The 57,671-nt window shown below is 53.8% G+C and carries 50 protein-coding genes (1 of these 50 running past the window's edge); 47 read left to right on the forward strand and 3 right to left on the reverse strand.

Going from position 1 to position 57,671, the window contains the following annotated elements; translation table 11 throughout:
- The first annotated feature begins 119 nt into the window (after nucleotides 1–119).
- From M3G15_RS11400 to M3G15_RS11475, 16 genes are all read left to right on the forward strand, one after another.
- Nucleotides 120–605, forward strand: coding sequence for a phage tail assembly chaperone (locus tag M3G15_RS11400; protein ID WP_009224267.1), 486 nt, complete (start codon nucleotides 120–122; stop codon nucleotides 603–605).
- Between the two features lie 14 nt (nucleotides 606–619).
- Nucleotides 620–745: a hypothetical protein gene (locus M3G15_RS11405; protein ID WP_260071006.1), complete on the forward strand. Its 126-nt coding sequence runs from the start codon at nucleotides 620–622 to the stop codon at nucleotides 743–745.
- Nucleotides 746–1,081: 336 nt separating this feature from the next.
- Nucleotides 1,082–2,743 (forward strand): hypothetical protein, encoded by a 1,662-nt coding sequence (locus tag M3G15_RS11410; RefSeq protein WP_260070962.1) that lies wholly within the window; start codon nucleotides 1,082–1,084, stop codon nucleotides 2,741–2,743.
- Between the two features lie 19 nt (nucleotides 2,744–2,762).
- Complete coding sequence (locus M3G15_RS11415; RefSeq protein ID WP_260070963.1) at nucleotides 2,763–3,404, forward strand: LysM peptidoglycan-binding domain-containing protein; 642 nt, start codon at nucleotides 2,763–2,765, stop codon at nucleotides 3,402–3,404.
- A complete protein-coding gene (locus tag M3G15_RS11420) occupies nucleotides 3,401–4,399 on the forward strand; it encodes an XkdQ/YqbQ family protein (RefSeq protein ID WP_260070964.1) in 999 nt (332 codons plus the stop codon). Before M3G15_RS11415 ends, M3G15_RS11420 begins: the two co-directional genes overlap by 4 nt.
- Nucleotides 4,389–4,790: a hypothetical protein gene (locus tag M3G15_RS11425; protein WP_260070965.1), complete on the forward strand. Its 402-nt coding sequence runs from the start codon at nucleotides 4,389–4,391 to the stop codon at nucleotides 4,788–4,790. The genes M3G15_RS11420 and M3G15_RS11425 overlap by 11 nt, the downstream gene beginning before the upstream one ends.
- Nucleotides 4,783–5,244 (forward strand): DUF2634 domain-containing protein, encoded by a 462-nt coding sequence (locus M3G15_RS11430; RefSeq protein WP_260070966.1) that lies wholly within the window; start codon nucleotides 4,783–4,785, stop codon nucleotides 5,242–5,244. The genes M3G15_RS11425 and M3G15_RS11430 overlap by 8 nt, the downstream gene beginning before the upstream one ends.
- Nucleotides 5,244–6,362, forward strand: coding sequence for a baseplate J/gp47 family protein (locus tag M3G15_RS11435; protein ID WP_260070967.1), 1,119 nt, complete (start codon nucleotides 5,244–5,246; stop codon nucleotides 6,360–6,362). Before M3G15_RS11430 ends, M3G15_RS11435 begins: the two co-directional genes overlap by 1 nt.
- Complete coding sequence (locus M3G15_RS11440) at nucleotides 6,355–6,921, forward strand: YmfQ family protein (RefSeq protein ID WP_260070968.1); 567 nt, start codon at nucleotides 6,355–6,357, stop codon at nucleotides 6,919–6,921. The genes M3G15_RS11435 and M3G15_RS11440 overlap by 8 nt, the downstream gene beginning before the upstream one ends.
- Nucleotides 6,921–10,178 (forward strand): hypothetical protein, encoded by a 3,258-nt coding sequence (locus tag M3G15_RS11445; protein WP_260070969.1) that lies wholly within the window; start codon nucleotides 6,921–6,923, stop codon nucleotides 10,176–10,178. The genes M3G15_RS11440 and M3G15_RS11445 overlap by 1 nt, the downstream gene beginning before the upstream one ends.
- Before the next feature lie 11 nt (nucleotides 10,179–10,189).
- Nucleotides 10,190–10,588, forward strand: a complete 399-nt coding sequence (locus M3G15_RS11450) for a hypothetical protein (RefSeq protein WP_260070970.1) — start codon at nucleotides 10,190–10,192, stop codon at nucleotides 10,586–10,588.
- Between the two features lie 2 nt (nucleotides 10,589–10,590).
- Nucleotides 10,591–10,734 carry a CD1375 family protein gene (locus M3G15_RS11455; protein ID WP_260070971.1) on the forward strand — a complete coding sequence of 48 codons (144 nt, stop codon included), beginning with the start codon at nucleotides 10,591–10,593 and terminating at the stop codon, nucleotides 10,732–10,734.
- A 255-nt stretch (nucleotides 10,735–10,989) separates the two neighbouring features.
- Nucleotides 10,990–11,289, forward strand: coding sequence for a hypothetical protein (locus M3G15_RS11460; RefSeq protein WP_260070972.1), 300 nt, complete (start codon nucleotides 10,990–10,992; stop codon nucleotides 11,287–11,289).
- A 351-nt stretch (nucleotides 11,290–11,640) separates the two neighbouring features.
- A complete protein-coding gene (locus M3G15_RS11465) occupies nucleotides 11,641–12,573 on the forward strand; it encodes a peptidoglycan recognition protein family protein (RefSeq protein WP_260070973.1) in 933 nt (310 codons plus the stop codon).
- 20 nt (nucleotides 12,574–12,593) lie between these two features.
- Complete coding sequence (locus M3G15_RS11470) at nucleotides 12,594–12,872, forward strand: holin (protein ID WP_009224256.1); 279 nt, start codon at nucleotides 12,594–12,596, stop codon at nucleotides 12,870–12,872.
- 50 nt (nucleotides 12,873–12,922) lie between these two features.
- A complete protein-coding gene (locus M3G15_RS11475; protein ID WP_311202275.1) occupies nucleotides 12,923–13,189 on the forward strand; it encodes a hypothetical protein in 267 nt (88 codons plus the stop codon).
- A 241-nt stretch (nucleotides 13,190–13,430) separates the two neighbouring features.
- Here M3G15_RS11475 and M3G15_RS11480 read toward each other — a convergent pair whose 3' ends face one another.
- Nucleotides 13,431–13,544 carry a putative holin-like toxin gene (locus tag M3G15_RS11480; RefSeq protein ID WP_232282255.1) on the reverse strand — a complete coding sequence of 38 codons (114 nt, stop codon included), beginning with the start codon at nucleotides 13,542–13,544 and terminating at the stop codon, nucleotides 13,431–13,433.
- A 367-nt stretch (nucleotides 13,545–13,911) separates the two neighbouring features.
- On the opposite strand from M3G15_RS11480, the gene M3G15_RS11485 reads away from it, so the two are divergent.
- From M3G15_RS11485 to M3G15_RS11575, 19 genes are all read left to right on the forward strand, one after another.
- Complete coding sequence (locus M3G15_RS11485; protein WP_036644780.1) at nucleotides 13,912–15,024, forward strand: amidohydrolase/deacetylase family metallohydrolase; 1,113 nt, start codon at nucleotides 13,912–13,914, stop codon at nucleotides 15,022–15,024.
- The gene (locus tag M3G15_RS11490) at nucleotides 14,990–16,093 is read left to right on the forward strand and encodes a DgaE family pyridoxal phosphate-dependent ammonia lyase (RefSeq protein WP_009224253.1); all 1,104 of its coding nucleotides are present in this window, start codon (nucleotides 14,990–14,992) and stop codon (nucleotides 16,091–16,093) included. Before M3G15_RS11485 ends, M3G15_RS11490 begins: the two co-directional genes overlap by 35 nt.
- Before the next feature lies 1 nt (nucleotide 16,094).
- On the forward strand, nucleotides 16,095–16,850 hold the full coding sequence (gene dagF / locus M3G15_RS11495; protein WP_260070974.1) for a 2-dehydro-3-deoxy-phosphogluconate aldolase: 756 nt from the start codon (nucleotides 16,095–16,097) through the stop codon (nucleotides 16,848–16,850).
- Entirely contained in the window at nucleotides 16,843–17,865 is a 1,023-nt protein-coding gene (locus M3G15_RS11500) for a sugar kinase (RefSeq protein ID WP_260070975.1), read from the forward strand. The genes dagF and M3G15_RS11500 overlap by 8 nt, the downstream gene beginning before the upstream one ends.
- Before the next feature lie 11 nt (nucleotides 17,866–17,876).
- Complete coding sequence (locus M3G15_RS11505; RefSeq protein ID WP_260070976.1) at nucleotides 17,877–18,599, forward strand: GntR family transcriptional regulator; 723 nt, start codon at nucleotides 17,877–17,879, stop codon at nucleotides 18,597–18,599.
- Nucleotides 18,600–18,803: 204 nt separating this feature from the next.
- A complete protein-coding gene (locus tag M3G15_RS11510) occupies nucleotides 18,804–19,823 on the forward strand; it encodes a glycoside hydrolase family 130 protein (RefSeq protein ID WP_009224249.1) in 1,020 nt (339 codons plus the stop codon).
- A 280-nt stretch (nucleotides 19,824–20,103) separates the two neighbouring features.
- The gene (locus tag M3G15_RS11515; RefSeq protein WP_260070977.1) at nucleotides 20,104–21,432 is read left to right on the forward strand and encodes an extracellular solute-binding protein; all 1,329 of its coding nucleotides are present in this window, start codon (nucleotides 20,104–20,106) and stop codon (nucleotides 21,430–21,432) included.
- Nucleotides 21,433–21,543: 111 nt separating this feature from the next.
- The gene (locus M3G15_RS11520) at nucleotides 21,544–22,419 is read left to right on the forward strand and encodes a carbohydrate ABC transporter permease (protein WP_260070978.1); all 876 of its coding nucleotides are present in this window, start codon (nucleotides 21,544–21,546) and stop codon (nucleotides 22,417–22,419) included.
- 12 nt (nucleotides 22,420–22,431) lie between these two features.
- Complete coding sequence (locus tag M3G15_RS11525) at nucleotides 22,432–23,268, forward strand: carbohydrate ABC transporter permease (protein WP_009224246.1); 837 nt, start codon at nucleotides 22,432–22,434, stop codon at nucleotides 23,266–23,268.
- A 43-nt stretch (nucleotides 23,269–23,311) separates the two neighbouring features.
- Complete coding sequence (locus M3G15_RS11530) at nucleotides 23,312–25,117, forward strand: cache domain-containing sensor histidine kinase (RefSeq protein WP_260070979.1); 1,806 nt, start codon at nucleotides 23,312–23,314, stop codon at nucleotides 25,115–25,117.
- On the forward strand, nucleotides 25,107–26,750 hold the full coding sequence (locus tag M3G15_RS11535) for a response regulator transcription factor (RefSeq protein ID WP_260070980.1): 1,644 nt from the start codon (nucleotides 25,107–25,109) through the stop codon (nucleotides 26,748–26,750). The genes M3G15_RS11530 and M3G15_RS11535 overlap by 11 nt, the downstream gene beginning before the upstream one ends.
- Entirely contained in the window at nucleotides 26,737–29,046 is a 2,310-nt protein-coding gene (locus tag M3G15_RS11540; RefSeq protein WP_260070981.1) for a glycoside hydrolase family 3 C-terminal domain-containing protein, read from the forward strand. Before M3G15_RS11535 ends, M3G15_RS11540 begins: the two co-directional genes overlap by 14 nt.
- A gap of 471 nt (nucleotides 29,047–29,517) precedes the next feature.
- Nucleotides 29,518–31,773 (forward strand): helix-turn-helix transcriptional regulator, encoded by a 2,256-nt coding sequence (locus tag M3G15_RS11545; RefSeq protein ID WP_260070982.1) that lies wholly within the window; start codon nucleotides 29,518–29,520, stop codon nucleotides 31,771–31,773.
- A 227-nt stretch (nucleotides 31,774–32,000) separates the two neighbouring features.
- On the forward strand, nucleotides 32,001–33,617 hold the full coding sequence (locus M3G15_RS11550; RefSeq protein ID WP_260070983.1) for an extracellular solute-binding protein: 1,617 nt from the start codon (nucleotides 32,001–32,003) through the stop codon (nucleotides 33,615–33,617).
- A 75-nt stretch (nucleotides 33,618–33,692) separates the two neighbouring features.
- The gene (locus tag M3G15_RS11555; RefSeq protein ID WP_260070984.1) at nucleotides 33,693–34,595 is read left to right on the forward strand and encodes an ABC transporter permease; all 903 of its coding nucleotides are present in this window, start codon (nucleotides 33,693–33,695) and stop codon (nucleotides 34,593–34,595) included.
- 53 nt (nucleotides 34,596–34,648) lie between these two features.
- Nucleotides 34,649–35,524 carry a carbohydrate ABC transporter permease gene (locus tag M3G15_RS11560; protein ID WP_260070985.1) on the forward strand — a complete coding sequence of 292 codons (876 nt, stop codon included), beginning with the start codon at nucleotides 34,649–34,651 and terminating at the stop codon, nucleotides 35,522–35,524.
- Between the two features lie 58 nt (nucleotides 35,525–35,582).
- Nucleotides 35,583–37,478, forward strand: a complete 1,896-nt coding sequence (locus M3G15_RS11565; protein WP_260071001.1) for a hypothetical protein — start codon at nucleotides 35,583–35,585, stop codon at nucleotides 37,476–37,478.
- Nucleotides 37,479–37,519: 41 nt separating this feature from the next.
- Nucleotides 37,520–39,760 carry a glycoside hydrolase family 88/105 protein gene (locus tag M3G15_RS11570; RefSeq protein ID WP_260070986.1) on the forward strand — a complete coding sequence of 747 codons (2,241 nt, stop codon included), beginning with the start codon at nucleotides 37,520–37,522 and terminating at the stop codon, nucleotides 39,758–39,760.
- 3 nt (nucleotides 39,761–39,763) lie between these two features.
- Nucleotides 39,764–41,461 carry a hypothetical protein gene (locus M3G15_RS11575; protein ID WP_260070987.1) on the forward strand — a complete coding sequence of 566 codons (1,698 nt, stop codon included), beginning with the start codon at nucleotides 39,764–39,766 and terminating at the stop codon, nucleotides 41,459–41,461.
- Nucleotides 41,462–41,501: 40 nt separating this feature from the next.
- Here the strand turns inward: M3G15_RS11575 and M3G15_RS11580 are convergent, their stop codons facing one another.
- On the reverse strand, nucleotides 41,502–42,344 hold the full coding sequence (locus tag M3G15_RS11580) for an AraC family transcriptional regulator (RefSeq protein ID WP_260070988.1): 843 nt from the start codon (nucleotides 42,342–42,344) through the stop codon (nucleotides 41,502–41,504).
- 212 nt (nucleotides 42,345–42,556) lie between these two features.
- Between M3G15_RS11580 and M3G15_RS11585 the strand changes: the two genes are divergently transcribed.
- From M3G15_RS11585 to M3G15_RS11635, 11 genes are all read left to right on the forward strand, one after another.
- A complete protein-coding gene (locus M3G15_RS11585) occupies nucleotides 42,557–44,347 on the forward strand; it encodes an L-fucose isomerase (RefSeq protein WP_260070989.1) in 1,791 nt (596 codons plus the stop codon).
- Nucleotides 44,348–44,400: 53 nt separating this feature from the next.
- Complete coding sequence (locus M3G15_RS11590; RefSeq protein ID WP_260070990.1) at nucleotides 44,401–45,060, forward strand: class II aldolase/adducin family protein; 660 nt, start codon at nucleotides 44,401–44,403, stop codon at nucleotides 45,058–45,060.
- A gap of 17 nt (nucleotides 45,061–45,077) precedes the next feature.
- Nucleotides 45,078–46,652 (forward strand): rhamnulokinase, encoded by a 1,575-nt coding sequence (locus M3G15_RS11595; protein ID WP_260070991.1) that lies wholly within the window; start codon nucleotides 45,078–45,080, stop codon nucleotides 46,650–46,652.
- Nucleotides 46,646–47,077 carry an L-fucose mutarotase gene (gene fucU, locus M3G15_RS11600; protein ID WP_260070992.1) on the forward strand — a complete coding sequence of 144 codons (432 nt, stop codon included), beginning with the start codon at nucleotides 46,646–46,648 and terminating at the stop codon, nucleotides 47,075–47,077. Before M3G15_RS11595 ends, fucU begins: the two co-directional genes overlap by 7 nt.
- A 128-nt stretch (nucleotides 47,078–47,205) precedes the next feature.
- Nucleotides 47,206–47,940 carry an SDR family NAD(P)-dependent oxidoreductase gene (locus M3G15_RS11605; protein ID WP_009224238.1) on the forward strand — a complete coding sequence of 245 codons (735 nt, stop codon included), beginning with the start codon at nucleotides 47,206–47,208 and terminating at the stop codon, nucleotides 47,938–47,940.
- Nucleotides 47,941–47,996: 56 nt separating this feature from the next.
- Complete coding sequence (locus tag M3G15_RS11610) at nucleotides 47,997–48,974, forward strand: aldo/keto reductase (protein ID WP_260070993.1); 978 nt, start codon at nucleotides 47,997–47,999, stop codon at nucleotides 48,972–48,974.
- A gap of 21 nt (nucleotides 48,975–48,995) precedes the next feature.
- Nucleotides 48,996–49,649: a ThuA domain-containing protein gene (locus M3G15_RS11615; RefSeq protein WP_009224236.1), complete on the forward strand. Its 654-nt coding sequence runs from the start codon at nucleotides 48,996–48,998 to the stop codon at nucleotides 49,647–49,649.
- A gap of 503 nt (nucleotides 49,650–50,152) precedes the next feature.
- Nucleotides 50,153–52,234, forward strand: coding sequence for a bifunctional aldolase/short-chain dehydrogenase (locus M3G15_RS11620; RefSeq protein WP_260070994.1), 2,082 nt, complete (start codon nucleotides 50,153–50,155; stop codon nucleotides 52,232–52,234).
- A gap of 116 nt (nucleotides 52,235–52,350) precedes the next feature.
- Nucleotides 52,351–53,079 carry a (Fe-S)-binding protein gene (locus tag M3G15_RS11625; RefSeq protein WP_260071002.1) on the forward strand — a complete coding sequence of 243 codons (729 nt, stop codon included), beginning with the start codon at nucleotides 52,351–52,353 and terminating at the stop codon, nucleotides 53,077–53,079.
- Complete coding sequence (locus M3G15_RS11630; RefSeq protein WP_260070995.1) at nucleotides 53,076–54,578, forward strand: LutB/LldF family L-lactate oxidation iron-sulfur protein; 1,503 nt, start codon at nucleotides 53,076–53,078, stop codon at nucleotides 54,576–54,578. Before M3G15_RS11625 ends, M3G15_RS11630 begins: the two co-directional genes overlap by 4 nt.
- A complete protein-coding gene (locus M3G15_RS11635; RefSeq protein ID WP_260071003.1) occupies nucleotides 54,571–55,302 on the forward strand; it encodes a LutC/YkgG family protein in 732 nt (243 codons plus the stop codon). Before M3G15_RS11630 ends, M3G15_RS11635 begins: the two co-directional genes overlap by 8 nt.
- Before the next feature lie 21 nt (nucleotides 55,303–55,323).
- Here the strand turns inward: M3G15_RS11635 and M3G15_RS11640 are convergent, their stop codons facing one another.
- Nucleotides 55,324–56,079, reverse strand: a complete 756-nt coding sequence (locus tag M3G15_RS11640) for a DeoR/GlpR family DNA-binding transcription regulator (RefSeq protein ID WP_260071004.1) — start codon at nucleotides 56,077–56,079, stop codon at nucleotides 55,324–55,326.
- Between the two features lie 256 nt (nucleotides 56,080–56,335).
- Between M3G15_RS11640 and rhaB the strand changes: the two genes are divergently transcribed.
- Nucleotides 56,336–57,671: the 5' portion of a rhamnulokinase gene (gene rhaB, locus M3G15_RS11645; RefSeq protein WP_260070996.1), read on the forward strand. Its footprint extends 122 nt past the window's final position; 1,336 of the gene's 1,458 nt are visible here — the first part of the coding sequence; it begins with the start codon at nucleotides 56,336–56,338; its stop codon lies beyond the right edge, outside the window.

Below are 57,671 nucleotides of genomic sequence, written 5' to 3' on the forward strand. Positions count from 1 at the left end.
CATGAAATGGTCTTATTTTTCGTTGGAGCCCGATTTTGTGTGGAGTAACGCCCATTTGTACCGCTATTGCTCAAGAGACACATTTGTATTTGGATTATCATCCGAAGGAGGAAGCGAGCATGAGTGAATATTCAGCTTTGGATCCGGTTCGCGAACAGGAAATTTTGGACGGGCTCTTTGAAACAGTGACGAATTTACCGGAAGAAACTGTATTTATCGGGCGATTGGGACTGCGTGTGACGCTGCGCGGCCTGACGTCCAGCAAAGTGGACGCGATCCGCGAACGTTGTACGGTGCGCAAGACGACCAAAGGGCAGGTGACCGAGAAGATCGACAGCGAGTTGTTTAACGCGGCGTTGATCAAAGAAGCCACATCGATGCTGGAAGTAGTGAAAAAAGCCGACAGCGGCGGAGATCACGGCGGGGAGCCGCAAAGTGTGAAGTTGAGCGGCTGGGACGACGCGCGCCTAACCAGCCGGTTGAAGCTGTCCGGCGGGGAAGAGGCGATCCGCCGATTGCTGCTGGCCGGGGAGCTCGACGCCGTAGGCGATAAAGTGCTGGAGATCTCCGGGTTTGGGGTCGACATCGATGACGTAAAAAACTAATCAGCTCCGGCGGCATGACGACGCTGCTGTTCCACATGTGGACGCGGCATCATCTTCGCCCCGGGGAATACTGGTCACTCCCGAAGGGAGAGCGCTTGCTGCTGCGGGCTTTTTCGGAACGTGAGTTGGAGATGTTGTGAGGTGCTGTGCGGTACTGTGGGGTGCTGAGGCTCTGGTCTTGGAGCCTTCGAGCTAGGCTCTACCCGCGTCAGTATGGTGGTTTGATGAGACTAACTGTAAAAAGTACCGTTAGTTTATTGACTTGGTGGGTGTAGAAGGCGATTAACTGGAATTCTTACCGTTAATTTTATGGAATTCAGCCCTACTCGGGAAAAACGGGCGAAATAACAGTAGGATTTCCAGTTAATTTGCGTGAAAGCGGGATTTTCCCAAAAATAACGGTGGGAAATCCTGTTATTTTTTCGTGGGATGGTTCCTGCCCGCTCAAATCCGAAAGAAAGGAGGCAAGACGACCTATGGCTAGAGATGACAATGACAAGCTTGAAATCAAGACCGACGACCGTGACGTTGATCGAACCGCGAAAAAGCTTCGCAGTCTGGACAAGCTGCTGCAGCAAACTCAGCGCCGAGCGGCGCTGCTCAGCAAAACCCGCATCAAGCCCATTCTCACCTTGGACGATCGCTTAACATCCGCAGCCCGAAAGGCCGAGGAAGCACTGGAACGTCTGCACCGGACGACGGTGAAGCCAACGGCGCAATTGAGCGATCGCGTCACTACCACAGCGCTGAGGCTTCGAGCTTCTCTCGCTTCACTAGCGGCCGAACCGTGGCAAGTTTCTATCACAGGTGTGAACTGGGAAACCGTGGTTGGTGATTCTTTTTCAAAGTGGATGAAGTCTGATGGGAAGAGCACGCTGGGACGGGTATCTGCGGCGATTGGAGAAGCGTTGGGAGAAGGAATAAAAAGTAAGATCATTGAGAGTCTAGGCATTGGAATAGATGAGGCGAGTGGAGGTAAGGGCTTAAATAGTGGAGGCTCAAGAATCTGGAAAAGAGCAAATCCCCCGCTTTTAAGTTTGCCGGTCTTTCCTATGCTAGACGCGTATGATTATCTATCTAACCGCTTGGCAGAAATACAAACCAATAGTGGTCGAAGACAAGATGGTGATAGGCCTCGTCATTCAATCATTGAAAATATTTTATCGATGCTGAACCCTATAACAATTGCTGAAAATTCAATGAGAGGCAATTGGGGACCTGTTAATGTTACGCAAAAAGTCTTTTCTGGAATGGGCAAAGCATTTGAACCCATCTCAGCTCTTAGAGAAGATCATCCTAATATAATCAATTCGATAAAGTCGGTTTTAGAATTCGGCGGTAAAGTCATTAATGAAATATTCAAAGACCGATACAAAGAAGCGCTTGAAAGTAAGCTTACACAAGCCGCAAACTCCGTAAAGAAGTATTGGCTAGAAAAATGGCCAGGTTGGCGATCGCAACTTGAGACGAAAATCTCACCGAAGAAATTGGACCAACTCTCGGCGGCAGGTACAAAAGGTGCGCAGTTCTGGGGTAAAAGAGTAACTCCTTTTGTAAAAAAAATAGGAGGCTATGCGGGGCTTCTTATGGATGGCTATGAGATCTTTTCAGCTAAGCCTGGCAGGGAAAAAACTCAGAAAGTTACGTCTGCTATTTTAGGGGGGCTACTGGGCGCTGGAGGTGCAGCTCTCGGAACATTTACTGCTCCGGTAACTGGCGGTTGGGGCACGCTGCTTTTTCCTGCCCTTGGCGCTGCTGCAGGTGATTCATTAGGTGAACTATTGGGGGGGTATATATTTGATGTACTTTATGGGAAGAAAAAAACAAAACCCCTAGTGTATTCCAATCGAGTCATGGCTCCCAGCGTACAGGGAGTTACACGCCCGGGGACAAACGTGAACGTTCCCAAGGTTATGGGCACTCCAGTACCAAACTACTACCAACTGCCGGAAGAAGTGAAGTCAAAAATCGGTGGAGCTGGTTACAAACAAGCCCCAACCCCAGTCAATGTATCCCTGTCGGAGGGTTCGATCAATTTAACGGTTAACGAAGAAAAGCTGGACTATCAAAAATTGGCCGAAACCGCCGGCTGGAAAATCGCCAATGAAGTGCGGTTTGCGATGCAAAATCTGAAGTAGGGGAGGGGAGCAGGGACGTATGGAGATTCACTTAATTGACGGTACGGGACAAAATTTCGTGTTTCCCGTGAACCCGGAGGAGATTACGATCTCCCGGAGCAAAGGCGTGGAGACGGTGAATATCGTATCGCTGGGGGAATATGACTTTCCGGCTGGAGAGAGGGTGAAGGAGATCGCCTTCTCTTCTTTTTTTCCGGCGGCTTATGATCCGGGGTATTGCAACTATCAAAACCTCCCCGATCCGCAGGAGGCGATGAACCGGCTCACGACCATGATGAACAGCAAGTCGCCGGTTCGCATGATCATTACCGATACGGCCGTAAACGTGCTTGTGACCATCGCGGCTCATAACAGTACCTTTCGGGGTGGGGAGCCGGGGGACGTGTATTTTGATTTAACCGCTCGGACTTGGCGGGAGATGAAGGTGCACACTCAGGCGGGTGCCGGCGGGGCAGCTTCGACAGCCAAATCCACCCGGCCGGACACGAAAAAGCCCGCAAAAACCTATGTAGTTAAATCAGGTGACACCTTGTCCAAAATCGCAAAGCTGGAGCTTGGCGACAGCTCGAAATGGCAGCAGATCTATAATGCCAACCAAAAAACGATCGGCAAAGACCCGAACCGAATTAAGCCCGGACAAAAGCTGGTGATGCCGCAATGAGTTACGAAGTGGTGCTGCAAAACAAATATTATTTGCGGGAATTGGTTGAGAGCATTTCGCTTAAGGATTCGCTTGATCAGATTTCGTATCAGGGCACGATTGGGCTGAGGATTCCGGCTTCTTTTCCGGGGATTGAACCGGGGCAGGAGATTCGGATCAGCGGCGTGCCGTATAACGGTTCGGGCAGCGGCATTGCTGCTGGGGGCAAGATGGTTCCGTTGCTGCATCCGGGCGTGGTGTGGGATTGCTCCAGCACCTTGAGGCAGACGAAGCACATGACGGTAACGGTGTATGACCGGACGATTTATTTGGCGAAATCGGAGGATGAGTATCTTTTTCCAGCAGGGGGAACAGCAGCCCAGCGTCTTCAGAAATACGCGGCAGACTGGGGCATTCCACTTGATAAGGTACCAGATACGAAAACCAAGCTGAAAAAAGCCGTCTATCGTCCGCAAACCCTTTACAACATGATCTTGTCGGATCTGAAGGAGACGGTGAAGGCTGGCGGGGACATGTACGTGCCGCGAATGACACCAGCTGGATTAACCTTGTTCAAGATCGGCAGCAATGACGTGGTTTGGAAGCTGGAGCAACTGGAGGAAGCCACGCAAAATCGTACACTGGAAGGCGCGGTGACACGAGTGAAGGTCATCGGGACCGAGAACCGTGGCGATAGTGCACCTTCCAAGGTGTTGGCCGTAGCGAGCGGAGAGACTGCCAAATACGGCGTGCTGCAACGGATCGTGCAGGATGAGAACGTCAAAACCGCCGGTGCCGCCAAAAAATATGCCGAGTCCATGCTAACGGGCCTAAGGCAGTCTTATACCGTTACTTGCATCGATTTAAATACGATCCGGGCGGGGGATAAGGTGATTTTTAACGGGCTGAACCTGATTGTGACTTCCGTATCGCATGAACTGGGGGATCCCGGACATATGACGCTGGAGCTCGCGATGATGGACGACGTGAAAAGGAGGTATTTTCTTGAGCAATGATCCTTATGCGGCGTTGGCCGTTTCACTGCGGGAAAATGCAGCAAGAAAAGCTGCCGAAGTGCTAACCGGTGCGACGGCAGAGCTTGGGACCGTGACGGGCACGGGACTGAAGCTGGACAGTTTCAAGCATGAAATTCAAGAATACTATGTTGCAGAGTTCCCAGGCATCCTGAAGCTCCCGGAGTTGAAGATGACCGGAGAGGTCCGCGGGTTAAAAGACGGCGGAGGAGGCAGCGTTGAGGGCCAAGGGGAGTTTACATTTATGCCACCGGAAACGAAAGACACGGTGCTGTCGCTACAAATTCAACCCGGCGATCGCGTGCTGGCACTGCCGCTAAACGGCGGGAATGATGCAATTGTGCTATGCAGGGTGGTGAGCGGGAATGGCTAATCTTTTTCCGGAGGCGGTGGCGGATTCGTGGTTGGTTCCGGGACTGGACGAGCAGGAAGCGGTTGCGGATACGGTGACGTTTGGCCGGAGCTGGCGATTTGATTTTGATGCCGGGGAGTTCGTGATGACGCCTACGGGAAAAATCGCCCCTGCCGACGAGATCGCCGCCTGGAAGGTGTGGTGTGAAAAAGCGATCCGTACCCCGCGATATCGACATGTGATCTACTCCCGTGCGTATGGTCAGGAGTTTGAGGAGCTGATCGGCCAAGGCTATAGCCGGGCCGTTCAGGAAAGCGAAATCCGGCGGATCGCGACGGAGACGCTGATGGTGGACCCCCGGACGTTGAGCGTGGATGGGTTTGTTTTTGATTGGCGGGAGGATGGTTGTCGATTTACGTGCCGAGTCAAAAACGTGAGGGAGGATGAGCTGATCGTGGAAGGGAGTGTGACGTGATGGCGGAATTGCCGCTTTATTTGCAGGATCAGACGGAAGAGCGGATTATGCAGCGAATGCTGGAACGGGTACCTTCGGATATGGATAAATCCGAGGGTTCTTTTATTTGGGATGCGGAAGCGCCGGTGGCCTTCATGCTGGCGGAGGCTGCGACGTGGGCACAACAATTGCTGGCGCGGGGATTTGCGAGCACGACGTATGGGGAGTATCTCGATCTCCGGGCGGCGGAGCATGGCGTTACACGGCGGCCGGCGGTGGCAGCGACTGGTATGGTGCAGTTTACTGGGGAGCCGGGGAAGACAGTTCCTGCGGGGACGATTGTGGCGACGCCGGCGGATGAGTATTCGGCGGAGGCGTCGATGGAATATGAAACGACGGCAGCCGTGACGTTGGATGAGAACGGAGTGGGGACGGCCCCAATTCGAGCGTTGGTTCCTGGCCGAGCGGGGGTTGTACCGGCGGGCGTCATCCAGGTGATGGCTACGCCCGTTAGTGGTTTGACGGCGGTTACGAACCCGGAGGCTACGCGGGGTGGAGCCGACATCGAGTCGGATGAGTTGCTGTTGGAGCGTTTTTTTTCGCAGGTACGTAATCAGGGGACAAGTGGAAACAAGGCGCAATATTTGAAGTGGGCCGGTGAAGTGCCTGGCGTGGGCGGAGCACAGGTGGAACCGTTGTGGCAAGGTCCTGGCACGGTGGGTATCTACTTGCTGGATGCGGACAAGCGGGCGGCGAACGAGGAGATCGTTGCGGCGGCACAGGCGTATATTGATCCGACGCAGGATGGGCAAGGCGAAGGTGTGGCACCTGCGGGAGCGATTGTTACGGTGATGGCTGCCGAGGAGGTGCCGATCGATATTCGCGTGAAGCTGACGCTGGCCAGCGGCGTGACAATGGATGAAGTGAAGAAAAAAATCGAGGATGGCGTGCGGGCGTATTTAAAGCAGCTGGCTTTTGTTGACCCGTTGGTTCGGTTTACGCGGATTGCCGCGATTCTGCTGGACATTCCGCCGATTATCGACTATGCCGAGCTAACGGTGAATGGCAACACAGACACCAATCTGGAGATCTATACGGGCCAGGTTGCCGTGTTGGGGACGGTGGATGTGTATGAGTGAATTTTTGCTGACCAGCCCCCGGGGGCGTGAAATGTTCTCCTATCTTCCGGGCTATTATGAGACTTCCCGGGTCATGCAGGCGGACATGAACACCAAAGGTGCGGAGATGGACCTGCTGTTCGCGGCGCTGGACGAGACTTTTCAGCAGTTTTTTGTGCGCACGGCGACTTGGGGCCTGGACCGTTGGGAGAGCGAGCTCGGCATCACGACGGATTTAAGTAAACCGCTGGATCAGCGCCGTGCCGTTGTCGAATCGAAGCTACGCGGCAGCGGGAAGTTCTCCGGGCGGCTCGTGAAAAATGTGGCCGAGGCGTACGACCGGGGAAGGGTGGAAGTTTCTTTTCAGCCGGGGGAGTGGGGGGTTACGGTTCGTTTTGTTGATTCAATCGGAGCCCCTCCCAATCTCGATGATTTGAAAGGAATAATTGAAGAAATTAAGCCGGCCCATATGGCCGTCGTTTATCGACTGAACTATCTTACGATTGCCCAAGTTGAGGGGATGACCATTACTCAGATTGAATCGACAACGCAAGACAAATTACTAGGAGGTGGGTTGTAGTGCCAAATCCAACTACACCAAATCTTGGATTGAATAAAATCGATCGTACTTCGCCAGAAACTACGTATTTCGATTTGAATAAATATATCGATCAGAATGCAGAAAAGGTAGATTCTTTTGCCGGCGAGGTACTGGAAGAGATTAGCACTCTTCAAGATCGTCTAGACCATGTTGAAACTAAAGAAATTACCCTTAACCCTGGTCTACAAGTTGTAAACTCGCCTAGGGATTCAAGGTTTAAATTAGGTGAAATTAAGGGGCGGACGTTGATTAACCTTCTTGGTAATGCTGGCAGTTGCGAAGAAGCTACCAGTTGGTCCGCTCCGAATGGGACGCTTTCCGTTGACACGACCGTAAGAGACAGCGGGATGGCAAGTCTCAAGTATACTCACAGTAGTTCAGCATTGTCGGGTGCATACGTCAGATCGGATTATTTTCCGATAGATCCAACTAAATATCTATTAATTGCTGCTTGGGTAAAGTCGGCAAGTAAATCAATATCAGTTCGGCTTGTAACGACCGGTGAAGTGACTATTCAGCATTCATTCGATAGATCGCATCCGGCAGGAGAGGCGGGGGGAATTTCCTTTCGAGTATTTACGCCAGCTGATTTAGGCACAAATACGTCGGTATGCGTAGATGTTTATTGCAATGAGTTATTTGCAGTAGGTGACACCTTTAACTTTGATTCTTACCGAGTTTACCAATTAACTGCAGAAGAATACGCACAACTCAATGAATCCACGCCGGATAGTTGGATTAATGAGAAATATCTATTTGTACCGGCGGGCATTGTAGGGGTAGAAAATCCTTATGTTATTGGGTATGGGGAAAATATTTTGCCGCCGTTTTATGAATGGAGAGTTCCCGCTTCATCTACCGGAGAAGTCAAAATAAAAGGAGCGTATGAGATCGACTTAATAGGCGCAGCATCCGTCGGTTCCGCGCGAAGTTACACTGTTAAGGTCTTGCCAAATACGAATTACACTTACAGCGCTGTTCATAATGGATTTATATCCGTTACAGCAGGGGCCGACATTATCGTCAACAATACTCCAGATCAGGCAGTTACATTCAACACGGGAAACCACGACGAGGTAGTTGTAAATATATATAACAATTTACTAGCTGGCGTTTTTACCTTTAAGAACCCAATGCTTGTCGTTGGCAACGAAGCCAAACCATTTATACCGCAACGTAAGTCTATGCTTGCTCTGCAAACGACGTTGCATGCTAACCCGTTGGATGGAAGCGAGCCTGACGTCCTTTTTGATAAAGAGGGGCAATATTTCAAGTTGGCGAAGTGGAAAAAGGTTGTTCTTGATAATTCGTTCTCTTACTCTCTTAACGCCAGCTATGCAGGGTTCAAAAGCATTAAAATTGTGCTTAACGGCAAAACCGGAGCGTTAGAAAACTACTCACCTAATACCGAAAACCTGATTCGTGTTACTGGGTGGGACGGAAAACAGTTGACTTGGTTGGACGGTGGAGGCTGGACGGAACCCTCCCAATACTTCAATGTAGGGAATATCCAATTTGAATTATGGATCACTATTCCCAATGCAGACAGTGGTTGGGGTGCCGACTACACGCCAACAGCAGACGAGATTAAAGCGTATTTCTTGGGTTGGAAAATGAGCGTTTTAAGTAGCTCACGTCAGACTAATTATAATGGAACAGGAACTAAATCATGGATACGAATTACACGTATGAATGACAGTGTTCCTTTGACAAATAGTATTGACTACACTACTACCGTACCTACGACATTCGCAGGAACTGATTCATTTGGGAACGTCTATCAACCATACCAACTCCTTTACCGCCTAGCCAGAGAAGTCGTGGAACCTGTACCCTTTGAAGGGGCGTTAGTGTTGCCGGAAGGCCAAAACGTGGTTGAAGTCGGAACAGGTATTGTGTTGAGAGAAAATGTCAGACCTTTCGGCTCCACCACAAAATATTTTAACTCTACGGCGTCACCATTTGCTAACAAGGTGGATTCCATACTGAAAATGTATGAGGATAATAGGGAGTTTAGTAAATGGGGGTTATCCACTAATGACACATACGGTAAAGTTCGGGCTGCCGTAAATGATTACAATTACAATGCAAACGCGTCCTATAGCGCAACTTATATAAAATTAGACAAGTCTCCTACTCAACCGATTAAAGGGAGTGTAGCAGATAACGAAAAGGCGCAAATTAGCGACTTGGTTGAGGTTGCAACTAACGCATTGACAGCGGCTTCGGTGGCTTCAACTGCTGCTACGTCAGGTAGCGCGATTAAAACGGTTGTTCCGTATGTGACAACCAAAAACGGAGACACCTTCATTATCCCGACCAATGATAGGTTATCCGCCAACCAACAGATAACTGTAAAATTCAACGCCGATAGCACGGGTACGCCATCATTGCAATTCGGAAGCACGGCGGCCTATCCGATCAAAAAAGCTAACGGATCGGCAGCGAAATTTTACGCAAGCGTCTATACGTTGTTCTTTGATGGATCGGCTTTTATTTTGTCGGGTGAAGGGGGTGAGGTTGAAAGTTACGGAACAGCAACCACAAGCGACGTATTAGCGACCAAAACAATATTAACCGAAAGTGGCCTAGTTGCCGGAACCATGCCAAACCGTGGAGCCGTTACAAATACAATCACAACGCAAAATGGACAGTACACGATACCAGCCGGATACCATAACGGTAGCGGCAAAGTAACGGCGACTTTTGCAAATCTTGTAGCAGGGAACGTGAAAAGCGGTATTAATATTGGCGGTGTTGTCGGGTCGTTACAACCTGGTGGATATGCCGAGTTAAGTTTTAACCTACTCCAGCAATCAGCTCCTCCCGGCACTACGGCTTTGGACATCTTAACTGTACCCGCAGGTATGAAACATATCGTATACAGTTCCGACTATTTAACCGGTTCTACGCCTAACACAGAATTCACTCCGTGGAATGGCGCCATGACAATAGCATTAAAATACGGCACCGGGCCGGGGGCTGGCGGTAGTAACATAACTCTCGGTAGTTATAACGGATCTAGATTTGTATGGAATTTTGAGATAAATTTCGCTACTAACTACTATCAAATTCTGTATAAAAACGGTACAGGCGGAACTCCTATATCATCAAAGGTTAATTTCACAGGTTTAACTTCTTCTACAACGAATAAGTTGTGGTTAGAGTTTGCTAACTCGGCCGTTAATAACGTCGCCTACAACGTCTACATGTATGGAGCTTTGGTTTATGGATAAGGAGGGATACCATGTTTTACATCATTCCAGATAAGTTCGGCGGAAATATCGTAAGGGTTCAAATGATTATTACTAACACAGCACCAGAACAAAAGGTAGAAGGCGGGTTTTATGTTGATGAATTGCCAATAGTTAACGCACCTGAAGGAACGTATCCTGTTTTGATGTTCAAAAAGGATACGCAAGAATTGTTTTACAATTACGAAGCTATCCCATTGCCGCCGGAACCAACACCGTCAATTTACGATCAGGTGGCGGAGTTAAGGTTGAAATTGGACGAGGCCAACGCGTCAAACCTACTCGCCCTCGACGCCCTAGCCAGCACATTTGAACTGACTTTGGATTTACAGGATAAAATTATGACTTTACAGACCGAAATCGAAACGCTGAAAAACGGGACGGTGGCTTAATCATGGAAAACAACATCATGGTTGATGTATATGTACAACTTATCAAGGCTGGTCGTAAGTCAGTGGATCAAGTGCCGTTATACGGCGGTTTAAGAAATGCTGTAGCGGAAAAACTTAATATGGTAACTACAACAAATGATCTCTGAGTTGATGTGAAATTGCTTTAAAGATTTACGCGATTCTCATCTACTTGTGAAGTTTGAATTGCAATGCTCACGTATGTAACTTTGATAGTGCCTGTACGATGCTTTTTAAGATGATAGGTTGTCAAATTGACCGGAGTAACTATTCAGAACGTAAGGAACAAGTAAGACAGCATACCACACGAACGCCGCAAGGCGTGTTTTTTCTGCCCTCGGTCCCCCGAGGGCTCTTCATTTTCCCCGAAAGAAGGTGTAATCATGGACATTACGATCATCACCGCGGTAACCTCCGTGCTGGCGGCGGTGAGCGGGATTGCGTTGGGGTGGGCGGGGCGTGCGAAGGCGGCGAGACGGGAGGCTGAGGAGTCGGCTGAAGCGGAGGCTGTGCAACGGGCGGATGTAGAGTACATCAAGCGGGGCGTAGACGACATGAAAATTGAACAAAAGCTGCAAGGCCAGCGATTTGAAGCCTTCTCCGAGCGGCTGACGCGCGTCGAGGAATCGGCGAAACAAGCCCATAAGCGAATCGATCGGCTGGAGGAAAATAAGATTTTGTGAATTATTGAGGTATATGGAAGAGTATGCTAAGATAACAATAGAAACAAGGAGGCTGCGCCACAGCCTCCCCGGTACAACACTTGGGTGGGAAACCTCCAAATGTACATCAGAGAATAACCCGCACCTTGGCGCTAACCTGGGCGGGTTATTTTAGTTAGAAAACTTCATATGCATCACATCCGATCCGGAGGCGCTACTCTCCCGTCCAAATTCATGCCAAATTATACCAGAGTCTGCTAAATATCGCAGGCTCTTTTGTTTTATGATGAAAATCCTAGAATCGTACTCACAAGTGCACAAGCGAAGGGGGCACCTTGCGGAATAGCATAAATGGAAGGGGTGAAATCGCTTATGGATACACAAAAGTACCGAATTGAAAGGCGATACATTGCAAAGCGGCCTAATGTCCGGCCAGGGACGAGGTTGACGACGGGAACCCCGGAGTTTTTTGTGGCGCATGACACAGGGAATCCGGGGGCAACGGCGGACAACCACTATGCCTATTTCAACTCGCTGAAGGATCGCACGGCCTCGGCCCATGTGTTTATTGATGATACAAAAATCCTTGAAATTATCCCGACAGGTACCGGCCCCGATCCTGCGGAGAAAGCCTGGCACGTGCTGTACAACGTGAAGACGGACAATGATTTATTTGGCTATGATGCCAACGATGCGGCCATCGGGGTGGAATTTTGCTACGGCGGGCGCATAAAATTTACGGAAGCGTACAAGCGGTATGTCTGGTATTTGGCTTATTGCTGTTACAAATGGAACAAGAACCCTTACGTCTTTATTCCATCTCACAGGCAACTTGACCCGGCGCGAAGACAGGATCCCGACAAAGCTCTGGCTACAGGCGGGAAAACGATGAACCGATTGCTGGACGATATCTCAGCCGAACTCAAGGCGATGCGTACACCTAGCCCAACGTCAAACTCGAATACATCGTTTACGCCATTGCCCGCTTCCATCGCCCAGTCGCTGATCGACAACTATGTTTCACCCGCATGGTTTGCTTCACGTGCCAAAGGGGATCAGGTTGGCATGACGCATTTTCACAATTTGGCGAACAATCTTCGGGTGGCCTCAGGGATTCCGCTAGCTTCTTCGTCCACTCCCGGCCCACTGATTCCGCTGCCAAAAAGCAATGCACAGGAAATCATCTTCCGCTGGCTATCGCCGGCTTGGTTTAAGGCACGGGACGAAGGAAATATGGCACGGGCGCAGCATTTTCACAATCTGGCGAATTACCTGCGCCGGGCTGCGGGCATCCCGGAGCAATAAGAAGGAGGGAAGTCATCGTTATGCAAAACGAGATTTTAACCAATGTATTGGCGTTTGCCTCGGTCTTGTCCGTATTTGTATTAGCTTTGGTGCAACTCGTGAAAACGACCTTCAACCTGCCCAAAAATCTAATCCCTTTCATCGGCGTGATCATCGGCGTACTGGTCGGAGCAGCGGCGTACCCATTTACGGAAATGGAGCTGGTGCTGCGACTCTGGGCGGGAGGTTTGGCGGGTTTGTCGGCCACCGGGTTGTTTGAACTCGGGAACAATCGCCAGGGAAGAACAAAGGACAAGTGAGGGGCTTACGGTCATAGAGCAGCATGATCTGGCTTGGAGGCCATTTCCACTTGAATAAAGAACATTTGTTTGCATATAATACAAACAAATGTTCCTATTTGGAGATGATCCTGGTGGAAAAATACATCGGTCGAACTGTAGAAATCATCTACGTTGACCGTACAGGCAAGATCACGCAGCGGCGGATCGAAGTTCATGATGTGCGGGGCGGTTTGGTTCGGGCGACATGCCTGACTTCCCATGTCCCTCGGGCTTTTCGGATCGATAACATATTAGCTTGTGTACCTGTGGCAAAAGGGCGGCATACTGCCTCCTGAGCCTCCTATATTTTGGGCCGTTCGCTTTGCGAGCGGCCCTTATTTTGCATTTTTCAAATCAGGATGGTTGGTAGGTGCATTGTCAATACGTTTTTCTTTGTGATAGAATGAAAGCAAATAATCTCCATAAAATAAAGAGTGAAGATGCGGGAACATCTTCACTCTAACAACAGCCGCTTTGAAGAGCGGTCGGCTGTAGTTGGTAAAAGGAATAGACCCTTACCTACCACAAATGGGGGGTCTATTTCTTTTTGTTTTGGTTTGACGTAGCTACGATCGTAATGACCAAACCGATGAGTGCTATTAATAGCGCTCCGAATTGGATCATCAGAGACAGTGCGTCTTTAACCTCCACAGGCATCACCTCCCATCGGGGAGACTAGCCGACCACCCATCTAAGCCTTCTGTTGTCAGGACTATTATACCATATTTGGTAGAGTTAGTATAAAAGCTGCGAATTACTAGAATCCCCCGGTCACTTGCAAAGTGATACGGGGGTTTTTTTGCTTAATGCACAGTGTAAATTTACAACTTTTTCGGATATTATCGTAATTTCGTGGGATATTTCATGAACTCCCGGGAGGTTAAGATTAAATTAAGCGTAAGAGAAATGCAACAGCAAAACATTATAACGTTATATTCTCAAGAGCGAAATTCCGTGTTATGCTAAATCCAATCGGAGGCAGGCATGACAACGATCCATTAAAAAGAGGCGAGCTATGATGAAGGAAAGAGTCGTTTACCGCCATCTCAAAAGAGTTAACGGGGAAGAGATCGACATCGTTATCGAGGACGGCATCATCGCTGAGATCACTGGAGCCGGTCAGGCTCGCGGCGATCGGGAATGGGATGGGACCGACCTATACGTGTCCAGCGGTTGGATCGATATGCATGTCCACGCGTTTCCGGAATTCGACCCGTATGGCGATGAAATTGATGAGATCGGCGTGAAGCAAGGCGTCACGACGATCGTGGACGCTGGCAGCTGCGGCGCGGACCGGATTGGCGATCTTGTGGCCAGCGGAAAGCGGGCGGAGACCAATTTGCTGGCTTTTTTGAACATCTCGCGGATCGGTCTGAAACGCATCGACGAGCTGTCTGAATTAGCTTGGATCGACCGTGAGCTCCTGAAGGCCGCGCTCGCCGATTATCGCGACTCCATCGTTGGCCTGAAAGCGCGAATCAGCCAAAGCGTAGTCCGCGAAAACGGGGTCACTCCGCTGCGCATCTCGCGGGAGCTGTCGCTTGAGACAGGAATGCCGCTTATGGTGCATATCGGATCGGCGCCGCCCGATATCAGGGAGGTCATTCCGCTGTTGCAACGAAAAGATATCATTACCCATTATCTCAACGGTAAAGCGAACAATTTGTTTGACGAAGCGGGCGAACCGCTCCCGGTGTTAACCGAGGCGATCGGCCGAGGGGTGCATCTTGATGTGGGCCATGGCACGGCGAGCTTCTCGTTTCGGGTGGCCGAGGCGGCGAAGCGACAAGGGATCCACCCCGACACGATCAGCACCGACATCTACCGGGGGAACCGGCTGAACGGTCCGGTGTACAGTATGGCCAATGTGTTAAGCAAATTCCTCTATCTCGGTTATCCGCTTGAAGAAGTTATTGCTGCGGTAACCACTCGTGCCGCACAATGGCTGGGCCGAGAAGAGCTTGGCCGTATACAGGTCGGGGACCCGGCCCATTTAACGTTGTTTGCCGTTAAGGAAGAACCTGTGGAACTCGTTGATTCGGAAGGAGAACGGCGCGTCTCGAACCGCCGTATCGAAGCTAAAGGAGTGATCGTCCATGGAAAATTCATTGAATGCAAAGTACGGGCTTAAGCGCGTGATCAACGCCAGCGGGCGGATGAGCATCCTTGGTGTATCCGCGCCAAGTGACACGGTGATGGAAGCGATGAAGCGCGGCGGCCAAAGCTACGTCGAAATCGCCGACCTCGTTGACAAGGCGGGAGACTATGTCGCCAAGCACGTGGGATCGGAGGCGGCGGTGGTCGTAAACTCGGCCTCCAGCGGCATCGCTTTGTCGGTAGCGGCGATTGTGACGCAGGGCGACCGGCGTAAAAGCTTACGTCTGCATCAGGAGGAAATCCCCCGTAACGAAATCATTATGCTGAAGGGCCACAACGTGCAGTACGGCGCTCCCGTGGAAACGATGGTGTACCTCGGCGGCGGCAAGCTGGTTGAGGTTGGCTACGCTAACGAAGGGCGGGCCGAGCATATCGAAGACGCGATCGGCGACAGAACCGCGGCGATTCTATATGTGAAATCGCACCACGCCGTGCAGAAGAACATGATCTCCGTCGAAGAGGCGTGGGAGGTCGCGAAACGGAATCAAATACCGATGATCGTCGACGCAGCGGCGGAGGAGGATCTGCAAAAATACGTGAAGTTCTCCGACTTGGCCATTTACAGCGGCTCCAAGGCGATCGAGGGCCCGACCTCCGGTATCGTTGCCGGAAAACGCACGTACATCGAATGGGTGAAGGTACAGCTGCACGGCATTGGTCGGAGCATGAAGGTGGGCAAGGAAACGACCTTTGGTCTGCTGCAAGCTCTGGACGAATACGCCGTCAAACCAGACAACAGCGAGCGCGAGAAAGAGGCTTTGCAGACCTTGATGCCGTTGAGTGAGCTCCCGGGAATCCGGGTCTCCATCGTGCAGGACGAAGCCGGGCGAGCGATTTACCGGGCCCGGGTGCAGGTCGACCCGCAGCAAGCCGGAATGACGGCGAAGGAGATGGTACATGCGCTGCAAACCGGCGAAATTGCCATTTACACCCGGGATTATGGAGTTAGACAAGGGTATTTTGATATCGATCCACGCCCGCTGATGGGGGACGATATCCAGATCATTGCCGCAAAAATTCGCGAATTGGCAGGAGGACGTTAAGATGTCGCAAATCGCAAAACGTTTTTATAAAAATCGGGTAGCCCTCAACGTACTAGCTAAAGATATTGCGAACGCGAAGGCAGTGTTCGAAGCCGCGGAAGGTCATGTTCTCGTTGGGGTCCTTTCGAAGGACTACCCTACCGTTGAGGAAGCCGTAACAGCGATGCAAGCATACGGCCGGGAAATCGACGATGCGGTGTCGATTGGCCTTGGCGCCGGCGATAATCGCCAAGCGGCAGTTGTTGCAGAAATCGCCAAGCGTTATGCCGGCAGCCACATCAATCAGGTGTTCCCGGCTGTTGGGGCGACCCGGGCGAATCTTGGCGGGCAAGACAGCTGGATCAACAGCCTGGTATCCCCGACAGGGCAACCGGGATACGTGAACATCTCCACCGGTCCGGCCAGCGCCGCCCAGGAGAAGCCGGCGATCGTTCCGGTTGAAGCGGCGATCGCGCTGGTGCGTGATATGGGCGGCAACGCGCTCAAATATTTCCCGATGCAAGGCTTAAGCCGCGAAGAAGAGCTTCACGCGGTGGCGGCTGCTTGTGCGAAGGAAAATTTTGCGCTGGAGCCGACCGGTGGAATCGACCTGGACAATTTCGAGCCGATCCTGCGCATTGCCTTGGAATCCGGCGTACCGCAGGTCATTCCGCACGTATATACCTCGATCATCGACAAGGAGACCGGTTACACCCGCACCGAAGACGTGCTGCAGCTGACCAAAATCATGAAACAGCTGGCGGATGCTTATGCCTAACCGCCGCATAGCAGCCTTCGGTGAAGTGATGATGCGTCTGCAGGTCCCGGGGTACGAGACGTTAGCGCAGGCGGATACGTTGAAGTATTCTTTTTCAGGTACCGGAGTAAATGTGGTGTCGGCCTTATCCCGCTATGGGCATGTTGGTGCACTGGTTACGCGGTTGCCGGATAATCCGCTGGGCGATGCCGCCGTCGCCTATCTACGCAAGCTGGGCATTGACACCGCCCACGTTGTCCGGGGAGGCAAGTACGTAGGCATGTACTTTTTGGAGAACGGCTTTGGTGTGCGTCCCAGCCGCGTCACATACTCGAACCGGTTGGACAGTAGCTTTAACACCGCGCCGGAAGGAACCTACGATTTCGAAAACATCGCCGCCAGCATGGAGGCGATCCATTTCGACGGGATTACGCTGGCAATGAACGACGGCGTACGATCCCACATGAAGGCGCTCGCCGAAGCGGTTAAGCGGCAGGGGGGCAAGGTGATTTTTGATTGCAACTACCGGCCGTCCCTTTGGGGAGAAGGCGGATATGCCCAGGCGAAACCGCATTATGAAGCGATGCTGCGGTTGGCGGACATCGTGATGATGAATGAAAAGGATGCACTGCTGACCTTGGGAATGGCCACGGACCAACAGGACCGGGAGGAGCAGCTGAAGGAGCTGATTCCGGCCGTGGCAGCAAACTATGGCATTTCCGTAATTGCCGGAACGCACCGCCAAATCCACCGCAACAATACGCATTCGCTGCGCGGATTTCTGTACAAGGGGGAACGTTTTGCGTTCTCTGATCAGCTCACGTTCTCCGTCTATGATAGAATAGGGGCAGGAGACGCTTTTGCGAGCGGGATTATCCATGGGGAGTTGCAGGGCTTTGCCCTGGAGAAGACTGTCCGGTTTGCGGCGGCAGCGGGCATGCTGGCCCATACCGTGCCGGGCGATACCCCGATGGCGACGGAGGCCGAAATCCTTCGGGCGATGGAGCAATCCGCCGCTGGCGATGTGGAAAGGTAGGGAACAGGTTCGTGATGTTGTCCCGCAAAGATAGACCGTTATATTTACAAATCAAAAACATCCTGAAGGAACGTATCTTACACGGCGTATACCCGCTAGGTTCGAATATCCCTTCTGAGCCTCAGCTGGAGCAGGAGTTTGCTGTCAGTAAAATCACCGTCCGCGGTGCGATTCAGGAGCTCGTCCAGGAAGGCTATCTGGAGAAGGGCAGCGGCAAAGGCACCAAAGTGATCCGCAATAAAGCCGCCTCCAAGTGGTCGAAATGGAAGCACTTCACGGAGATTCTGGTGGAGGAAAGCCATCAGATCCGCAAGGAGTGGGTTCGCGCTGAGACGGTGCGCAACGAGGCGGGCTCCGAGCTTCACCAGCTGTTCGGGGAGCGTTGCTTGAAGCTGGAACGTGCGTATTATCTCGACGGTGAGCCGTATATTTTTTACGAGCATTATTTGGCCGCCCCTTGGAAAGAACCCTCGGAACCGGAGCTTGAAGATTTCCGCGACCATTCGCTCTATGAAGTTCTGGATGAGTGGGGCGTATCGCTGGACAAGCTGAGGGACGAGTTCGCGGTGTCGCTTCCGCCAGCCGAGGCAAAGCAGTTTTTGCGGTTAGCCGACGGGGTGCCCGTGCTCAAGCGTTCGCGTTATTCGCGGGATGTCCAAGGAAGACTGGCCGAATATAGCATCGGCTACTATAATACGGAGCTGCAAAGTTACATCGTTGATTATGACGCATAACGCGGCTGCTCGAATGAACATTAGACCCCAGATTGTTGCTCTAAATGCAACGACCTGGGGATTTTTTATGCGAAAAAAATGATCAGAAATTATTCAGATGTTTTCGAAAGTTTATAGGATATTTCCGCCAGAACGCCGGGGCTATAATAACAATACAGATTTTTATATCTAGATTGTTATAGGGGTTTAGGAGGAGGAGCGCAGATGAAGATCACGAGACATCCGGAAAATCCAATCGTGGTACCGGGCGGTTTTGAATGGAGAAAAGTAACCGTATTCAACCCGGCGGTGATCATCGATAACGGCAAATTTTATATGATCGAACGGACGGCGGGATCGCTGACACCGTGCAAAAACTACCTGGGGTTGTTGGAAAGCGAAGACGGTGTCCATTTCACCCACGTAAAGGACGAGCCCATCGTTACGCCGGACATGCTGGGGTTCCCGTACGGCAGCGTGCAGGACCCGCGGATCGTTAAAATCGACGATACGTTTTATATGAACTATGCGCTGCGTCCATGTGCAATGAGCTACTATCCGACGGGACGAGGCGTTCCAGAGCGTTCGATTCCGAAATACCCGGACGGATGGGGCGAGCAGGAAGGCCATTGGTTGACGCGTTCATCCATCCTTGCCTCCAAGAACCTGATCGACTGGGAATTCGTCGCCGACACGACGCCGCTGGACATCAATGACCGCGACAACATCCTGTTCCCCGAGAAGATTAACGGCAAGTTCGTGCTGCTGCGGCGGCCGGAGGAATACGTAGGCGAAGCGTACGGCACGGAAAAAGCGGCGATGTGGATCACCTACTCCGAGGATTTAATCCATTGGGAAGAGCCGAAGCTGCTGGCGAAAGCGGAGAACATGGCTTGGGAATCGCGCAAAATCGGAGGATCGACGCCGCCGGTGCGGACGGATCGCGGATGGCTCGTGCTCTATCACGGCGTGGACGACGAGGTGGTTTACCGCGTGGGGGCTATGCTGCTGGATCTGGAGAACCCGGAGAAGATCATCGCCCGCACGAAAAACTTCATCATGGAGCCGGAAACGTACTACGAAAAATTCGGCTACCAGATTCCAAACGTCATTTTCCCGACGGGGAATGTCGTCAAAGACGGGTTGCTCTACATCTACTACGGGGTAACGGATACCGCGATCGCGCTGGCGACAGTGCCGCTGGATGAACTCGTGGATTATATTCTGAATGAGCCGCAAGACTAAAGGTTGCCTTTGAATAACCGCACTAAAGCGGTTTTCAAAGAGTAAGACTTGCAAACGCTTCCCATAAATTATGTGAAAAAATATGACATGAATTTACGAGTTTGACAGGATATCCTTTAAAAATCGGCTGAATATTTCGGATATAATCGAAAATTTATGGGATATAGTCGATCGGAGTTGGCTTTTATAATAAGTCATATAACAGGTGTCGAAATAAAAGCGTTCATCTCCTGTTATGTTTATGGAAGTCATCAAAAATAACAAGAGAAGAGGGTTGATTATGGGCAAAACAAACAGAGGCAAGAAATGGGTATTGCTCGGTTTGGTTGCGGTGCTGACGCTGTTCGCGGCGGCCTGCGGCAAAGAAAACGCGTCAGGCAGTAACAGCACCGGCAACGCCGGAGGCGCAAACGAAGCGGAAACAATTACTTTGAACATGATGCATCCTTGGACTTCCCCGAACGTGGACAACGAAGTCTACAAAGCGCGGATCGCCGAGTTCGAGAAGACGCACCCGAACATCGTGATCAAGCAGGATGGCGTTCCATCCGCCCAATATAAGACTAAGCTGCGCACGCTGGCAGCCGCCAACAACCTGTCCGACATCAACGTCGTTTGGCCGGGAGCGGACTTGACACCGCTTGTTGCCGGTAATCTGCTTCAGCCGATCAACGATCTCATGGACAACTGGGGTTCGATTTTGCCAGAAGCCGCGCTTTCCGGATTTAACGTGGACGGACAACAATATGCGATCCCAACCAAACAAAACTTCGTAGATATCATTTACTACAATAAAGAGATGTTTAAACAAGTCGGCTATGATCAATTCCCTGACACCTACGATAAATTCATCGATGTAGTGAAAAAACTGAAAGCCGCGGGCATCACCCCGATATCTCTCGGCAATAAAGAACAGTGGCCGCTGCAATCGTCCTACATTTCGATCATTGGCGACCGGTTCACCGGAAGTGATTTCCTCCCGGCCGTGCTTGAAGGCAAAGCGAAATTTACCGATCCCGAGTTCGTAAAAGCTCTTTCGGTCATTGACGAGTTGAGTAAACTGGGCGCCTTTAATACGGATGCCAACAACATGGATTCCGTTCAAGGCCAGGACTACTTGATCCAAGGGAAAGCAGCGATGCATATTTCCTCCGCTACCGTTGACGCAAGAGTGCGGATTAACAACGAAGAGGGAGATAAATTTGGCATCGCCTTGTTCCCAAGTGTCGAAGGCGGTAAAGGCGATCCGAAGAAGAGCGCAGGTATTGTGCAATACGGCATTGCAATTAAGAGCGGCCTAGATGAGAAGAAGAAAGCAGCTGCTGAAGAGTTCTTGAAGTTTTTCGTCAACGAAGATTTGTATAAAGAACTGATTCGCAACGGGGTTGTCGTGCCAGCGAAGGTGGAAATTCCTGATGACGCCAGCCCGTATCTGAAGGAAATGCTGGCGCTGACCGGTAACGGAACCGCGCCGGTGTTCGACAGTGTCATTCCTACGCAGGTAGTAGACGTCTTGCAAAACGGACTGCAAGCGTTGACCGTAGGCCGCGGCACACCGGAAGAGCTGGCGAAGGAAGTTCAGGAAGCGATGGATAACTACCGAAATTGATCTCTTGAAATTGATCCTTCAATATCGATGCGTGATAGAAAACCCGATCCCCGGGTTTTCTTCATTCATCGGTGTTGAATCTACATTACGACATAAAGGAGGGAACCCCTGATGCAAACGTTACGAGGTGCGAAGCTGGCCATATTTATTGGTTTATTACCTGCCCTGGTCATCTATCTGGGGATCGCCATTGTACCGATTGGCGTGTCGCTGTACTACTCGTTAATGGACTGGAACGGCATCGGATCGATGAAGTTCGTTGGTCTGGATAATTTCGTGAAGATTCTGGGTGACGACATCTTCTGGCTGTCCGTCAAAAATAACGTCATCATTATGGTGACCGGCCTGATCGGCCAAATCCCGCTTGGGTTATTGCTCGCACTGTTGCTGAACCGCGGCCTGAAGGGCTCCGGGTTCTTTCGAACGGTAGGCTTTATGCCCGTCGTCATCTCCTCTGTCATGGTGTCCTTGATTTGGGGCATGGTTTATAACACGGAATACGGGATGTTAAATAACCTGCTGGGCATCGTGGGTCTCGATAGCTGGAAGCAGAACTGGCTTGGTGACGATCGTTGGTCCATGCTGTCGATCAGCCTTGCGTATATCTGGCAGAACTGTGGACTATATATGGTTATTTTTCTGGCCGCATTGCAAAACATTCCCGATGAGGTCAACGAAGCTGCCGAGCTGGATGGGGCCACCGGGCTGAAACGCACCTTCCGTATTACGATCCCGATGATTCGCAGTACGCTGATGGTTGGGGTTGTCTATAGCATCAGTAACTCCTTCCGCGTTTTCGATTTGATTCAGATCTTGACGGGCGGCGGTCCGGCGCACCAAACCGAGGTCATGACCATCCATATGTACAACAGCGCCTTTATGAATATGCGCTACGGATACGGCAGCGCAGTAGCGATCTTAATCCTGCTGTTCAGCTTGATCGTAATCTCGATCGTCAATCGCCTAGGCCGAGAAAAAGATGCCTAAGGAAAGGAGGGAATGGCCATGAGCATGAAGTCTGTAGGCTTCCGAATTTTGGCATACACTTTTTTAAGTCTATTCGCTATCATGAATATAGTCCCGCTGTTCTGGATGGTCGTTAACTCTTTCAAAAATGAACAGGAATACGCAGCCAGCCCGTTTTCGCTGCCGGAAGCCTTGCATTTTTCCAACTACGCGGAAGCGTGGCAAGTCGCGAATATGAATGTGTATTTTCTAAACAGTCTGTTTGTTACCTTTGCTTCATTAGCAGTCACCGTATTTTTAGGAGCCTTGGCCTCCTATTTCCTATCGCGGTTTCAATTTCGACTGCGCGGCATCACTTACGGCGTATTTCTGCTTGGCATGCTCGTACCGATTCATGCAACATTGATTCCGATTTTTCTGATCATGCAGAAATTGCACCTGTTGGATACACATTTATCGTTGATTTTGCCGTATACGGCGTTCCACCTATCTTTAACGATCATTATTCTGGAGGGCTTCATGCGGGGATTCCCCAAAGACCTGGAGGAATCGGGCGTCATGGATGGCGCGGGTATTTTCCGAATCTTCTGGTCGATCATCCTCCCCATTACAAGACCTGCAATGGCTACCGTTATCATCCTCAACTTTATCTATAACTGGAATGAATATTTGTTCGCATTGGTATTAATCAGCTCGTCGGAGCTCAAGACGCTGCCGCTTGGCTTGGCCAACTTCGTCGGCATCGAAACGGCGAGTCTTACGTTGCAAATGGCAGCGCTGACGATGGCGCTGATTCCGATCATTATCTTCTATTTATTACTGCAAAAACAACTGGTTACCGGCATGACGGCAGGGGCTGTCAAAGGGTAACCGAGGTTCTCATAGGCATCATGACCGGACGGAGGCGAGTGCGATGGCAAGCTACAAAAGGTTTCTCGGCAGCTTTGGCTTAAAGCGAAAGGCGCTTGTCATTTTCCTCATCTTCGTGATTTTGCCGACGTTTGGCGTTGGCGTGGTCGTGCAAATTCAATTTAACGAGGTGCTGCGGGATCAGTTCATCAATTCCACGAAGCGGAACCTTGATAATGTCGCTGGCCAGCTTGGCGAGCAGACCAAAATGGTGGAGGATATCGCCAACTATTTGATTTTAAGTCCGGATATGCGTAACTTCCTGCGCACCTCCCCTCCGCTAAGCAGTGAACAACAAGCGGTACTGAAGCGGAACATTGAGGATTTTCTGACGTTTCAGCTGATGTCGAAGGGGTATATTCGTTCCATCGAGATTCACGGGTTTAACGGCAGTTCGATTGAAATGGGCGAGCCGTTTCGTGGCGACGAATCGAAATGGGAGGAGGCCGCCAAAGCTCGAAAAGGCGGGATTACCTGGACCGAAGGGTATACGTTGCATAGCGATTGGAACGGCGAGGTTCGGGTGTTGTCGATGTTCCGCATTCTCAACTCCTACAGTCAAATCACCCTACCGCTGGGAAGGTTGATTATTCGTCTGGATGAAGCGAGCATAGTGGGCTTGCTGGAGAAAGGGATCTTTAAGGACGGTACTGGGAGCGTCTTTATCGTTAGCCCAGAAGGCCAGGTGATTTTAGGGACGACTCAACCGTTGCCGGAAGCCCTTCACCCGGATGCGTCGTTGCTGGACAAGCTGTCGTCCTCCGGAAAGGGAGATCTGACCTGCGAGGTGAAAGGTCAACGTTATTTAACTTTATATAAAAGTATGGAGAACACGGATTGGACACTGGTCGCCATGATTCCCGAAGCGAAGGTTTCTGAGGAGTTCCGCGGCATTAAAGTGACGATGCTGGTCATCCTAACGGCGATTATGATGCTGGGCTTAACCGCGTTGATCGGCTTTCATTACACGATCATTCGCCCCATTTTGCGGTTGAAAAAAGAAACCAGCAAAGTCACCTACGGGGACTTTAACGCCCGGGTTCCGGTCAATTCCAATGACGAGATCTCCGAACTAAACCGCAAGTTTAACGAGATGGTCGCCACGATCCAACAACTGATTGAGCATAAATATAAGCTGGAGTTAAGGGAGCGGGAATCCGAGCTGAAGCTCCTGCAAAACCAGATGGATCCGCATTTTTTGTACAATACGCTGGATATGATTCGTTGGACGGCACGCTTGGAGCGGGCATCGAAATCGAGCCAACTGATCGAAATGCTGTCGAAATTTTTTCGCTCCAGCATGAATAATGGAAGCTACCAAACCACGCTGCGCAAAGAACTGGAATTTGCCCAATCTTATTTGTACCTGCAGCAGCGCAGGTTAGGTGAGAAGAAGCTGAAGTATTCCCTATTTATCGAGGCGGGCATAGAGGACGCCGTAACGTTGAAAGCTACACTACAGCCATTAGTGGAGAATTTCATCAAGCACGGCCTGGACCGCAGCAAGCCGTATGGCGAGGTAAACGTACGCTGTTACGCCCGTCAAGGCGAAATTTGGGTGGACGTCATCGATAACGGCAAGGGAATGGATCCCGGTAAAGCTGAGGCGATCCGAAACGCGCTGGAGCGGCGAGGAGCCGGCGGAACCCGGGAAGGGGCCTTGCTAAACATCCATGAAAGACTAACGATTTTTTACGGACAGGAGTACGGTTTGGAAATTGTCGATACTTCGGCCGCAGGCACGTGGGTACGGCTTCGTTTCCCTATTGCCGAGCCCGGCCATCCGGGAGGTGAGCCCTATGAATCCTAATGTTCGAGTCATGAATGTAGCACCTGCTAATGCAGGTAAACTTGTGAAAATGCTGATTGTGGACGATGAAGCTGTCATTTGCGAGGGGTTGCGTTATACGATCGATTGGTCGCAGCTAGGCGTGGAAGTCGTAGGTGAGGCGTATGATGGATTCGAAGCGCTGCGGCTCATTGAAGAGTACGGAGCCCAGCTGGTGCTGTCCGACATCCGCATGGACGGCATGGATGGGCTGGAACTGGCGAAGCAGGTACGGCAACGCTATCCTGAGGTGCAAATCGTCATTATCAGTGGTTATGAAGATTTCGAATATGCGCGCCAGGCGATCCGGGTCGGCGTAGGCGACTACTTGCTGAAGCCGGTAGATATTGAAGAATTGAGCTCTGTCGTGAAAAAAATCGTTGCCGCCATCCGCACCGGCGGCAAGGAAGAGAAGACGCGGGAGATCGAGTTGTGGCTGTCGGGCATGGCCCGGCACGGGATGGCGTTCGGCCAGGAGCCTCCGGCTTCGCTGAACGGCGCACAATTCCGCATTGCAGCGACTCAGCTAGCTGAATTCCACGAACATTTCGCCAATATGGAGGCGGAGAGATACGCAGCCGTTCAAGAGGCTTGGCTACACGGTTTGCAACGTGCTCTGGAAGGCAGTCCATTCCATGCCGTATCCGTCTTCGACCATGAAAACCTGCTGATGACCTTACTGGCAGCGGAGAGTCGCATCGAACCCGTCGTGTGGGATGAGTGGGTGGCAAAAGCTATTGGTTCGATCAGCCTTGGAACAGGGGAGCAAATTTATGGCGGGATTTCCACCGTGTACGAGGATTTGGGGGAGACCGCAGTTCGCTGTGCCGAAGCGTTACGCCTGCTGACGTTCCATGTATTGGACGGCCGACAAGTCCTGACGCCCAGTTATGGAGAGGCTGTGATGTCCGAGCGGTCGTTGCCAGCCTTCGATAGTGGAGAGGCAGTGCAGTGTCTCGTATCCGCGTTATTCAAGCAGGATCGGGAAGAAGTTCACCGATTGGTGGAGGACATGTTCCATTTTTTCCGGGAATCGGGTTATCTTCTGCCGGAGGCTTGGAACCTGTATGAGGAATTGTTTGCCCTGCTCCGCCAGCGCTTGCGCAAAAGCGGGATGACCGGGTTGGACTACGCCCGCCGGGGGCAGCCGGACCCGAATATATATAACTCCTATGCCGGACTGGAAACGGTAGTGATCGAGGATATGGAGGAGCTGCAGCGATTAATCGATCAGAACGGAATCGACAAGTCTTATTGGATCGTTGAAAAAGCGAAAAAGTACATCATCGAACGTTACCGCACGGATCTTAAGGCTTCCGAAGTTGCGGCTTGGCTGAAAATCACACCGAGCTATTTCAGTTATATTTTTAAGCAAAGCACGGGAAAAGGGTTTACGGAATACATGAACGAGATGCGGATTGATCAAGCCAAGCATCTGCTTGCCACGACGCAAGATAAGGTATTCGAGATCGCGGACAAGGTCGGCTATAAAGAGTATAAGTATTTCGTGTCCGTGTTTAAAACCTATACGGGCATGACACCGAAGGAATACCGCGGTCTGCGTGTCAGCAGGGAAATGTCTGGAGCCGGGGGGAATACGGATGGAAATTTATAAGCTGTCGTCCGCTCCGATAGAAGAACGGGTAGCGGATTTATTGGCCCGGATGACGCTCCGGGAAAAGGTTGGACAGCTGAATCAGCGGATGTACGGCTGGGACGCCTACAACCGTCAAGGAGATGCGTTTGAGCTGACCGATGCTTTTAAGGACGAAGTGGCCCGAGGCGGCGGGATGGGCGCGCTGTACGGCTTATTCCGCAGCGATCCTTGGTCTGGCGTGAATTACGCGAACGGAATTGCAGCGGCGGACAGCGCGAAGGTAGCGAACATGGTGCAGCGGTATGTGTTGGAGCATACCCGGTTGGGCATTCCCGTCCTGTTGACGGAAGAGTGTCCGCATGGCCACCAGGCGTTGGACGGAACGCTGCTGCCGGTGAATCTCGCTGCCGGAGCCACCTGGAATCCGGAGCTGATGGTACAGGCCTACGCTCGGGTGGCGGCGGAAATCCGCAGCCGCGGGGCGCACGTCGGGTTGGTCTCGGCGCTTGATATTTTGCAGGAACCGCGTTGGGGGCGTTCCGAGGAATGCTTCGGCGAGGACCCCTATTTGGCTGCCCGCTTTACGGAAGCCGCGGTACGCGGAATGCAGGGCGAAGACCCGCTCAGGCTGGATGCACCGAACCGCATTGCGGTCGTCCTGAAGCATTTATGCGCCCAGGGGGCAGCTCAGGGCGGGCGTAACGCAGGTCCGGCGGCCATCGGGCCGCGAGAACTGCGGGAAATCCACCTTCCAGCGGCACGGGCAGGTGCGCTCGCCGGAGCTGCTGGCTTTATGGCGGCCTATAACGAAATCGATGGTGTGCCCTGTCATGCCAACCGCGATTTGTTGACAGGCATCCTGCGAGAGGAATGGGGCTTCGAAGGCCTGGTGATGGCGGATGGCTGCGCGGTGGACCGGTTGCTGGCGCTTACCGGCAGCCACGAGTCCGCAGCGGCGCTGGCGCTGTCGTCCGGTGTAGATCTTAGCCTATGGGATACCGCTTTTACCACGTTGGAGGAGGCGGTTCGTCAAGGGCTGGTTTTGGAAGCGGATATCGACCGGGCGGTAGCGCGCGTCCTGAGGCTGAAATTTCGGCTGGGCCTGTTTGACAAACCATACGTGCCGGAGTTACGGGCAATTTCCGTGGTGGGGTGTCCGGATTTCCAGAAGATTAATCTGCAGGTTGCCCGTGAGTCGGTCGTGCTGCTGAAGAACGAAAGAGATCAGTTGCCGATCGTTGGCCAGCCGCGTCGGATTGCGGTGATTGGTCCGAACGCCGATCGCTTGTACAATCAACTGGGCGACTATACAAGCGTCCAACGTGAGGGGACCGGCACGACGGTGCTTCAGGGCATCCGTGCGTGTGCACCGCAAGGTGTCGACATCGTATACGCCTTGGGTTGCGGGATTCGCGATCGCTCCAAGGCCGGGTTCGCGGAAGCGGTGGCTGCTGCGAAGGAGGCGGATCTGGCGATTCTTGTGCTCGGCGGGAGCAGCGCCCGAGAGTTCGGGGGCGAGTTCGAAGACAACGGAGCTGCGATCGTCAAGGAGGGCAGCCCGTCTGAGATGGATTGCGGCGAAGGCGTAGACCTGGCCGATCTGTCACTCGGCGGGGTCCAGCTGGAGCTCGCCGAGGCAGTTGCCGCCACGGGCACTCCCGTCGTCGCCGTCATCATTCAAGGCAGGCCGCATGCGCTTGGCGAGGTTGTTGAACTGTGCGATGCAGTCCTCTGCGCATGGTATCCCGGAACGGAAGGCGGCCGGGCGATCGCCGAGATCCTATTTGGGAAGGTGAACCCAAGCGGGAAACTGCCGGTGACGTTGCCGCGATCCTCCGCCCAACTTCCGATATATTACAACCAAAAGGATCCAGGACGGATCCGAAATTACGTCGATATGCCTTCTGCACCGCTGTATCCATTTGGCTATGGCCTGAGCTATACGCAGTTTATTTATGCCAAGCTGTCTTTATCCAGGACTGCCGTCTCGACGACTGCGCTTGAGAACGGGGAGCGGGTCATGGTGCAGGTGGAGGTCAAAAATACGGGAGCACGAAGCGGTGCAGAAACCGTCCAGCTGTACATTCGAGCTCGGGAATCGGGGATCACCCGGCGAATCGCCGAACTAAAAGGTTTCACCAAAATCGAGCTCGCCCCGGGGGAAATCCGCACTGTTGAATTTAGCCTGGGGCGGGAAGAGCTGGGGATTTGGACCCGGGAGATGCGTTTTGCAACGGTTCCATGTAAAGTCACGGTAATAGTTGGTGGCAGCAGCCAAGCCGCCCTTTCAGCCGATTTAACTGTGACGGTTTGATAACGCGAGTACAAAGTTCATAAGCCACAGCGCGAGAGTCCAAGGTGTCAGTCAGGATGCTCGCGCTGTATTAATTTCTGGCTCCCTCCTGTTTTTGGGCGCCTTTTACACCATTATCCCGTTTGATCCGTCAGTTGGTACCTCCATACCTGGCATACCCCCATACTTCCATACCTCCGATGCTTCCGTGCTTCCATTTCTCCGCACTTCTGTACCTCTGCATCTCCTAACTCCGCAGCTACATATCCTTCATATTGCCTTACCCAACCTGCTCCCTTAACAAAAGGGATAATGATGCAAAAGGCAACCCGAAACCCACCTATACCCCCTCGACAACCGCCCTGCCTTCAACAAAAAATCCTCCCTACTTCCATCTATTCGTTGACTTCGCCAATGGCTGTCCATACAATACTTAAGAAAGCGCTTTCTTTCATGAAACGACGAAAATGCATTCGATGTGGGAGTGGTGAAATGAGAGGAAATTGGTACCGACGGATGCTGTTATCGTACTTTCCCATCTTTTTGATCACGGTGGCGGTGTTGTTTTTTATCTTCGTGATTATCGTTAGCGATATCTCGTACAAGCAGACGGTCAAGGCCGACCGGATCACAACGGATTATGTGGTAGGGCGGCTGACCAGCTCGCTGAAAGGCATCGAAATGGACGTGCTGGAGGAAGTCGAAAAAAACAAACGGTACGAGGATTTCCTAAACGTGGCGCTGACCGAACAAGACAGCCAGATTATCTTGGATGTAGCGGCCAGCATCCGCGAAATGGCTTCTCGGGACAGCCTGATCGAATCCATTTATATTTTCCGGATAAAAGATCGAAAAGTGCTAACGCGCAGCGGGCTGATGGATTTAGATACGTTTGCCGACCGCGCTTTCGTCGAAGCAGCCTTAACGAAGCTGGAGGATCGTAGCTGGTCGCCGATCCGCAGCTACCGGGAGTTCAGCTCGGATCAGGGGAAGCGGGTGATTTCCAGTTACAAGCGAGAGCCTCTTCCTTTCGGTGATGATGGGCTGGTCGTCATTAATCTCGATATGTATGCAATTGAGCGAATGATCCGCTCCATGAATGATAGCGAAGTCTCCTTTCTGGATGTTCGCGATGCGTCCGGCGAGCTGCTGTTCTCCACGCGTTCCGCCGACATGCCGCAGGGAGAGAAGAGCCGCGTTGTGAATCGGGTAACATCGGAGGTGCTCGGATGGCAGTTCGAGAGCGGCCTTGCCGCCGGGCAGCTGTTTACGTGGGTCTCCTTTATCTCTTATATCTGGGTTGTGCTTGGGATTGGGACGGTGGTTGCCGCCCTGGTGTATTTGATTTTTATTACCCGAAAAAATTATCAACCGATCCGAGCGATGGTAGGCCGCATCGAATCACTGCGGCAGCGTGAGGACGAGCTTGGATTAAAAATGGATGAGCTGTCCATGATCGACCAGGCGCTGGAGGATTTAATTCGGCAAGCCGCGGATTACGAGAAGCAGCAGCGCGAGAATCTGTTGATTAGCCGCCGCCAGCTGTTTTATGACCTGATGCAAGGCGAGACCCCGGACATGCTGGGGGATCGTCTGAAGAAGCTGGGCGTGCAGCCGAAGGAGGAGCCGCTCCAATTGGCATTTGTCCTCGTGGAAATTAGCAACTACCCTGACTTTCGCAGCTCGTTCTCCGAACGGGATCAGCATACTCTCAAGTTTGCACTCACAAACGTTCTCCAGGAGCTGGCGCAAATCGATGGGCTCTACGGCTGGGCGGAATGGATCGCTGAGGATCGATTGGGCATGATCGTGGGCGTTGACCAAACCCATGAATCGGCGGCGCAGGCCATCCGCGGGTTTGCGGACAAAGGGAAGGCCTGGGTCGAGCAGCATCTGCGCTTTTCCTTGCGATTCTGTGCCGGTCATGTCGAGCGCGATTGGCAACGAATCGACCGATCCTACAAAGCGGCGCTTGACGTCTTACAGCACAAGCTGTCGTTTGGTCAGGAGGCGATCCTCCTGAGTGAAGATCTGCCGCAGCCTGCCGACCGCAGATGGCATAAGGATGTGATGATGATTTCCGAGCTGGTGCGCGATATCCGGCACTTGGACGGCGAATGGCGTATGCGTCTGGATCAGTGGTTCGAGCAGATGGCAAGCGATTGCCTGAAGGACGAGGATATCCGGATGCTGCTGCAGATGCTGATCGATATGCTGGGGTACGAGTTGGCGTCCCTTTCCGGAGAGCTTCGCGACTATTTTCACGGCCCAGAGATGGAGAAATTGCAAAATGACGTGAAAATGGCCGGCACCCTAGAACAGATAAAATCGTTATATTCTGATTACTTAACCGGGCTGTACCGTTTATATGTGGCACACAGCGAAACCAAAAACCACCGGGCGATGGTGGGCGAGCTCAAAACCTATATCGAGGAGAACTTTGAAAACCCGGATCTCTCCTTAAAACATATCAGCGATCGTTTTCATATTTCGGCGAAGTACGCGAGCTATTTGTTTAAGGAAGAATTCAACATGAAATTTGTTGACTTTATCGTTCAGCTGCGCATGGAGCGGGCTCAGGAGCTGCTGGCCGAGACCGACGAGACGATCCAAAACATCTCCACTCGCGTAGGGTATGCGAACTCGATTACCTTCGGACGCGTATTCAAAAGGGTTGTTGGCGTGACGCCAGGCGATTACAGAAGGCTCAAGCTCAAACCTGCGAAGTCCCGGCATTCCGAGATATAGCGAAATAAGTTTATTGCGGGAATTTGCTTTATTTTTCCGTAATCTGGATATTTGGATGGCGGTTTATCCGCCCGAAACTAGTTTATTGCTGCCCCATCCGAGCCATGGCATACTTGGGTCAATCTGGACGGGGGCGGCAGCCGCAGTGAAAAAGTGCGAATCCGCGAATTCACGTCTTGCGTCTTCCGATCAGAGGATACATCTATTCGAAGAGGGGATGAAGAAAGATGAGGAACAAAAAAAGATCAGGGTTGGCTATCACTACGGTTATTTTGATTACTTCCTTGTTGTTTACAGCCTGTTCGTCTTCGTCGAATTCGAAATCCAATGATCCCAGCGGTGCTTCGCAATCGGGCGAATCGAACGGCAAGAGGGTCACGCTGAAGGTTGAGGTGTTCGATCGGGGTAACTCGCCGGCCGGATCAACGATTACCGATAACTACTTGACGAGATACGTACAGGAGAGCTTCGGAGATCCGAATAACATCGATGTAGAATTTGTACCGATTCCCCGTTCCGAAGAAGTCGAGAAGCTGAACGTCCTGATGGCGAGCGGCAGCGACGTACCGGACATTGTGTTCACGTATGACACCAACACGTTTAATCGTTATGCCTCCCAGGGCGGCTTGACCGATCTGGCTCCGCTTCTTGAACAATATGCCCCTAATTTAACGGCTTTCCTCGGCGAAGAAATCTTGCAATACGGCCGGTATGAAGGCACGCAATATGCAGTTCCTGCCAAACGTACGCAGCTGGGTAAATATGCTTCCTTCATCCGTCAGGATTGGCTTGATAAGCTGGGACTGCCCGTACCTCAAACCACAGAGGAGTTATACAATGTGCTGAAGGCCTTTAAGGAGAAGGATCCCGGAGAAACGGGCGGTCAAGTCATCCCAATGGTCATGACCGTAGCCAACGCTCAATATGAACCCCTTCTCTGGTCCTTTATCGAACCATTAACCGAAGAACAAACCTATACCTTGACCCAAACGCTGGGCTCCAATGATTATCCGACGCTGCTGCCAGGCTTTAAGAACGGCCTGCAATTTATGAATAAACTCTACAATGAAGGCTTAATCAGCAAGGACTTCGCGCTGGATACGGACAAGAAAAAACTAGGCGAAGACGTATCCTCGGGGAAAGTTGGTTTTTTCAGCGAGGACGATGTGAATCCATTCTATGAAAACGGCTCCTACGCCACACTCCAGAAAAACGTTCCCGGCGCCATTCTCAAGTCGGTAGACGTCTTCACGAACTCTGAAGGCAAGCATGCCAAACCGATGTACAACCCGAACGGCATGTACATTATGATTCCGAAATCAAGCGAACGTGCCGTGGAAGCGATCAAATATTTGGAGTGGATGGCTTCGGATGACCACCTGTTCCATATGCAAAACGGCATCGAAGGCGAGAACTACACCATGGTCGACGGTGTTCCGGTTGCTATAGAGAATCAAACCGAGGAAGCGTTAAACCGCTTGTATAACAGCGGCGATATGGCGATTATCTCCAACGGCAAGCAGCTGGGCAGCGATGAATTAAACCTGAAAGCTCGGGCGATGCAATTCCCGACAAGATATCAGAAGGATGTTGCGGAGGCTCAAGCGATCGCCAATACGGATCTGATTAAGCCGGTCGTGATGAGTAAACCGATTGAAGCGCAGACGAAATACGGGACCACGTTGCAGGAGAAGTTCCACGAAATGCTCGTGAAGGTGACGATGGCAAAGCCGGAGCAATTTGAAAGCGTATACGAAGCGATGATGAAGGACTACATGGCCAGCGGAGGCCAAGCGATCCTTGATGAGCGCACAGCTGTCTACAAAGAAATGCAATCCAAATAAATCAAGTTGGGTCATTGCGGGGATGGGGTGTGCCTCACCCCGCAGGCAGCCTAACGCATCAGGGAGGGGACCGCTGTGAGCTGGAAAGTTTATATCCGCAGATATTGGCAGTTATACGCGTTGCTTGCGCTGCCGCTCGCTTATTTTTTGATTTTCCGATATGGCCCGATGTACGGGATTCAGATTGCATTTAAGGATTTTAACTTCTTCCAAGGGATCGGGGGCAGCAAATGGATTGGGTTTGAGGCGTTCCGGGAAGTGTTTGGGATGCGGGACTTCTATCTGACGCTTCGCAATACGCTGATGCTGAATTTCTTGGATTTGCTCGTTTCTTTCCCGGCCCCGCTCATTCTGGCCATACTGCTCTACGAAATGCAGATTCAATGGTTTAAAAAGCTGTCGCAAACGATTCTTTACATCCCGCATTTTATCTCCTGGGTGATCATTGGCGGGATTGCCGCGCAGGTGTTCGGGACGCAGTCCGGGTTGATCAACAATGTGATCACCTCGATGGGATTTGAGGCGGTTCCTTTTCTTACGGAGAAGAATATCTGGCTGGTGACTTATTTGCTTATCGGCATGTGGCAAAGTGCAGGCTGGGGGACGATCATCTATTTGGCGGCGCTCACGGGCATCAACAAAGAGCTGTTCGAAGCGGCCAGCATTGATGGAGCCGGTAGATTGAAACGAATCTGGCATATCACACTTCCCGGATTAAAATCCACCATCGTGATGCTGCTGATCATTAACTTGGGCCATTTGATTACGATTGGCTTTGATCGGCCATATGTGATCGGCAATCTTGCCGTTCGCGAGTATTCCGATGTACTCAGTACGTTCGTTTACCGCGTTGGGCTGCAGTCTGGACAGTACACGATCGCCACGGTAGTTGGCTTGTTCCAGGCCGTTGTTGGGCTGGTGATGGTGCTGTCGGCCAACCATATTTCCAAGAAGCTTACCGATGAAGGGATCATATAGGAAGTATAGGGAGGTTTAGGAGGTATGCACGTTGATGAAAGGAGCGGACGGACGTGAAAGAACAAACCGCTAATCGTGTGTTCGATGTTGTCAATTTTGTCGTGATTGCTGTCGCCACGTTGCTGTGTCTTGCTCCATTTATTCATATTCTCGCCGTTTCTTTAAGCTCAGCAGGGCCGATTCTGTCCGGGAAGGTCAGCTTGCTCCCGGTTGAACTGACGTTTGATTCCTACAAACAAGTATTCACCGATCCGTCGATGATCCGCTCTTTGGGATTTACGGTGCTGTTGACGGTTTTGTATACGCTGCTTTGCATGCTGATGACGATTGCCGCCGGATACCCTTTGTCCAAGCGGAAGCTGAGAGGCCGTAGATTCTTTATGACGGTCGTCGTGATCACGATGTTCTTCAGCGGGGGGATCATCCCGGAATATATTTTGGTTCGCAGCTTGAACCTGTTGGATTCGATCTGGGCGCTGGTGCTTCCAGGACTCATTAATCCATTTTACTTGATCATCCTGATCACTTTCTTTAACAACATTCCGGAAGGCTTGGAGGAATCGGCGGAGATCGATGGCAGCAGCCATTTTCGCACCCTGATCCATATCATCCTGCCGCTGTCGCTTCCGGTGATTGCGACGCTGAGCTTGTTCTATGCAGTTGGACGTTGGAACGGATTTCAGGATACGTTGATGTACATTAACAGCCCGGAGTTGTACCCGCTGCAATTAAAGCTGTATCAGATGATCCAAAACAACATGATTTCCGATCTGCTGGCGGCGGAAGGCGCTGGTGCGGTGACGAAGCTCGTTTCGGAAGGCTTGAAGTCCGCGAGCGTGATGTTCGCGACGATCCCCATCCTGCTCGTATACCCGTGGCTGCAGCGTTATTTCGTCAGCGGCGTTATGCTTGGCGCGGTGAAGGGGTAACGGGAACGGTTAGATCTTACGATGCTGTGGCAGCGCGGAAGGGGGAGGTGGGTTGGAAATGGAAATCTACGACAAGCTGGTGTCCATGAACGACGAGTTTGCGCAAGCGGCGGTGGAGCAGCAGGTTCTTGATCCGGCCAGCCGATTTTATGGCGGGGTGATCGACCCGGCAAACGGGATCGCCTGGCCGAGCCACGGCGGAACGCCAAAGGATATGGCCATCTGGGCATGCGCTCTGGTGAACGAGGATTCTCGGTTTTATCACGAGGAGACGCTGCTAAAGCGTTTGGAGCTGGCGGCGCAGTTTATGCTGCGGTCGCAGCATGCCGACGGCTCGATTTCGCCGCCCTGGACCAATCTGCATTCGCCGCCCGACACCGCTTTTGTGGTGAGCGGACTTGCGCAGGTCTATGAGCTGCTATGTACTCATGCGGCCGAATATGCCCCGGTTCGTAAAGCGGCAGAGGATATTCGCCTCTTCCTGGAGCGGACGATTCCGGTGCTCCTGACGGGCGGATGCCATACGCCAAATCATCGGTGGGTATTGTGCTCGGCGTTAGGGTTCATGTACAAGCTGACCGGACGGTCGGAGCTGAAGGAGCGGGCGGAAGCGTGGCTCGCGGAAGGAATCGACTGCACGCAGGACGGCGAGTGGACCGAGCGCAGCAACGGGATCTATAACGCGGTCAGCGACATCGTCTTGATTTTTGCCGCCGAGCAATTGGAGCTTCCCGAGCTGCTCGAACCGGTCCGCCGCAACCTGCGGATGATGGCGTACTTGATCCACCCGGATGGAGAGGTGGTCACGGATTATTCCGGACGCCAGGATTTTGGCAGTCCGTTTGATTTAAGCGGGTATTTCCTCGCCGCCAAATGGCTCGCGTACCGCGACAAAGACCCGCTCTTCGAGGCCATCGCCGAGTTGGCCGGCCGTTCGCTAAGGCATCCGGGCGGCTTGCCGAACCATGCGCTTCTGGGATTGCTTCGTTATCCTGAGCTCCGTCAGCCGGCGGTCCCGCCTGTCCCTTTGCCGGAAGACTATCGGGTCGTTCTCAACCGCAGTTTTCCGCGTGAACACTATTTAAGCGGTATGGAGGCGGCCGGGCATCACGGGCGTATTTATCACAGCAAGCTGCATCCCGATTTCGGCGCGCCGATCGCTCGGCATCGTCACGGGAAGACGAGTGCAACCGTGATGGCGGAAGCGAATTCCTTCTTTGCCTTGCGACACGGCAACGTGCGGCTGCTGGCGGTGCAGCTTGCATCTGCGTTTGCGCCAGGGTACGTGAAACTGGAGCAGATGGAGGAACTGGAGCTAGAGCAGGGAAAAAGCCAGGAGCAGTCGCAGAAGCAAGGGGAGGGACTGTTGAAGAAGCAGGCGGCTGAGGAGATACAGGAGCAGAGGAATGTGCAGGGACAAGGTAAGGCGCAGGAGAATGAGCAGGAGCGAGGGCTAAGGGCAAAGTCAGGCTACCGTTTAACTGCAACGGAACGAAAGGGATACTATGCCCCTGTTGCGAAGGAGCTCTTGCCCGAAACGGCTAGAGGGCCGGTGAGTCCCTGGTATTTGCTGCCCCATCATCGGCGGGAAGTTACCCATGAGCAGCAGCATCGGGTCGAAGTCGAGGTCTTGGAGACCGCGGAGGGATGGAGCCTTCGCGTTCAATGCGCTCGCGAGGAGCCGATTTTGACGCAGCTTACGTTCCTCTTTGGCCAGGAAAGCGAGATGACGGGCGGCGAGGCGGTGGAACAAGCGGAAAACGGCATGTTGTTCTGGAAGCAAGGCAAGGTCCGCTTATCATCCGGTGAGGATTGGATTGAGCTAAATGGCGGCGTGATGGAGCATAAGGCCGCGGGGCTTAATAACACCGGAGTTCCCGTCAATTGCCGGGCACTCGTCGTCAACCTGTTGACGCCTTATGACCGGACGTTTGAACTCAAGCTGTCACACTAAACAAAGACATGGCTATGGATAGAAGGGAAGGAGACATCAACTTGGGCGAATATATCGAGGATCGGGAGAGTTCCTATTATTGGTTCGGTGACGAAGACGAACGGATTTTGGAAGTGATCGCCGCAAGGTATATCGGGGCGAATCCGCCGATCCCGTTTGCGCTGCGCACTTTCTCCAAAACGGGAATTTTGCAGACGGCAGAGGGCTTGTATGACATGGACTTTCCCGCCAAGCTTCCGCATGCGGAGGATGGTGATTACGTCTATGCGTACGGGCTGGTCTGGAGTGACGGGGAGCGGGCGATCGACGGTGTCTTGGAGCCGTTGGGGCCGGTGCGGCTGTTCGTAAACGAGAAGTTGGAATACCGTTCTACGGTTGTTGACGAACTCGACCCCAAGGCGCGAATTAAGGTGCCGCTCGTATTCACCTCGGGCTGGAACACACTGCTGATCGAGGCGCGAAAAACTCCCTCCGGCTTCGGCTGCCGGTTCGGGGCCGATGAAGCGAAGGTACGGATTCTGCAGGTCTTAGCCCCGTTTGCCGACCGGCAGGGGAGTGCTGGCTGGGTGTATTCCGAGCCGGTGAAGACGGCCTGCTTCGGTGGAAGCGACCAAGGCCAGGCTTATCCGGATTGGCAAGGATCTGAAGCGGCGACTGGGTTGAAATGGTTTCCGGCAGTAAAATGGCCGGAACAATCACAAGGACTGCCGAATCTGGAACGAATCTGTGGCAATCCGGCTCAGCCTGCAGCGGCTTATGCCTGGAGCTCGGTCCGTATCCCGGCCTCCGCCGATCGCATCGAGCTGAGCGGAACCGTTCGGGGAACGACGCACATCTGGGTGGATGATAGTCTTGCCACCACGGTTACGGGCGGCGGACCGTTCCATGTTCAAACCGAGGTTCAGCCGGGAGTTCGGCAGATCCTGGTGCGAACGGAAAACGCAAAAGAAGGCTGGGGCTTCGAGCTGGCAGCGGAAGCCGGTGGGAAGCCGCTGGCTTTCACTGAACCGGTGAAGGTTCATGGAAATCCTGGCACGTGGTTGTACCTGGGCCCCCTTCCGGCGGAAAGGATGCTAAAGCCGCAAGAGGTCCGTACGTTCAAGAAACCGTTGGACGGCTTAGGCGGCTGTATTTACTGGGCGGTGGATGCTCCGGAGACGCGCGTCCGGCCTTTTTACGAGAATGCGATGTTAAGCAATAAGTGGACGACCGAAGGGGCAACTAATTTCGGACGCTGGGATTATCCGCTGGGCGTGACGATGTATGGTTTGCTTCGCACGGCGAAGGAATTGAACCGCCCGGACATCCGGCAGTATGCACTCTCCCATATTTCCAGTTGCACAGAAATGTATGAATACTCGTTATGGGACCGGGAGGAGTACGGTTTTCCGGGGATCAACCATCAGCTCGTGTTGCTGCGGATGCTCGATAATTGCGGATCCTTTGGATCCGCGATGCTGGAGGCTTATCTGGATGGAGCGGAGCAGGCCGAGTTCCGCAAGATTGCGGACACGATCGCCGATTTTATGCTGCATCGGCTGGAGCGGCGGGAGGACGGAGCTTTTTACCGGCGTTGTGAAGGAGAATATTCGGCCGATACGATGTGGGCGGACGATTTGTATATGAGCGCCCCGTTTCTCACCCGTTATTCGATGGTGACGGGTGAGGCTGACGCCATCAATGAAGCGGCGAAGCAGTTTTTACGGTTTATGCGTTATTTGTATATGAGCGATCAGCAGGTCATGTCCCATGTTTATGATTTTAAATACGGCCAACCAACCCTAATCCCTTGGGGGCGGGGGAATGGCTGGGTACTGTTTTCGTTAAGCGAGCTGCTGGAGCGGCTGCCCGAAACGCATGAGGATCGGGAGGAGCTGCTGACGATGTTCCGTGAATTAAGCCAAGGCATTGCCGCACTTCAATCCGATTCCGGGTTATGGCACCAGGTCCTCAATCGGCCAGATGCGTATTTGGAGGCTTCCTGTACCGCGATGTTCGTTTATGCCTTTTCACGTGGCGTCCGCTTCGGTTGGCTTGATCGTGAGGGGCCTTACATCGAGGCGGCGCTTAAAGGCTGGAGAGGGCTCGCCGCGCAGGTGATTGACCGCCAGGGCAATGTACATGGCGTTTGCAGCGGTTCCCGGTATTCCTTCTCTCCGGATTATTATATGGAGGATCTGCGGACGGTTCGAAACGACAATCACGGCATCGGCATTATGATGCTGGCTGCTGTGGAAGTGTTGCGGTTGAAGGCCCTGAGGTCTAGCAAGGAAGGAAGATGAAAGATGGCGAGCAGCATGCTGGAGCAAATGACACCGGAGCAAGTGTTTTTGGTGAAGCAGGCGATGGAGGAGATGGATCGTCATTATGACGAGGCAAAACACATGCTGCGAAATGCGGAGGACGGGCGGAGCGAGTGGCATTCGACCCGCGGCAGTGCGCACTACGCTGTCGGTTTGTTGATCCGGAACGGTGAAGGAGATGTGGAACGTGCCTGCGCCGTTTTGGATGAGGTGTTGAACCTGCAATTCGATGCGCCGGACGAAATTTTCCACGGCACGTTTAAAACCTCCCCGCAGGCTGCGGACCCTCCCCGGGGCGGTTATCCGTGGAAGCGCTTCGGGCCGGGCTTCGCGTACTACGTTACAAGCATGTTGGAGAAGATCTCTGATCATCTGGCCGAGGAGCTTGGCGCAGAATGCGAGGGGAGAAAAAACGTAAGAAGGAAGGACGTGGAGGAAGCCTTGGCGAGGGCCGCCGATCGGGTCATTCCCCCAGTCTGGAGGAGCTATGACCCGAACTGGCGGGAGTTTATCGCCTGCGCGTTTGCGGTGATTTTGGAGCATTTCGAGCCCCGGTTCCCTCGGGAGCTGGTCCGGCGCATGGATGAAGCGATGATCAAAGCCGTCACCGGCTCCATCGACCGCAGGCTGTCGGATGCGGTGCCGATGAATACGAACATCGAGCTGATGCATCTGTTTATCACCCATTATTACGGGTATCGTTATGGCAATGAAGCGTGGATTCGTCATGCTGACCATGAAGCCGATCGGTTCCTTGAGGAATTCGCCGAATTCAACACTCTCGCGGAGTTTAATTCGACCACCTATTACGGAGTCGACCTCACCGTGCTCGGCTTAATCCGTAAATTTGCTCGAACCGATCGTTTCAAAGCGATAGGACATACGATTGAACAGGCTTTGTGGGAGACGATTGCGTTATTTTATCACCCGGGCTTGGAAAATATGGCTGGCCCCTATGCCCGTGCCTACGAGATGGAGATGACCGCCCACAGCTCGATGGGAGTGTTCTTGTACCTGGCGTTTAGCGAGCGGTTGAAGCATCTGGCCGCGGTCAATTGTGAGACGGGGCATGATCCGATGATCGCGCTGGTTGGCGTGGATGTGCCGGAGCATGTAAAGCCGAAGCTGATTGGTGAGCCGGAGGAGCGGATGGTGAACCGGCAATATCGCGAGCTGTGCGAAAGGGATAAACCTGGCGAGAACCGCTTCGTGTGCACGGCAACCGCATGGCTGGGGCGAAACCTGATGATCGGCGCGTGTTCGGGCAGCCGCAATACGAACGGCCAACTGCATCCGGCGACGATGCACTGGCGGAGCGATGATGGAGGCCGCTACTCGTTACGGTTGATCCGCCGGGAGCCGGAGAGCAGCTGGAACACCCATCTGCGCGGCTATTACGTTGATGCGGAAGCCTCGCCGGGCAAATTGACCGCCTCGGTGACCTTGGAGACCGGCAAGGCGCTTGATGTCTATTTCGAGGTGTGCGGCCCTGCGGTGACCGCAGCGGGCGTGACCTCCTCGGCCTGGTCTTTCCCCGGATTGTCGCTCCATGTGGAAGCTGCGGCTCCGCAGCCGATCGTCCGGGAACGGGACGGCTGCGTGGAAATCATTTATCCCTATCGCCCGGCATCGCAAGAGGCCGTCTCGCATATGGCATTCAAACTGGAGGTCACCCATTGAAACTGGAAAAATAAGCCTTGCAGCCCATCGCTGCAAGGCTTTATTTCATTTCCCGGAAAGTGCTGGGGGATTGGCCGGTCACCTTCTTGAACAGCATGGAGAAATATTTGTCGTTCCCGTAACCCACTCGGGCGGCGACTTCGTGAATCGGCGCATTGGTTTCCCGGAGCAGGCGCTTGGCCTCTTCAATCCGGCGGTTAATGAGGTAGTTGACGGGGGAATCGCCGAGTTCTTTTTTAAAGAGATGAGATAAATAGTGCTGGCTCACGTAGAGGGTATCGGCGATCTCTTTGAGCGTGATGCTGCGGGTGTAGTTCTTATCGATGAACTGCTTGGTGCGGACGGTAATTTCGTTCTTGTCCTTCAGCGGATCAAACGGATGCTTCACGTCCACGATCCGGTACAGAAGCGTGATCAGCGACATGAGCAGGTTATTGCTGAGCGTTTCGTATCCGAGCACTTGGGAGTCGCATTCCTGGAGCATTTCTGACAGGTAGCTCTCCACCTTGTAGGCGTATTTCTCGCACGGGATGACCGGGTCGACGGAGGCAGGCAGCAGCTGTCCCGGTGGTACGCCGTCGATATGCACGTTGCCAACGCCGCAGTAAATGACCTTAAACGGTTCAGTGCTGATTGAACGCTCTTCATGCGGGACGCCCGCATTATAGACAGCGACATCCCCGGGATGCACTTCATAGATTGTGCCGCCGATGCGGAATTCCCCGCGGCCTTCGACGATATAAAGGATCTCGCAATAGTCGTGGATCTGCGGCGGCGCGTAGAAGCGGCGCTCGTCGACGACCTGGCCGGCGTAGAGTAATTCGGGCGTTTTTTTGAAACGAAAACGGTCGCTTTTGCGATAAGGAATTTCGATTTTCGGCACGATGGGTTCCTCCCGAACATTGGATAGCTCCATTATAGCGGATGTGAGGCAGGATGGGAGGATTTTCTAGGAATAGGCAGATGCGGATATGCGGGAAGGTTCACTTTTTTGCGCTGTTGTGCGGGCAAGAGGGCAAAATAGTAGGTTCTCGAACGGGCGGAGTGAACTATAGAATGGGACTATAATTCATTGTCCAAGGAGGCAGATTGGCTATGGTTGAAAACGGTTACAGATGGCGGGACGGTTTCCCGAAGATCGGCATTCGTCCGACGATTGACGGCAGACGAAGAGGGGTACGCGAATCCCTGGAGGAGCAAACGATGAACTTGGCCAAGGCGGTGGCTCGGCTGCTAGAGGCGGAGCTCCGTTATCCGAACGGACAACCGGTAGAATGCGTGATTGCCGATACCTGCATCGGCGGCGTGGCCGAAGCGGCGGCAGCAGCGAAGAAATTCAAGGCGGCGGAGGTCGGGGTGTCCATCACCGTAACGCCGTGCTGGTGCTATGGCACGGAAACGATGGATACCGATCCGCAGATCCCGAAGGCGGTATGGGGCTTTAACGGCACTGGCCGACCGGGAGCGGTGTATTTGGCCGCCGTATTATCCGCCCATGCGCAAAAAGGGCTCCCGGCCTTTGGCATCTACGGCGAGGATGTGCAGGATGAAGGCGATGACCGGATTCCAGCCGACGTGCAAGAGAAGCTGCTGCGTTTTGCCCGCAGCGGACTGGCGGCCGCGATGATGCGTGATCGGGCGTATCTGTCGATGGGCTCGGTGTCGATGGGGATCGCCGGTTCGATGGTGAACGATGCCTTTTTCCAGGAATATCTGGGGATGCGCAACGAGTATATCGACATGACCGAGTTCACACGGCGGATGGAGGAAGGGATTTACGATCCCGAGGAATACCAAGTGGCGCTGGCTTGGGTGAAGCAGAACTGCCAAGAAGGTCCGGACAATAACCCGGCCCATTTGCAAACCTCGCGGGAGCGGAAAGACCTGGAATGGGAGACGGTCGTCAAAATGACGCTGATCACGCGCGACCTGATGATCGGCAACCCGCGCCTCGCAGAATTGGGCTACGAGGAGGAAGCGCAAGGCCATCATGCGATCGCCTCCGGCTTCCAGGGGCAACGCCAGTGGACGGATCATTTCCCGAACGGCGATTTCATGGAGACGATTCTCAACTCGTCGTTTGATTGGAACGGTACGCGTGCGCCATATATTGTGGCAACCGAAAATGACAGTCTCAACGGCGTTGGCATGCTGTTCGGCTATTTGCTGACGAATACGGCGCAAATTTTTGCCGATGTGCGGACGTACTGGAGCCCGGCATCCGTGGAGCGGGTGACCGGCTATAAGCTGGAGGGCCGGGCAGCATTCGGCATCCTGCACCTTATCAACTCCGGTTCGGCGGCGCTTGACGGCACCGGCGAGCAAATAAAAGACGGCGCTCCTGTCATCAAGCCGTTCTGGGAGATCAGCGAGGAAGAGGTCGGGCGCATGCTGCAAGCCACGCAGTTCCGGCCGGCTTCTCTGGAGTATTTCCGGGGCGGCGGTTTCTCCACCGACTACTTGACTCGCGGCGGCATGCCGATGACGATGACCCGGCTCAACTTGGTCAAAGGGCTTGGCCCGGTGCTGCAAATCGCCGAGGGCTATTCGGTGGACCTGCCGGAGCATGTGCATGACACGCTCGACAAGCGGACCGACCCGACGTGGCCGTCAACCTGGTTTGCACCCAATCTGACCGGCAGCGGCGCGTTTACCAGCGTCTACGACGTGATGGATCACTGGGGCGCAAACCACGGCGTCATCAGCTATGGCCATATCGGCGCCGACTTGATTACGCTGGCCTCGATCCTGCGCATTCCGGTCAGCATGCATAACGTGCCGAAGGAGAAGGTGTTCCGCCCAAGGGCTTGGGGCCTGTTCGGGACCGAGGATGCGGAGAGCGCCGACTTCCGGGCATGTGCTGCGTTTGGGCCGTTATACAAATAAACCATTACTCGGCATACAAGATACAAGCATCATAAAAAAAGGAGAACAACGCAATGCAAAACATGGAAACGCGCCAAGAACTGTGCAAATATGCCCGCAAAATCGTAGCGAGCGGGTTGGTTGTAGGGCCGGGCGGCAACATCAGCGCCCGGGCCGGCGACAAGATGTACTTGTCGCCCAGCGGCTTCGCGCTGGAGGAGATCGAGCCTGAGCAGTGGATCGAAGTGGATATCCCAACCGGGGAGGTGACCGATATCGGCCTGCGCCCGTCGTCCGAGGTGCTGATGCATCTTTACGGCTACCGCCAAAAGCCTGACATGGGAGCGATGGTGCATACGCACCCGGCCCATTGCATCGCTTTTACGCTGATTGAGCGAGAGTTGCCGATCATGTTCCCGGACCAGGCCGCATTGGTTGGACGAACGGCATTTATCCCTTATTTGATCCCAACCACGGAATTGCTGGCGAACGCAGTCGCCGAGAAGGTGAATGAGGCGAGCTCGATTTTGCTGGGGAACCATGGGCTGGTGACGACAGGCCGAAATTTGCGGGAGGCCTACTACCGGACCCAGGTTGTGGAGGAGAGCGCGAAAATTTACTTATGCGCGAAAGCGGCGGGAACGCTTGTCCCGTTAACGGATCAGGAGGTCGCAGATATCGCCGCACTTGAAAGCGAAGACTACCGGATTGCGCTGCTTCAAAAAATGAAGTGATCGGACGGTGAAAACGCATGTCATCGGAACAACAACACGTTCCTTGCGTCCTCGCGTTTGACTTGGGCGCGAGCAGCGGCCGGGCATTCATTGGCGAAATCCGTTCCGAAAGCCCGGATAACTCTACTGGTGCCACTGCTGATGCGCCCGGCGTTCGGAAGTTGCACATCACCGAGATCCACCGTTTCCCGAACGTTCCGGTTCAGATCGGCGGGCACCTGCATTGGGATACGCCGATGCTGCTGCGGGAGATCAAAACCGGCATTCGCAAAGCGTTCCAGGCCGGATATCGGCCGGAGAGCTGTGCCATCGACACCTGGGGCGTCGATTTTGGCCTGTTGGATCGAAACGGCGAGCTGTTAGGCATCCCGTACCACTATCGGGATCGTCAAACCGAAGGGTTGGTCGAAGAGGTATCCGCCCTGGTTGGTGCGGAGCGATTGTTCCGCGAAAGCGGACTGCAGTTTATGCCTTTTAACACGTTATATCAGCTATATGCCATGAAAAAAGCCGGCTCCCCCAAGCTCGACTTGGCCGAAACGCTGCTGTTGACGCCGGATCTGCTGAGCTATTTCCTGACCGGTCGGCGGGTCTGCGAATTTACGATGGCGACCACGACGGGGCTGTTCGACCCGGGGCGGGGCGCGTGGAACTCTGCGTTGATGGAGCAGCTGGGCATTCCAAGCACGATCTTCCCCGATCCGGTTCCCCCAGGGACCGTGATCGGGGAACTGACGGCGGAGGTGTGCGCCGAGCTTGATGTGCCGCCGATCAAAACAATCGCCGTCGCCTCGCACGACACGGAGTCCGCAGCGGCGGCGGTACCGGCAGATTCGCCGGCGTTCGCCTACCTTGTCAGCGGCACCTGGTCGCTGCTGGGGACGCAAATGGCGAAGCCCTTGCTGACGCCGGCGGTGCTGGAGCGGCAATTTTCCAACGAGGGCGGCGTAGACGGCACCTACCATTTGCTCAAAAACATCATGGGCCTATGGATCCTCCAGGAATGTAAACGCAAATGGGAGCAGGCCGGCGAAGCCTATACCTTCGCCGAGTTGGTGGAATTGGCGGAACGGGCCAAGCCGCTGCGCAGCTTGATCGATCCGGATGATCTGCGGTTTATGAATCCGGCTGACATGCCGGAAGAGATCCGGGCGTATTGCCGGGAAACCGGCCAGCCGGTGCCGGATTCGCCGGGGGCCTTCGTCCGCTGCATCCTCGAGAGCCTGGCACTCCGCTACCGCCAGGTGCTGGAGCAGGCCGAGGAGCTGACCGGCTCTCGATTTGCCGGGCTGCATATGGTGGGCGGCGGCATTCAAAACGAACTGCTCTGCCGCTTAACTGCGGAGGCAATTGGCCGCCCGGTATGGGCGGGACCGGTGGAGGCCAGCGCCATCGGCAATCTGCTGGTTCAGCTGCGGACCGGCGGCTGGCTGCATGACCTGCAAGAAGGCCAGGAAATGGTGAAGGCTTCATTCCCGATACAGGTGTATGAGCCGGAGCAAGCGACCAGGCCGGAGAACGAGAAACGCAGCGCTCTCTGGGCTGCCGCCTATGAGCGATTCGAACGATTAGGGAGGTCGATCCCATGCTAAAGGGCATATCCAGCTTGATTTCGCCGGAACTGCTGAAGGTTTTAATGGAGATGGGGCATTCGGACGAGATCGTGCTTGCCGACGGCAATTTTCCAGCTGCGAGCCATGCCCAGCGATTGATTCGTTGTGACGGTCATGGCATTCCCGATTTGCTGGAAGCGATCCTGCCCTTGTTCCCGCTCGACAGCTACGTGGACCATCCGGTAGCGTTGATGGCGGTGATGCCCGGCGACCCAGTGGAAACACCAATCTGGGACGACTATCGCAGAATTGTAAGCCGCTATCATCCAGCGGACCAGCCGTTTGAAGAGGTTGAGCGGTTTGCTTTTTACGAGCGGGCCAAACAGGCGTATGCGATCGTCTGCACCGGGGAGAGAGCGTTATATGCCAATCTCATTCTGAAAAAGGGCGTCGTCACACCCTAAAGCTCAAACACGGATCTGGGGGGCTGCCGCAAGGTATGCCCTCTTTTATCGTCGGATAAAAGCGTTTACAATAAAAGAGATTGCGGCCCTGTCAGGAAGAACGGGCGGGCTTCGAAGGAGAGGAGTGGATGGCAATGAGGTATACGGCATTGGTGACCGGCGCTGATTACGGCATCGGACTGGAATTGGTGCGCAAACTGCTGGAGGAAGGGCACCAAGTCTTTGCCGGGAGATTTAACCACAAGGAACAGGCGTTGCCGGAGCTGGCTTCAGCGTACGGAGAACAGTTGACCCTCGTGGATCTGGACGTGGGCAGCGATGCCAGCGTACAGGCAGCAGCAGCCAAAGTGAAGGAGCATACGGAATCGCTCGACCTGCTGATCAATAATGCGGCGATCTTGGGCGATATTGAAACGACGGTGCTTGGCGAACTGAACTTTGAAGAAATGCTGCAGGTGTATAACGTGAACGCGCTAGGAAGCCTGCGTATGACAAATGCATTAATCGGGCTGATCCTGAACAGCAACGGTCGCACGATCGCCAATATCTCCTCGGAAGCAGGCAGCGTTGGCCAGTGCTACAGAGACAGCTGGTTCGCTTATACGATGTCGAAGGCGGCGGTGAATATGCACTCGAATGTCGTACATAACGGCATAAAAGCGCAAGGCGGACAAGTGCTGGTGCTGCATCCCGGTTGGGTGCAGACCTTTATGCGCGGCGAGAAGGATGCCGCGGCTCCCCTCACACCGGAGCAATCCGCTGGCAAACTGTGGGGCATCATCCGCGAGGCGATGGAACGGGAGGACAAACCTCTTGAGAAGCCCGTATTCCTCGATGTGGATGGACACGTTTTGCCGTGGTAGGTTTAGAGCCTTTTTTTCGTTCGTGAACTTATTCTATAAAAATGGAGGAATCAGCAATGGAATATACGTATTTGGGTCGTTCCGGTTTAAAAGTAAGCAAGCTGTGCCTGGGCACGATGAACTTCGGAGTGAACACCGACGAGAAGGAAGCGTTCCGAATCATGGATGCGGCGCTGGACGCGGGAGTGAACTTCTTCGATACGGCCAACATTTACGGATGGGGCAAGAACGCCGGAAAGACTGAAGAAATCATTGGCCGCTGGTTCGCCCAAGGGGGAGGACGCCGGGAAAAAGTCGTGCTGGCGACAAAAGTCCATGGCGATATGAGCGATCCTTTGGATGGTCCAAATAGTCCGGCAGGGTTGTCTTCCTACAAAATCCGCCGACATCTGGAAGGCTCGCTGCGCCGGCTGCAAACCGACCATATCGAGCTGTACCAAATGCATCACATTGACCGTAACGTATCCTGGGATGAACTGTGGGAAGCGTTCCAAATTGCGATTGTCCAAGGAAAAATCGGTTATGTCGGGTCCAGCAACTTTGCCGGTTGGGACTTGGTGAAGGCGCAATATGAGGCGAAGAATCGCCATATGCTTGGCCTGGTCTCGGAGCAGCATAAATATAATTTGCTCTGCCGATTACCGGAGCTGGAGGTGCTGCCGGCGGCGGAGCATCTCGGGATTGGCGTCGTGGCCTGGAGCCCGCTTGAAGGCGGCTTGCTGGGCGGCAACGCAGCGAAGAAGCTGGAGGGTTCGCGCACGGCCAACGACAACCGCTATGAGAAGTTCCGTTCGCAGCTTGAGGCGTTTTCGGCGCTTTGCCGGGAACTGGGCGAAAGCGAAGCGAACGTGGCGTTGGCTTGGACGCTGGCGCATCCGGCCATGACTGCACCGATCATCGGACCGCGTACATTCGAACAGTTCCAAGATACGCTCCGGGTGGTAGAGATCAAGCTGGATGAAGCGGTGATGAAGCGATTGGATGAAATTTTCCCAGGCCCAGGCGGTGCAGCACCTCAAGCTTACGCTTGGTAAAAAAGGAGGGGGAGACAAGAGATGAGCCATGTGCGGAAACAAGCCTTGGTGATCGGGAATAACGCGGATGCGCCGTATCATCCGCTAAATGCCGTGCAGGAACGGTTACAGCAGATCCTGAAGGAGGATTTCGAGCTGACGGTCAGCCTGGACTACGACCAGTTGGCTGGAGACGCGCTGGAGAACTACGACCTCTGTATCTCGTACACCGACCGCTGGGAGGAGGCGGTTAGCGCAGAGCAGGCGGCGGGACTGCTCACTTACGTAGCGAACGGCGGCGGTCTGCTTGTCGTGCACAACGGAATTTCGCTGCAGGTGCGCCCGGAGCTGGCTCAACTGATCGGCGCTAAATTTACGGAGCATCCGCCTTACACAGAGCTGGAGTTTGGGGTGGCAGCTGACTTTGGGAATGCAAGCCATCCGGTTGTGGAGGGAATCGAGCCGTTTACGCTGGCAGAGGAGCCTTACCGCTTCGAATTTGATCCGTTTTGTGCCAAAAAGGTGCTGCTCACATACCGCCATGAGGGCCAGGAATGGCCGGCGGCTTGGGCGCATTCTTATGGACTTGGCAAAGTGGTGTTCCTGATGCCGGGGCATCATCTGCCTTCGTTCCAGCATCCAGAAGTGGCAAAGCTGCTGCGGGGCGGGGCCAAGTGGGCGGCAAAAGCAAAATAAGTTGAAAGAAGAACTGATCCTATAGCACTTCAGTTGCTTATGGGGATCAGTTCTTTTTTTTGATGGGAGAGGGTGGGGGAGGAGGTACTCGCTGCCGGTCTTTTTAACGATTATCCCGTTTAGACAGGTGAAGAACTCAGGGCTCCGTTCCCCATTCCCCGTTTCCCCCTGCTGGTTGCCCATTGCTCGTTGCCTGTTACCCGCTGCTCGTTGTCCGTTGCCCATACCACGTTCCCCGTCATCTACTGCCGATTCTCCGTTCCTCGCGGCCAACAACGATTCCTTCTCGGAAACTGAGCCTCCCGAGACCCTGAAATCCAGAGCTCCTGAGCGAGAGGGATAATGGTGCAAAAGAGGGGGCTATGGGGGGACAACAGAGGCAGAGAACAAAGTTATTTTTTTTGAAAGCGCTATACCCAAAACAACCCAAATCGTTTAAAATTAAAACAAACAAAAATAAAGAAAAAACCAAACAAAACAAAATGGAGGTAATCGAAGGGATTATGGTACAGCACTTATGGGACTCATCTAAAGCATCGGTTTTATCCTCGGGTTTGGAGCAGCTCGTCTACCGTTCGAATCTGCTTGGTGCAGATCGCCGGGTATGCAACTGGGGCGGCGGCAACACGTCAAGCAAAACAATCGAAAAGGACTTCCGCGGCAGGGACGTCGAGGTCATGTGGGTGAAGGGCAGCGGCTCGGATCTGGCGACGATGAAAGCGGGCAATTTCACCGGATTGCGCATGGACGATATCCGTCCGCTGTTTGAGCGGGAGGAAATGACAGATGAAGAGATGGTGGCTTATCTGGCGAATTGCATGATCGACGCCAAGCACCCTCGGGCATCGATTGAAACGCTGCTGCATGCATTTTTGCCGTTTAAGCATGTGGACCATACGCATCCGGATGCGATTATCAGCTTGTGCTGCTCCGACAACGGCCAAGACATTGCCCGGGAAATCTATGGCAACCGTTTCGTCTGGGTTCCCTACATCCGTCCAGGGTTCACGTTGTCCAAAATGATCGCCGAAGGTGTGTTGGCCAACCCCCATGCGGAGCTGGTACTGATGGAGAAGCATGGATTGGTGACCTGGGGTGAAACGCAGGAGGAGTGCTACGCCAAAACGATAGCCATTATCAATGAAGCGGAAGCGTATATTGAAGCAAAAAGCGCTGCTCAAGCCGAGGAAGGCCGCGTATTTGGCGGGCAATCTGCCAAGCCGTTGGAAGCTGAACAACGCCGGGCGATTGCTGCCGAGATCATGCCGCTGGTTCGGGGGCTGGCCAGTGGGGAGAAGCCGGTCATCGTGACGTTTGATGATGAGGCGGATGTGCTCGAATTCGTTTGCAGTCGGGATGCAGGCGAGCTATCGCAGATTGGCGCCGCTTGTCCCGATCACTTGGTGCATACCAAGGTGGTGCCTTTGTTCATCGACTGGAAGCCGGATGCCGCCGATGTCGCCGGTTTGAAGGAGAAGCTGAAGGCAGGCACCGCGGAGTACAAAGCGCAGTACCAGGCTTATTTTGAACGCAACAAGCAGGCGAATGACGTGATGTTCGATGCAGCGCCGCGTGTGATTTTGATTCCTGGCATCGGTATGTTAAACACTGGAAAAAGTTGGGTGAACTCCAAGCTCAGCGGGGCGTTGTATCATCGGGCGATCGCGGTGATGAAAGGCGCGACGGCGATTGGCCGGTTCGTATCCCTCAGCGAAAACGAATCCTACAACGTTGAATATTGGCCGCTCGAGCTGTACAAATTGTCGCTGGCTCCGTTGGAAGCCGAATTTTCGCGCAAGGTTGCGTTTATCACTGGAGGCGCTGGCGGCATCGGAAGTGAAACGGCACGGCGACTGGCGGAAGAAGGGGCTCATGTCGTGCTGGCGGATCTCAATCTGGAAGGGGCGCAGAAGGTTGCGGCCGAAATCAACGCCAAATACGGGGAGAACCAGGCGCTGGCGGTGAAAATGGACGTGACGCAGGAGGAGCAGGTCGCGGCTGCTTATGCCGAAACGGCTTTGACCTATGGCGGCGTCGATATTATCGTCAACAATGCCGGTTTGGCCACGTCCAGTCCGTTCACCGAAACGTCGCTGCTGGAATGGAATTTGAATATGTCGGTGCTTGGAACAGGGTATTTTCTTGTCGCGCGGGAAGCGTTCAAGCTGATGAAGGAGCAGGGGCTTGGCGGAAGCATGGTGTTTATCGGCTCCAAAAACTCTGTTTATGCCGGCAAAAACGTCACAGCCTACAGCTCCGCCAAGGCACTGGAGGCTCATTTAGCCCGTTGTATTGCGGCAGAAGGCGGGGAGTTGGGCATTCGGGTGAATACGATTTTGCCGGATGCGATTTTGCAAGGCTCCGCGATTTGGAATTCCAATTGGCGGAACGAACGGGCTGCCGCTTATGGAATTGAGCCGGATCAACTGGAGGAGTATTACCGCAAGCGCACGACGCTGCTGGTCAATATTTATCCGCGGGATATCGCAGAAGGGGTTGCCTTTTTTGCATCGTCCAAGGCGGCGAAAACAACCGGCTGCATGCTGACGATTGACGGCGGCGTTCCGGCAGCTTTTGTAAGGTAAGGCAGAAATCTTTGCGAGTGAAGATTCGCTTCTGAGTTGGAGATCAAACCATGGGAGGTGCGAGGATGGAGCGGAGGAATCAAGCGGACACGATAACGGCAGCGGCTAAGACGGACATCAAAGTATCGATGTTCGCCACCTGCATCGGCGATGCGGTGTACCCGCGTATTGCGGAAGCAATGGCCCGTTTGTTGGCCCGGGTGGGGGTCCGGTTGGAATTTCCCCAAGGGCAGACTTGCTGCGGACAGCCGGCGTTTAACAGCGGGTATTGGGATGAAGCGCGGCGGTCGGCGGCTACGCTGCTGGAGGCTTTTGCGGACAGCGATTTTGTGGTTGGACCTTCCGGCTCGTGTATCGGGATGATCCATCACTATCCGAAGCTGTTCGAGCATGACCCGGTGCGGCTGGCGATGGCCGAGGAACTGAAAGCGAAGTCGTATGAATTTACCCAGTTCCTCGTCCAGGTGCTGGGCGTTACCGATCTTGGGGCGGCGTTTCCGCATAAGGTCACGTATCATCCGTCCTGTCACGGCAGCCGGCTGCTTGGCATCAAAGAGGAGCCGATGGCGCTGCTCCAAAACGTGAAAGGCCTGGAGCTCGTCCCGCTCCCGTTTGCGGAGGATTGCTGCGGGTTTGGCGGCACGTTTGCGGTGAAGATGGCGGATATTTCCGGAGCGATGGTAACGGAAAAGGCGGATCACGTGCTGGAAACGTCCGCCGAGGTGCTGACCGGTCTGGATATGGCGTGCCTGATGAACATCGCCGGGCACCTGCGTTATCGCCGCCAGCCGGTACGGGTGATGCACCTGGCCGAGCTGCTGTACGAAGGAGTGAGCGGAGCATGAGTACCGTTAAGGAACGGGCAGAGCTGGCGCTGAACAACGAGTTTTTACGCAAAGCGGTGCGCTTTACAACCGAACGACTGCGGGACGGAAAACGCAAAGCGGCGGAGGACCACGGTAACTGGGAGGAATGGCGGGAACGGGGGCGGCAAATTCGCCTGCATACGATCGCGCATCTCGATTATTACTTGAATCGGTTTGCTGAGCAGGCCCGGGCGAACGGAGCCCATGTTCATTTTGCCGAAACGGGGGAGGAAGCGGTGCGGATCGCTTTGGAGATTGCCGTCCGCAAAACGGCCCGCTCGGTCGTGAAGTCGAAATCAATGGTCAGCGAAGAGCTGCACATCAACCGGACGCTGGAGGAAGCGGGCATCGAGGCGGTTGAAACCGACCTGGGGGAGTATATCATTCAGCTTGCGGGGGAGGCACCTTCGCATATCATCATCCCAGCGATTCACAAAAACCGTTACCAGATCGCCGAACTGCTATCCCGCGAGGCTGGGGAAGAGCTGCCGCCGGAGACGAGTGTACTTGCCGGGTTTGTGCGCCGGAAGCTGCGGGAGAAGTTTCTCTCCGCGGACATTGGCATGACCGGATGTAACTTCGCCATCGCTGAAACGGGATCGATCGTGCTGTTCGAGAACGAAGGCAATGCCCGCATGGTGTCGACCGTGCCCAAAACGCAAATCACGTTTATGGGCATGGAGCGCATCATCCCCTCCTGGAGCGACCTTGAGGTGATGGCCACACTGCTGCCGCGATCGGCCACCGGTCAGAAGCTGACGGTCTACATGTCCGGCATCACCGGCCCACGGCGTGCGGCGGATGGAGACGGTCCGGAGGAGATGCATATCATCATCCTCGACAACGGCCGGTCCGAGCAGCTGGGCGATCCGGAGTTTCAAGAGCTGCTCAACTGCATCCGCTGCGGCGCTTGCCTGAATGCTTGTCCGGTCTATCGCCATATCGGCGGCCATGCCTACGGCGGAACGTACAGCGGCCCGATCGGAGCGGTGCTGACGCCGGCGCTCAACAAAAACGTAGCGGAATGGGACGATATCGCTTCGGCCTCCAGCTTGTGCGGCGCTTGTTATGAAGCGTGCCCGGTCAAAATCCCGTTGCACGACATGCTCGTTTACTTGCGGCGGCGCAAGGTTGAGCAAGGTTATGGCAACAAGCTGGAGACGGCGGGGATGAAGGGCTTCGCCGCGGTGACGTCCAGCGCCAAACGGTATCATCGGGCACTTAAGGCGGGGAGAGTTGCCCAACGGCTTGTCGTACGCAACGGGGAAATCCCGGCGCGCATCGGTCCGCTTAAGGGGTGGAACCGATATCGTGTTGCGCCAAGCCTGGCGAACCAGCCGTTCCGCGAGCGCTGGGATACGCTTCAGCATGAGCTGCGGGCTTCCGTTGCCCACACCGTGACCGCCCAGGCAGCACAGGAACGGATGAAAGCGGCACTGCAAAAGCGGGGGAAAGAAGGTCAAACCAATGATGGATAACGAATATAACGAATGGCTGAAAACAAAGGAAGCGGAAGCGCGGCAGAAGCAGGAGCAGTTTATGAATCGGATTGCCGGGAAGCTGAAACGGCTGCGGCAGCAGGAGGCACCGGTGCATCCGTTTCAGGGAGCGCCAACGTATTGGCGCGAGCTGGAATGGAGTCTGGAGGAGCGAGCTGCGCGCTTTGAGGAGAATTTTACGGCAGCCGGGGGGCATGTTGCACGGCTTCCCGATCTTAAGGCGGCCAAGGCGTTTATCACGGCCAAAGCGCAAGAGCTTAGCGCCCGTTATGTCCTGCGCCAGGACGATCCGCTACTCACGGAGCTCGGGCTGGATGAGGCGCTTGCCGCCGAAGGGGCCCGGGTGTCCGTGTGGAACGGGCATCGTTCCGAGGCGTGGATCGCTCGGGCCGCAGAGGCGGACTTCGGCATCGTGGCGGCGGACTATGCCGTCGCTTACACCGGTTCGCTGGTCGTTCAGTCCGCGGCGGAGAAAGGGCGCTCGGTCAGCTTGCTGCCGACAGCGCTGTTCGCCATCGTCCCCGTAGAGCGGCTAAAAACCCGCCTGGGCGAGGTGCTGGAGACGTTTGATGCGGCCGGGCGAGAAGCCCTGCCGGCCGGCATCCACTTCATCTCCGGCCCCAGCCGCTCAGCGGATATTGAAAACGATCTCACGATTGGGGTGCACGGCCCGGGCATCGTGTTCGCCCTGCTGGTTGGTTAAGCCGAGAGAGGACATCGTGCGCTAATACAGGACTTCGATGTTCTTGCTTTGCAGCAGCTCCAGCCAAGCATCCGAAGGGCGCTGGTCGGTGATTAAATAATCGATCTGCTCCCAATCGGCCAGCTTGATGAAGGCATTTTTGTCAAACTTCGTATGGTCCGCCAGCAAAATCACTTTGTCGGCATGGCGAAGCATATGCTTCTTCAACTCGCATTCCGGCTCATTGGAATCGGAGATGCCTTTGTCCGGCGTCATGCCTTTGCAGCTGATCACCGCGGTGTCAACGTTGTATTTCTGCACCGTTTCCTGGGCGGCGGGACCGACCAGCGACAGGGAACGGGCGCGCAGCGAACCGCCGGTGGAGATGATGTTCAGGTTCGCGCTGGCAAATTCGTGGAGGACGCTGACAGAATTGGTGATGACGGTGATGTTGTTCTTCGAATGCAGCGTCTTCAAAAATTCAAAGCAAGTCGAGCTGGGATCCACCATCAGCGTGTCACCGTCGTTCACCAGATCGATGGCCTTCAGCGCGATAGCCCGCTTGATCTCCACGTTCAGCGTGTTCCGCGTCGTATACGGCAAATCTTCGTTCGTATGCCGGTTGAGCATCGCACCGCCGTAGGAACGGGTCGCGATTCCTTCTTTCTCGAGCTTTTCCAAGTCACGGCGGATGGTCTCCTCCGTTACTTCGAACATCCGGCTGAGTTCGGACACCAGAACACGCTTGTCCTGATACAGCAGGTCGATGATTTTTTGCTTTCGTTCTGCCGCCAGCATGGCGTTCACCTCGGGATCCGTTCTTATTGTCAAGACGCGAGAGCCTTGATTCCTTCCCATCATAGCGAGAAAAAGGGGCGCTTGGCAACCGGTTTTGAGGAAGCGGGCAGGTGCGGCGAGTGGAGTTTCTTCACGGAATAGACAAAAACAAAATAAAAACAACATAATTTTTCTTTGTTTGCGTTGACTTCAAAAGAAAACAGACATAGGATGAAATTAGGAACAGGCAGCATTCCAGAGCGAGGTGCGCTTAGCGATGAGAGATTACGTTGCCGTGGATATCGGCGCCTCCAGCGGGAGGCTGGTAAGGGGAACCCTGCAGGACGGACAATTGTTGCTGCAGGAAATCCACCGGTTTGATAACGGGTTTTCTGAGCGTGACGGGCATTGTTATTGGGATATCGACCATTTGTACCGGGAAATTCTCCGCGGCCTGCAACAGGCGAAAAAACTCGGAATCGGCCGTTGCACGCTGGGCATCGATACGTGGGCGGTGGATTATGCGCTGCTGGACGGGGAAGGAGAGCGGATCGGCGAGGTGTACGCTTATCGTGATGACCGGACGATCGAGGCGGTCCCCCAGCTACACGCGGTTATCCCGTTTTCACGGATCTATGAGAAAACCGGGATTCAGCACTTGGCCTTTAATACGCTGTATCAGTTATATGCGCACGATCGTGAGGAGCTGGCGAAGGCCAAGCACATCTTGCTTGTGCCGGATTATCTCTATTATTTGTTGTCCGGGAAGCGGATCAGCGAGATGACCAACGCCTCAACTACCGCTTTGTTGAATCTGCAAACCCGCGACTACGACCCGGAATTGCTCGCGCTGCTGGGGCTGTCCCGGTCGAAGTTTCCGGCTCTGACGGAGCCCGGGACACGGCTGGGGTCAATCAAATCGGAGCTGGTCCGGGAGTATGGGCTGCCCGAATGCGAGCTGATCGTGGCGGCAACGCATGATACGGCTTCCGCCGTGCTGGGCGTTCCGGCCAGCGGCGATTCGTGGGCATATCTCAGCAGCGGGACCTGGTCGCTGATCGGGGTAGAGCGGCAGACGCCGCTGGCAACGCCGGAAGCGATGGAGCGCAATTATACGAATGAATGGGGCGCGTACGGCACGTACCGTTTTTTGAAAAATATCATGGGCATGTGGCTGATCCAAGAGGTCCGCAAGGATTACGGAAAACAGCACAGCTATGCGGAATTGGTGGAACTGGCCGAGGCCGTGACGCCGTTCCGTTCCTTGATCAACTGCAACGATGACCGTTTCCTAAATCCTGCGCAGATGACCGAAGAAATCCGGCAGTATTGCAAGGAGACGAGTCAGCCCGTTCCGGATATGCCGGGTGAGGTGGCGAGGTGTATTTTTGACAGCTTGGCCTTATCGTACGATGTTTACCTGCGGGAACTTGAACGGCTGACCGGACAAAAGCCAGAAACGCTGCACATCGTCGGCGGCGGCGCCAACAATGAGCTGCTGTGCCAATGGACCGCGGACGTGGCGGGCATTCCGGTAGAAGCCGGGCCAACGGAGTCCACGGCGCTGGGGAATCTGCTGGTGCAGATGATCAGCAGCGGCGCGATTCGCGATA

This window comes from Paenibacillus sp. p3-SID1389 (genome assembly GCF_025151705.1).
GTDB classification, from domain to species: domain Bacteria; phylum Bacillota; class Bacilli; order Paenibacillales; family Paenibacillaceae; genus Fontibacillus; species Fontibacillus phoenicis.

Coding starts and splice junctions, on each gene's coding strand:
- M3G15_RS11400 (WP_009224267.1), top strand. CDS start 120: ATGAGTGAATATTCAGCTTTGGATCCGGTTCGCGAACAGGAAATTTTG.
- M3G15_RS11405 (WP_260071006.1), top strand. CDS start 620: ATGACGACGCTGCTGTTCCACATGTGGACGCGGCATCATCTTCGCCCC.
- M3G15_RS11410 (WP_260070962.1), top strand. CDS start 1,082: ATGGCTAGAGATGACAATGACAAGCTTGAAATCAAGACCGACGACCGT.
- M3G15_RS11415 (WP_260070963.1), top strand. CDS start 2,763: ATGGAGATTCACTTAATTGACGGTACGGGACAAAATTTCGTGTTTCCC.
- M3G15_RS11420 (WP_260070964.1), top strand. CDS start 3,401: ATGAGTTACGAAGTGGTGCTGCAAAACAAATATTATTTGCGGGAATTG.
- M3G15_RS11430 (WP_260070966.1), top strand. CDS start 4,783: ATGGCTAATCTTTTTCCGGAGGCGGTGGCGGATTCGTGGTTGGTTCCG.
- M3G15_RS11435 (WP_260070967.1), top strand. CDS start 5,244: ATGGCGGAATTGCCGCTTTATTTGCAGGATCAGACGGAAGAGCGGATT.
- M3G15_RS11440 (WP_260070968.1), top strand. CDS start 6,355: ATGAGTGAATTTTTGCTGACCAGCCCCCGGGGGCGTGAAATGTTCTCC.
- M3G15_RS11450 (WP_260070970.1), top strand. CDS start 10,190: ATGTTTTACATCATTCCAGATAAGTTCGGCGGAAATATCGTAAGGGTT.
- M3G15_RS11455 (WP_260070971.1), top strand. CDS start 10,591: ATGGAAAACAACATCATGGTTGATGTATATGTACAACTTATCAAGGCT.
- M3G15_RS11460 (WP_260070972.1), top strand. CDS start 10,990: ATGGACATTACGATCATCACCGCGGTAACCTCCGTGCTGGCGGCGGTG.
- M3G15_RS11465 (WP_260070973.1), top strand. CDS start 11,641: ATGGATACACAAAAGTACCGAATTGAAAGGCGATACATTGCAAAGCGG.
- M3G15_RS11470 (WP_009224256.1), top strand. CDS start 12,594: ATGCAAAACGAGATTTTAACCAATGTATTGGCGTTTGCCTCGGTCTTG.
- M3G15_RS11485 (WP_036644780.1), top strand. CDS start 13,912: ATGAAGGAAAGAGTCGTTTACCGCCATCTCAAAAGAGTTAACGGGGAA.
- M3G15_RS11490 (WP_009224253.1), top strand. CDS start 14,990: ATGGAAAATTCATTGAATGCAAAGTACGGGCTTAAGCGCGTGATCAAC.
- dagF (WP_260070974.1), top strand. CDS start 16,095: ATGTCGCAAATCGCAAAACGTTTTTATAAAAATCGGGTAGCCCTCAAC.
- M3G15_RS11500 (WP_260070975.1), top strand. CDS start 16,843: ATGCCTAACCGCCGCATAGCAGCCTTCGGTGAAGTGATGATGCGTCTG.
- M3G15_RS11510 (WP_009224249.1), top strand. CDS start 18,804: ATGAAGATCACGAGACATCCGGAAAATCCAATCGTGGTACCGGGCGGT.
- M3G15_RS11515 (WP_260070977.1), top strand. CDS start 20,104: ATGGGCAAAACAAACAGAGGCAAGAAATGGGTATTGCTCGGTTTGGTT.
- M3G15_RS11520 (WP_260070978.1), top strand. CDS start 21,544: ATGCAAACGTTACGAGGTGCGAAGCTGGCCATATTTATTGGTTTATTA.
- M3G15_RS11525 (WP_009224246.1), top strand. CDS start 22,432: ATGGCCATGAGCATGAAGTCTGTAGGCTTCCGAATTTTGGCATACACT.
- M3G15_RS11530 (WP_260070979.1), top strand. CDS start 23,312: ATGGCAAGCTACAAAAGGTTTCTCGGCAGCTTTGGCTTAAAGCGAAAG.
- M3G15_RS11535 (WP_260070980.1), top strand. CDS start 25,107: ATGAATCCTAATGTTCGAGTCATGAATGTAGCACCTGCTAATGCAGGT.
- M3G15_RS11540 (WP_260070981.1), top strand. CDS start 26,737: ATGGAAATTTATAAGCTGTCGTCCGCTCCGATAGAAGAACGGGTAGCG.
- M3G15_RS11545 (WP_260070982.1), top strand. CDS start 29,518: ATGAGAGGAAATTGGTACCGACGGATGCTGTTATCGTACTTTCCCATC.
- M3G15_RS11550 (WP_260070983.1), top strand. CDS start 32,001: ATGAGGAACAAAAAAAGATCAGGGTTGGCTATCACTACGGTTATTTTG.
- M3G15_RS11565 (WP_260071001.1), top strand. CDS start 35,583: ATGGAAATCTACGACAAGCTGGTGTCCATGAACGACGAGTTTGCGCAA.
- M3G15_RS11575 (WP_260070987.1), top strand. CDS start 39,764: ATGGCGAGCAGCATGCTGGAGCAAATGACACCGGAGCAAGTGTTTTTG.
- M3G15_RS11585 (WP_260070989.1), top strand. CDS start 42,557: ATGGTTGAAAACGGTTACAGATGGCGGGACGGTTTCCCGAAGATCGGC.
- M3G15_RS11590 (WP_260070990.1), top strand. CDS start 44,401: ATGCAAAACATGGAAACGCGCCAAGAACTGTGCAAATATGCCCGCAAA.
- M3G15_RS11595 (WP_260070991.1), top strand. CDS start 45,078: ATGTCATCGGAACAACAACACGTTCCTTGCGTCCTCGCGTTTGACTTG.
- fucU (WP_260070992.1), top strand. CDS start 46,646: ATGCTAAAGGGCATATCCAGCTTGATTTCGCCGGAACTGCTGAAGGTT.
- M3G15_RS11605 (WP_009224238.1), top strand. CDS start 47,206: ATGGCAATGAGGTATACGGCATTGGTGACCGGCGCTGATTACGGCATC.
- M3G15_RS11610 (WP_260070993.1), top strand. CDS start 47,997: ATGGAATATACGTATTTGGGTCGTTCCGGTTTAAAAGTAAGCAAGCTG.
- M3G15_RS11615 (WP_009224236.1), top strand. CDS start 48,996: ATGAGCCATGTGCGGAAACAAGCCTTGGTGATCGGGAATAACGCGGAT.
- M3G15_RS11620 (WP_260070994.1), top strand. CDS start 50,153: ATGGTACAGCACTTATGGGACTCATCTAAAGCATCGGTTTTATCCTCG.
- M3G15_RS11630 (WP_260070995.1), top strand. CDS start 53,076: ATGAGTACCGTTAAGGAACGGGCAGAGCTGGCGCTGAACAACGAGTTT.
- M3G15_RS11635 (WP_260071003.1), top strand. CDS start 54,571: ATGGATAACGAATATAACGAATGGCTGAAAACAAAGGAAGCGGAAGCG.
- M3G15_RS11640 (WP_260071004.1), bottom strand. CDS start 56,079: ATGCTGGCGGCAGAACGAAAGCAAAAAATCATCGACCTGCTGTATCAG.